Origin of the sequence: Pseudomonas mosselii (assembly GCF_019823065.1) — a bacterium.
In the GTDB taxonomy this organism is placed as follows: domain Bacteria; phylum Pseudomonadota; class Gammaproteobacteria; order Pseudomonadales; family Pseudomonadaceae; genus Aquipseudomonas; species Aquipseudomonas mosselii.
Genome location: NZ_CP081966.1, coordinates 2,025,575 through 2,082,489 on the forward strand (window position 1 = coordinate 2,025,575; position 56,915 = coordinate 2,082,489).

The following is a 56,915-nucleotide window of genomic DNA, read 5'->3' on the forward strand; positions in this document are numbered from 1 at the left end:
GGCCGATGATGCGCATCTGGTTGCGAGGCATGTCGAGCATGACGTGGTACAGGTTGCCATGCAGCTGTGCATAGAACTTGTCACCCTGCAGGTACAGGCCACGCAAGGGGCCGCTGGGCACCGGTTCACCGAGTGAAGCGGGGATGATATCCGCCCGTAACGCGCGCAGTGCGGAGTTCTGCCCGGCAGTCAGGGATTGGGTGGAACGCGTCCAGCTGAAGTCGAGATCGAGCAAAGAGGCGGCCTGGACCACGGTGGGGGGCACGGGTTGCTGTTCGGATGCGCCAAGCGCCGTGACCGGTGCGCCAAGCGTGCGCGCCTTTGCGCTTTGCTCATGCAGGCGGGTAATCGAATGGGTGACCAGCAGCAGGGCGATATTGACCAGCAGGTTGACCGCGGCCTGCTCGTGCCCGGTGGGGTCGAGTTCGGCGTCGGTGTTGACGAAGTCGGCCAGCGCCACTTCCATCTGCGCCAGCCATGCCACCCTGCCCAGTGTGCCGCCCGCCAGGGGAAGCAGGGTGTTGAACAGCAGCCAGCCCAGCTCTTTCCAGCGCGTCCAGCGGGTCTGTGCGCTGGTCGAGGCATGCGCTTCAAACGTCTGGATCGATTCGTTGACGCAGGCAAGGTAGAGATCTGCGCCGACATCGCTGGAACTTGGTTCGATGGTCAGCTCCACCGGAGCTGGCCGGCCGAAAGGGATGGCGCTGGTGTCATCCAGTGGAACGAACAGGTGAGGCTCGAGGAAGCCGCCATGGGCATAGAATCTGTGGACTTCGGCCGGAAGGCGTTGCAGCAGGTCATCCTGCAGGGCGCCAGGGGTACTGATGGCCACGAACAGCGCCAGCCGATCGCTGAACTGCAACAGGCTATCCTCGTGCAGGGGACGGTACAACAGGCAACTGTCGGCACTGGGTGACCGTGGCTCGATGAGCCAGGTATTGCGTGGATAGTCCACTGTCGAGCCGGGGGCCTTGAGCAGACCCAACGGTCGGATGACCCAGCGCTTCGGGTCATTGTCATCGTCGTCTGCGCTGCTGAACACCTGGCTGATATGGCTGGCAACGTCCTGATCCGCCAGTTTTCCGCGCAGGTAGAGCTCCTGCGCCAGTGCGGGCAATTGGCTGCCGAGTTGCGCGATGAGCAGGCGTTGACGCTGCTCGCGTTGGGCGCTGTCATCCAACAGCTTGCTGCGTAGCATGGCGGGGAATGCGCTGGCGATGTCCAGCTCGCTGACCACCGTGCGCAGGTAGTTTTCGTCCAGCCAGCCAGGCAGCAGGTCTGCGTTGTTCGAGAGCAACTCCACCCGCCCTGGCCTGAGCAGCCCGATATTGGCAATCGCCAATTGGGCGAGGGAGAAGGTGACGGGATCTACCTCGCCCGTGCTGGCAAGCCCAGGGCGCGCGGCGGCGGTGGCGATGGTCTGGTAGTTGACGACCCGGACCTGCCTGGGGTCAAGCGGGGCGCGCGGATAATCCGCTTCGAAGCGTGCGGCCAGTTGCCGGTAGGCGAAGTCTTCGGCATTGTCGATACCGTCGAGCCAGAACTGCCCGTTGGTATTCTGGCGGGACTGGGCGACGTCGAGCAGTAGCGTGCTGTAGCGCAACAACGGCTGGCTCCTGGCGTTACGCAGCCAATCCGGAAGAAGGGCCGATATCGCGTTGCGTTGCTTGGATTCGGCCTCGCTGCACAGGTCGAGCATGGAGGTAAGCCGGTCCAGCTCCAGGCTCATGTTGATGGCGTCGAGTCTGCTTCGATGGGCCGTGGCGCAATGGTCGATCACCCGTAGTTGCTGTTCCAGCACACCCAGCGCCATGCTTTCGAAGTCCCCTTGAGCGGTCTGACCGATACTGACTTCCCGGGAGGTGGTCCGGGACCTCGTGGGCCAGTATCGAGCGATGCTCTCCAGCATCTCCTGGCGGGAGGGGAAAGCGAGCAGCTTGCCTGTGAGGGTATAAAGCAGGGTCAGGTTGCGCCTGGGGTCGGTATCGCTGTGTTCGATCAGCAGCGCGCTCGCCAGTTCATTGTCCAGCGTCTCATCCCTGGAAAAGTCCGCGGCAAGCTGCCAGACGCGCAGGCCGGCTGTATTCTGCCGGTTCCTGTGATCGGGGTCGGAATGCACCAGCCTGGCGATGGCCAGGGCGAACGGAGGTAGGCTGCCAGCGTTCTGGTGGGCTTCGATGGCCTCCAGAAAACGGCTGCGAAGTTCTTCGGCGTACCAATGCCAGGGGGTTTCACCACTGCTGTCGAAGTGGCTCCAGTAGCTCGCCAATGATTGCCGGTACACCTCGAGCAGTAACGGTGCGTTGTCATTGATTAGCAGCTCCACCTGGTGCAGAGGTAGAGGCACCTGCCCGGCCGGATCACCATCGACGCGAGCGGTGAGGGTGTCCTCGCCAACCGTGAGGTTGAGTGTCCGGCGTATGCAATAGCGCTCAATGAGCACTTGCGCCAAGGGGCGAACCCACAAGTTGTCGGAACGTGGATTTCGGCTGGCGAGATAAAGTGCCCTTGGATCCTGGGTTGCGTTCGGTAGATAATGCGACCACTGAGCGGCGAGGACATGGTCTGCGGCGTCGAGCAGCTCCGGACGCTCGCTGAACCGTCTGGCAATCTTGCATTGAAGCGGGCTGGAGCGGGCAAGGCGCAGATGTGGTAGGTCGTGCATGATCAAGCCTCATACGTGAGTAAAGGTCGTATGAAGCGGGTTTACGGTGCTTCGCGGTCACTAACCCGCTACCTCCAGCCGCTGCGCCGTTTGCGTTCAGGCGTGATGGAAAGCCAGAATCGTTACGACATATTGCTCCCTGGCCGTCGCAAAGCGGCGGCTGCGCACCAGTAGGCGGATTCCTGGCCATTTCGGACAAATCCTCCGTCATTTATGTTGCCCACTGCGACGCGGCACCTTAGACTGCCGCCCCCTGTAAAAGAGTGCCGGTTGGCGCTTGAAGAATTTCGCTACCGACGATACGTCGTCGGCGGCACCTGAATCGCCCAAATGCACATTTTTCATAGAGAAGTCGATGACCAAGGAACAGTTGCTGGCCATGTCGGCCGATGACTACATGAACGCCGAACAGCTCGCGTACTTCACCGCGCTGCTGCAGGCGATGAAAGTCGAAACCCACGAGCGCATCGAACTCAGCCGCAATTCCATCGAAAGCCTGGATACCCCATCGGATCCCGCTGACGTGGCGTCGGTCGAGGAAGAGCGCACCTGGCTGGTCAACGCCATCGATCGTGACCAGCGCCTGCTGCCGCAGTTGGAGATGGCCTTGGACCGCATCGCCGATGAAAGCTTCGGCTGGTGCGACGACAGCGGCGAGCCGATCGGCCTCAAGCGCCTGCTGATCAGCCCGACCACCAAGTACTGCATCGAAGCCCAGGAGCGTCACGAGCAGCTCGACCGCCACCAGCGGCAAGTCTGATCCAGCGCCCACGCAAGGCCCCAGGGAGCGATCCCTGGGGCCTTCGTGTTTTCTTGCCCTGTATCAACGGGTGGCCGCCTGCATCCACGTGAGCGTGGATAATGGCGTTATAGTGGCGTTTAATGTCGTCACAATAACGACATGTGGATGGATCACGAAGATGATGCGAGAAGGATCTCTGCCGGCTGGCGAAGGACCGCGGGCCACCCCCACTCATGCGGGAGCCGCCGTCGCCCTGGGGCGGGGCGTTGCGCTGTGCGCGGTACTGGCGGCGATGGCGTTCGCCGGGCTGTCCTTGTACCTGGCCCTGCCGTTGGCGCTTTTGGTGCTGTGGGTGCCGCTTGCGCGCAAGGCGGTCGTCGCGCAGTCGACGCCTGCCGCGGCCGCGGACAGTTCGCTGCTTCAAGAATTGGCCCGTGGCACCAGCCACAATGCGTTGTCGGCCGCTGCAGTGGCCCATTCGGTACAGCAATTGGCCGCCCGCGTGCAGTCGCAGTTAGGGGCTGCCCAAGACATCGTCGGCAGCGCCGAGATCATGATCACCACCGAGGAACAGACCGCTCAGCTAAGCCAGCAGGCACTGGAAGCCGCACGCTCAGCCCACGGCAGCAGCGTGGTCGGCAGCGAGGTGCTGGCCGAATCCATTCAGTGCATGCGTGATTTGAGTGTGCGTGCTTCGGCCAGCCGCGAGTTGATCGAGGCCTTGCATCAGCGCAGCGAGGATATCGCCCGGGTCACCCTTGTGATCCAGGGCATTGCCAGCCAGACCAACCTGCTGGCGCTCAACGCCGCCATCGAGGCGGCGCGGGCGGGTGAACATGGCCGTGGTTTCGCGGTGGTGGCCGACGAGGTGCGCGGTCTGGCCGGGCGCACCGCCAGCGCCACCGAGGAAGTGGGGCAGATGGTTGCCGACATCCAGGCGCGAACCGCCCAGGTGGTGGCGCAGATCCGCACGCTGGCCGAGGACCTGGGCAAGGGGGTCGGCCAGGTCGAGCAGGCCGGTGGGCAACTGGCGCAGATCGCTAGCCTGGCGGCCAGTGTCGAGGGTCAGGTGAGCGAAATAGCTGGGGGTACCCAGATCAACCAAGCCCAACTCGACACCCTGTTCCAGGCCGTGGCCCAGGTGCGCGGCGATCTGGAGGTCAGCGACCAGCAGACCCGGCGCCTGGCCAAGGCGGCGGTGCAAATGGAGGGGCAGGTGGAAAGCCTCAGCGAACGGTTGGCCGAGGTCGGTCTGGACGCCTACCACCAACGGGTGTTTGAACTGGCGCAGGCGGGTGCGCGGCATATCGGCGAGCGTTTCGAGGCGGATATCGAACAGGGGCGCATTGGCTTGGACGATCTGTTCGACCGGCAATATCGCCAGATTGCCGGCATGCAACCTCCGCGTTTCACCACGCGCTTCGACCACTACACCGATACCGTGCTGCCACAGCTCCAGGAGCCGTTGCTGCAGCACGATGGGCTGGTGTATGCCATCGCCTGTACCCAGCAGGGCTATGTGCCGACCCACAACAATGCCTTCAACCAACCACTGACCGGCGATATCGCCCATGACACGGCGCACAACCGCAGCAAGCGCCTGTTCGACGACCGCACGGGCGCTCGCTGTGGCAGTCACCAGCAGCGTGTGCTGTTGCAGACCTATACGCGAGACACGGGAGAGCTGATGCACGACCTGTCGGTACCGATCTTTGTCGCAGGTCGACACTGGGGTGGCCTGCGTCTGGGGTATCGCCCCGAACCCGGGCTCGACTGACGCGATCTGTTGCCCGGAATGTAACACTGCTGTTCTGCCTGGCGCCTTATTCGTAAGCGGTCCAGGACGTATCATAGGCATATCGTTAGGTGGCTAATTAAATTCCGGAGGGAATTATGACGAGCCGAGTCGACGTGGCCGTGATGATCGGCAGTGGTGTGCCACGGTCCTTGCAGGCCTTGGGCATAAGGGTGTGCTGGGTGGTGTTGGTTGACGGCGAGCGCCGTGGCACCGCCTTCGCCAGCCGCGACGAGGCCCTGGAATGCCAGGCTGCGTGGCAACAGCAGGTGGATAGGAGCCACGCAGCGTGAACCCTCAGCGCTCCAGGTAGCGTGCGAGCTCCCAGGCGTCCTGGTAGCGTTGGCGGAATCCGTGGACTTTGCCGGAGTTGGTTTCAGTGATGTGGAAGAAGCTGATGCCGGCGGCCACGACGCTATACCGGGAGATACCTGGCACTGCCGTGCGACAAGAAATGCTACGTGCCTCTCGACGGAATTCGGTGTTTTCGTGCATATTCCTGTACCTGTAATGCGCGATGAAGGGTTGGGGCACACTTGAGCTGAAGTGTCGCCCCCAGTAGTCGCATCTTTCCTGACCCTTTAGCTGTCAGGTATTACGGTTCCTATTTGCGGATAGTTTGCCGAAGCACGCCGGATGTTCCAGCGGGGAAATGTTCCCTGCTTGGCGTATCGACCCTGTGCGTGGATCTTCGCTTACCGAATCCATGGTCCATCGGACTTCGACTTAAAGTGGTTGCCACCCCACGCCAGCGGCGTGCGCGGTGCGGCCCGCTGTAATTGATGTGAGGAGCTTTTCATTGGCAGTCAGTACTCTTGATACCCATGCGTTGTTTGCCCTGGGCGATTTGCGCGCCAAGCTGGTCAAGTTGTTCCAGGGGCGTTTCGTGTATGTCACCGAGCAGAACCCCGACGGCCTGTACATGGCCGAGATCGATACCGACGATGCCATGGTGGTCGACGACAAGCAGCGCCTGGAGCTGAAAGTGGGTGACCACTTCCGTGCCGCCGTGCTGCCCAGCCGCGAAGGCGGCAAGCTCGAACTGCGTTTTCGCGAGATCAAGTTCAATGTCTACGGGCAGGGTGACTACGCCTTCGTTTCCGTGCCGGAAGGCGAGGCCATCGTGTTCCGTGAAGGGCAGGGCGTGATGCTTGTGTTCGCGGCCCAACAGCAGGTTCAGGAAGGCCTGGGCAAGCTACTCAAGGCGGTGACCGGCAAGGTCGCCAAGTGGCGCAAGGGCGAGCTGACCACCTTCAAGGCCAGCGAGTGAGCGACGCCACCACGCCTGCCTCGCGGGCCGACTTCCACCGTGAACATCAGGCAAGGGCGATCGAACAGGCCGAGCGCCTGCTGGCGCGTCGGCTGGAACTGCAGGGCGCTTGGCTGGCCTGGGTGGCCGGCGAGCTCTACCAGATGAGCCCGCCGCCCTTCGTTGCCATGGTGCGCCGCGAGCTGCAGCGCCTGAGCCAGGCCTGAGGCTCAGTTACCGCGATCACGCCCGCTGCTGACTTCTTCTGGTACCTCCTCGCCCGAGGTGCGCTTGCGAAACAGCGCGGCCCTGGCCAGCAGCAGGGTGGTCACCGGCACGGTGATCGACAGCAGGATCGGGATCAGCCAGGCGTGCAGCACCGGGCTCTGCTTGAGCACCGAGAAATACAGGATCGAGGCCAGCGCCACGCACCAGGCGCCGATGGTCGAAGCCAGTGCGGGCGGGTGCATGCGCTGGAAGTACTCCTTCAGGCGCACCAGGCCGATGGCGCCGACCAGCGCGAACAGGCTGCCGATAAGCAGCAGGGCAGCCGTGACCAGCTCCAGCCAGAACGGCAATACCACGCTTTCGTTCATTCGATCACCTCGCCACGCAGGAGGAACTTGGCCAGGGCGAAGGAACCGACGAAGCCGAACAGGGCGATCAGCAGGGCGCCTTCGAAATAGGTATCGCTGGCGTAGCGGATCCCCAGTACCAGCATCATCAGCATGCCCAGGATGTACAGGTAGTCCAGGGCCAGTACCCGGTCCTGGGCGGACGGGCCGCGGAACAGCCGGATCAGCGTCAGCCCCATCGCCAGGGCGAAGATGAACAGGCTGGCGAGGACGGCATTGGCGAGCAGGCCGCTCATTCGAAGATCTCCATCAGCGGGCGTTCATAGGTGTGTTTGAAATGTTCGATGAACGCCGGTTCGTCGTCCAGATCGAACACGTGCAGCAGCAGTACGCTGCGGTCCAGGGCCAGTTCCGACCAGATGGTGCCCGGCACCACGGTGGTGATCATCGATAGCGCCGCCAGGCCGTGCGCGTCGCGCAGGTTCAGCGGGATGTGCACGAACGCCGAGCGCGGTGGCGTGCTGCCGGCGCGCAGGACGCCACGGGCGACCTGCAGGTTGGAATGGATCACATCAAGGCCGACCCGGCCGATCAGCTTGGCAATCACCCAGGGCCTGCGCACGTGGGCATGCTGCGGGCGCAGCGGCGCCATCAGGATCGGTGCGAGGATGCCCAGCAGGGCGCCCAGCAGCAGGTTGCCCGGGCTGACCGACAGATTGAGCAGCAACCACAGCACGAACAGCGCAATGGAAAGCAGTGGCGCGGGGAGCAGTCGATTCATGGTTGCACCTCCAGGCCAGCGGTGGTCGGGCCGGGCAACGGCCGGGTCGCCATCACTGCCTTGATGTAGGTCTCCGGCGTGCGCAGGCTGGCGGCGGTGTCCTGTGTGTAGCGCAGCAGCGGCTCGGCCTTGAGGCTGAGGAAGATGCACAGGCCCAGGAGGATGACGATGGGCACGCATTCATAGCGACGCAACACCGGGGAAGGGCGTTCCTCGGGCTTCCAGAAGCGCTGGATGCCGACGCGGCCGAAGGCGATCAGCGAGGCCATGCCGGACAACACCAGCAGGGTGACCAGGATCCAGCCCGCGGTGCCCAGTGGCTGCTCAGTGGCAACTCCCAGGCCTTGCGGGTTGAACAGCGCGCTGATCAGGTTGAGCTTGCCGATGAAGCCTGACAGTGGCGGCATGCCGATGATCAGCAGGGCGCAAGCTATGAAACTCAGGCCGAGGAAGGCCATGGTCCAGGGAATGATCTGGCCGATCACCGCCTGCTGCTCGTCGTCCAGGTTGATGCCCTTGGGCGGGTGCAGCGATTCCAGGGGCGAAGGCATCGCATCTTCTTCATCGTCCAGCGGCGCCTCGTTGGCCGAGCGCGAGCGCTCAACCAGCTCGGCCAGCAGGAACAGCGCGCACAGGGCCAGGGTGGAGCTTGCCAGGTAGAACAGCGCGGCGCCGGTCAGGATCGATTGGCCGAAGCCGACGGCGGCCAGCAGCGTGCCGGCGGACATCAGGATGCTCAGGGCCGCCAGGCGCTCCAGGCGCTGGGCGGCGAGGATCGACATGGCCGCCACGGCCAGGGTCGCCAGGCCGCCATACACCAGCCAGTCGCCACCGAAGAACGCCGAGGCGCCGGCCTGGCCGGAGAACAGCAGCGTCCACATGCGCAGGATGGCGTACAACCCGACCTTGGTCATGATCGCGAACAGCGCGGCCACCGGTGCGCTGGCCGACGAATAGGCCGGCACCAGCCAGAAGTTCAACGGCCACATCCCGGCCTTGGCCAGGAAGGCAATGGCCAGGATCGCCGCGCCGGCATGCAGCAGGCCGCGGTCTGCTTCTGGCACCAGCGGCACTTTCAGCGCCAGGTCGGCCATGTTCAGGGTACCGGTCACGCCATAGAGCATGGCCGCGCCGACCAGGAACAGCGACGAGGCAAACAGGTTGATGGCGATGTAGTGCAGCCCGGCCTTGACCCGCGCCCGCCCCGAGCCATGCAGCAGCAGGCCGTAGGAGGCCGCCAGCAGCACCTCGAAGAACACGAACAGGTTGAACAGGTCGGCGGTGAGGAAGGCGCCGTACAGGCCCATCAGCTGGATCTGGAACAGTGCGTGAAAGCTGGCCCCGGCACCGTCCCAGCGTGCCCGGGCGAACAGCAGGGCGCTCAAGCCGACGATGCCGGTGAGGGTAAGCAGCAGCGCCGACAGGTGATCGACCACCAGGGCGATGCCGAACGGCGCCGGCCAGTTGCCTGGCAGGTAGACGCCAATGGACTCGGCCTGGCCCTGGGTGCGCACCCACATCAGCAGGGTAACGGCGATGCCCAGGCCAAGGGCGGTGGACAGCAGGTTCAGGCGCGCCTTGAGCCAGCGGTGTTTCTCGCCAATCAGCAGCATCAACGACGCGGTGACCAGCGGCAGCAGGATCGGCGCGATGATCAGTTGGTTCATCCCGCTCATTCCTCACGCTCCCGGCCATCGACGTGGTCGGTCCCGGTCAGGCCGCGGGAGGCCAGCAGCACCACTAGGAACAACGCGGTCATGGCGAAGCTGATGACGATTGCGGTGAGTACCAGTGCCTGGGGCAGCGGGTCGGTGTAGTGCAGCAGGTCGTGGGGCACGCCGTCCTTGATGATCGGCTCCTTGCCGATGAACAGGCTGCCCATGCTGAAAATGAACAGATTGACCCCGTAGGACAGCAGGCACAGGCCCATGATTACCTGATAGGTACGCGGGCGCAGGACCAGCCAGACCCCGGAGGCGGCCAGGACGCCGATGGCGACTGCAATGACTTCTTCCATCAGGCGGCTCCTGCTTGGCTGGACTTGGCGGGGCGGTAGGCGCGCACTGACTGGTGGGCCAGGGCGGTGAGGATCAGCAGGGTCGAGCCGACCACCACGGTGTACACGCCGATGTCGAAGAACAGCGCGCTGGCCACGTGTACGTCACCGAGCAGCGGCAAGTGCAGATGGGCGGTGTGGGTGGTCAGGAACGGGTAGCCCAGCAGTATCGCCCCGGCACCGGTGAGGGTGGCGCAGAGCAGGCCGGTGCCCATCCAGCGCAGCGGACGCAGGCTCATCTGCGCCTCGACCCACTGGGTGCCGGCGACCATGTACTGCAGGATGAACGCCACCGACATCACCAGGCCGGCGACGAAACCGCCGCCTGGCTGGTTGTGGCCACGCATGAACAGGTACATCGACACCAGCAGGGCGATCGGCAGCAGCAGGCGCACCAGGGCGGCCGGCACCATCATGAAGCCGAGCGCGGTGTCGGTGGCCTGGCGCGGGTTGACCAGGTCGGTGACCACGTCCGGTGCCAGCAGGCGTTGCTGCGCCGGCAGCTGCATGCTCTCCTTCGGCGGGCGGAAGCGGCGCAGCAGGGCGAACACGGTCAGCGCCACGGCCACCAGCACGGTGACCTCGCCGAGGGTGTCGAAGCCGCGGAAATCCACCAGCATCACGTTGACTACGTTGGTGCCGCCGCCCTGGGGCAGGGCGCGGCTGAGGTAGAACGACGAGATGTCGTTGGGCGTCGGGCGGGTCAGCATGGCGTAGGACAGCAGTGCCATGCCGCCGCCGACCAGCACTGCCAGCACCAGGTCGCGCAGGCGCCGCAGGCGTGCGCGGTCCTGGCTGCCGGGCAGCGGCGACACGCCTTCGATACGCCGTGGCAGCCAGCGCAGGCCGAGCAGGATCAGCACGGTGGTGACCACCTCGACTGCCAGTTGGGTCAGCGCCAGGTCCGGCGCGGAGAACCAGACGAAGGTGATGCAGGTCATCAGGCCGCAGACGCCGACCATGATCAAGGCGGCCAGTCGGTGATACTTGGCCTGGTAGGCGGCGCCGATGGCGCAGGCGATAGCGATCAGCCAGAGCGCGACGAACACCCCGGAGCCCGGGATCTTTGGCCGGTCGCCCCAGCTCAGGCCACTGTACAGCAGAGGTACCAGGCCAGCGACGAAGGCCGCCAGTGCCAGCATGAACAGTTGCGTCTGCAGGCGCTTGGTGGTCAGCAGCCGCTCGCCATGCCGGGCCAGCAGCATCAGGCGCACCAGGCCGTGCTCGAACAGGCGCTTGCCGTTGAAACGCTCGATCAGCGGTGGATAGGGGAAGCGGCCGCGCTGCAGCTGCTTGCGTAGCAGCAGGTAGAGCACGATACCGCCGGTCATGGCGATCAGGCTCATGATCAGCGGCGCGTTCCAGCCGTGCCAGATGGCCAGGCTGTATTCCGGCAGCACGCCACCCACCACGGGGGTCGCGGCTGCGGCCAGCAACGGGCCGACCGATTGCGCCGGGAAGATGCCGACCACCAGGCAGGTGAGCACCAGCAGTTCGACCGGTGCGCGCATCCAGCGTGGTGGTTCGTGAGGCGTGTGCGGCAGGTCCTGGGCCGGGGGGCCGAAGAACACATCGACGGTAAAGCGCAGCGCGTAGGCCACGCTGAAGGTTCCGGCCAGGGTGGCGATCACCGGCAGGGCCGCTTCGACCCAGGCCGTGGAGGTGATGAACACGGTCTCGGCGAAGAACATCTCCTTGGACAGGAAACCGTTCATCAGCGGCACGCCGGCCATCGAGGCGCTGGCGACCATGGCCAGGGTCGCGGTGAACGGCACCAGGCGGAACAGGCCACTCAGGCGACGGATGTCACGGGTGCCGCTCTCGTGGTCGATGATCCCCGCGGCCATGAACAGCGAGGCCTTGAAGGTGGCGTGGTTGAGGATATGGAACACTGCGGCGACCGCCGCCAGCGGGCTGTTCAGGCCCAGCAGCAAGGTGATCAGGCCAAGGTGGCTGATGGTTGAGTAGGCCAGCAGGCCCTTGAGGTCGTTCTGGAACATCGCGGCGAAGGCGCCGAGCAGCAGGGTGGCGGCACCGGCGCCGCCGACGATCCAGAACCATTCCTCGCTGCCCGACAGCGCCGGCCACAGGCGGGCCAGCAGGAACACCCCGGCCTTGACCATGGTCGCCGAGTGCAGGTAAGCCGAGACGGGGGTGGGCGCCGCCATGGCATGGGGCAGCCAGAACTGGAAGGGAAATTGCGCGCTCTTGCTCAGGGCGCCGATCAGGATGAGGGGCAGCAGCACCGGGTACAGCGCATGCTGGCGGATGGTGTCACCGGCAGCCAGGACCTTGTCCAGGTCATAGCTGCCGACCACATGGCCGAGCAGCAGGGCCCCGACCAGCAGGCACAAGCCGCCGGCCCCCGTGACCATCAACGCCATGTAGGCGCCGCGGCGGGCGTCGGCGCGGTGGTGCCAATAGCCGATCAGCAAGAACGAGAACAGGCTGGTCAATTCCCAGAAGAACACCAGCTGGATCAGGTTGCCGGAGATCACCAGGCCGAGCATGGCGCCCATGAACGCCAGGAAGAAGGCGAAGAAGCGCGGCACCGGGTCCTGGGGCGACATGTAGTAGCGGGCGTACAGCGACACCAGGGTGCCGATGCCCAGCACCAGCAGGCTGAACAGCCAGGCGAAGCCGTCCATGCGCAGGACCAGGTTCAGGCCCAGGCTCGGCAGCCAGAGGAATTCCTCGCGGATCACCCCGCCATCGGCGACCTGGGGGTACAGCAACGCCACCTGGACAGTGCCGACCAGGGCCACGAGCCCGGCAAGAATGGACTCGGCGTTGCGTGCGTTGTGCGGCAGTACAGCCGCCAGGCAACTGCCCAGGAAGGGCAGAAGCAATAGCACAATCAATGACATAGCGTTCTGTTCTGAGAAGTTTGCCAAGGATCATACGTGCCGGACGGTTGATCACCAACACGCAAGCGGTTGCAGGATCCTACAAATGTGCTGTGACAAGCTGTTTTTTTATAACAGTTTCTTTCAGAGCATAGCGGCTGAGCGAATGTCCGTGGGTCTGTATTCAACGCTTGCGGATTGTCTGTGAAGGCGGGGGGCTTACAACCCCGCCTCGCGCTCGCGGGCCTCATCATCCTGCAAGGCGCTGGCCTCATCCTGGCGACGAATCTTCAGCTCGCTCACCACCACCGCCAGCACGATCAGCAGCCCGCCGATCAACGCCACGCCTGGCAGGCGCTCGCCGGCGATGCGCCCGACGATGCCGGCCCACACAGGTTCGCCAGCGTAGATCAGGGTGGCGCGGGTCGGCGAGACCGACTTCTGCGCCCAGTTCATCGCCACCTGGATCACCGCGCTCATGGCGCCCAGGCCTACCGCACTGATGAGCAGCAGCCAGGAAAAACCGGGCAGTTGTTCCTGGGTCGGCACGATCATCAGGAACGACAGCGCCGAGGCGGTGGCCAACTGCACCACGGTGACCCGGCGCACATCGACCTGGCCGGCGTAGCGACTGATCAGGATGATCTCGCCGGCGATCGCCACGGCGCTGACCAGCGTCACCAGTTCGCCTTCACTGAAGTGCAGCGCGCCGCCCTCGGGGCCGGCCAGCAGCATCAGGCCGACGAAGGCCAGGCCGATGCCCAGGCTCGGCATCAGGCCCGGGCGGCGGCCCAGTACCAGCCATTGCAGCAGAGGCACGAAGGGCACATAGAGCGCGGTGATGAACGCCGACTGGCTGCTGCTGATGGTCTGCAGGCCCATGGTCTGCAAGCCGTAGCCCAACATGATCGAGACGCCGATGAGCACGCCGGCCTTGAGCTCGGTGAAGGTCAGCCCCGACAGCGAACGGGCCGACACCAGGCCGACGAACAGGGCGGCGGCGGCAAAGCGCAGGCCGACGAAGAACATCGGCCCGCTGACGGTCATGACGTTGTGCACGATCAGGAAGGTGCCGCCCCAGAGCATGGTGATGAACACCAGCACCAGTTCGGCCTTGCTCAGGCGCAAGCTGACGGTGGGTTTGCGGGCGGGGGCTTGGCTCATGGTCTTGCGCACTCGGAAGGGGCGGCGCACAATTCGCCGCAAAGTGGGCAGTATACTGCGCACCCCCTACCAGTGAGCAATATAGTGCACAAAGATTCCGAGCACCGTGCATCGGTGCTGCAGCATGTCAGCCAGAACGTTCGCCGCTTGCGTGGCGACGCCGGCCTGAGCCAGGCCGCCCTGGCCGAGCGCTCCGGGGTCAGCCGGCGGATGCTGGTGGCCATCGAGGCTGGCGAGAAGAATGTCAGCCTCACCACCCTGGACCTGATCGCCGAAGCGCTGGGGGTGGCGTTCAGCACCCTGATCCAGGCGCCGGACCGCCGCGACCCCAGCCGCATCGAAGAGCTGGCCTGGGCCGGTGTGCACCCTGCCAGCCGCGCCGTGCTGCTAGGCAGCAGCCCGGCGCGACGCGAGGTCGAGTTGTGGGAGTGGACCCTGGCCCCCGGCGAGTGCTACGCCAGCGAAGCCGATGCCGCCGGCTGGAGCGAGCAGATCTATGTGACCGAAGGCCGCCTGACCCTGATCATCGAAGGGGGAGAGCGGCAATTGGGCAAGGGCGAATTCTTCGTCTTCCCCAGCGACTGCCGCTACGCCTACCGCAACGATGGGCAGGAGCCGGTGCGTTTCGTGCGCAACGTGGTGATCTGAGCCCTCAACCGGCCAGCAACTCGTCGGTACTGGTCACCCTGGCGTAGGCGAATGCCAGCGCGGCCATTGCCGAGGCGTGCACATCGGCCGCCGCAACCGTCTTGCCGTCGAACTCCAGCGCCAGCGTCGCGCAGGCATCGTAGGCCACGCTGACTTCATAGCCGAAGTCGGCGGCGGCGCGGGTCGCGGCATCGATGCACATGTGGCTCATGCTGCCGGCGATGGTCAGTGCCTTGATGTCGTGCTGGTCGAGCAGCGCCTTCAGCTGGGTGTCGCGGAAGCTGTTGACCTTGTGCTTGAGCACCACCGCCTCGCCGGCCGCCGGCGCGACCTTGGGGTGGATCTGCGCGCCGGCCGAGCCTGGCACGAAGAAGGGGGCGTCGGCGCTCTCGAACTCATGGCGCACATGCACCACTAGGTCGCCACGCTCACGGGCCGCGGCCAGTAACCGGGCGGCGTTGTCGGCGGCCGCCTCGGCGCCGTCCAGGGTCCATTTGCCACCGGGGAAGTAGTCGTTCTGGATATCGATGATGATCAGGGCGCGCTTGCTCATGGTGCCTCCTGCGGCAGTAGTGATGAACTGCCGATAGTTATAGGCTGTGGCGACCCGATCGAGGATAGGCGCGAGCGACACAATGACGGCAAAAACTGACAGCCTGGAAATCGGCGTGCTGATCTATCCCGGCGCCCAGAGCGCGGCGGTGCACGGCCTGACCGACCTGTTCGCGGTGGCCAACCGGGTCGCCGCGCAGCTGGGCGCACACGATCTGCCGGTGCTGCGGGTGACCCATTGGCAGCTCGATGGCGCGGGGCAGCTGCAGGTGGTGCATGACAGCCAGCCGGCAAGCGGCCATGCGCTGCGGGCGCTGATGATTCCGCCGAGCCTGGCGGCGACCCCGTCTGCCGAGGTGTTGCAGGCCCATCGCGCCGCGCTCAGTCAGGTGCACGGCCAGGGTACCGTGCTGGCCTCGGTATGCATCGGTGTGTTCCTGGTGGCCGGCAGCGGCCTGCTGGATGGTCGGGCGGCCTGTACCCATTGGAACTATGCCCAGGCCCTTTCCGATCGCTTCCCCAAGGTGCGGGTGCAAGGCAGCCAGCCACTGCTCGACGACGGCGACATCGTCACCTCTGCCGGGCTGATGGCCTGGACCGACCTCGGCTTGCACTTGATCGAACGCTTCCTCGGCCACACCCTGGCCCGCGAGACGGCCCGCTATCTTGCGGTCGAGCCCTCGCCGGCGCCGCTGCCCGGCGCCCTGTTCCAGCCGCGCCTGGACCATGGTGACGAGGCGGTGCTGAAGGTGCAGCACTGGTTGCAGGCCGAGGAGGCCCGGGATGCCGGCCTGGCCGACATGGCCGGTTGCGCGGGCCTCGAGCCGCGCACCTTCCTGCGTCGCTTTCGCGCCGCCACCGGCCTGCGTCCCACCGAATACGCGCAGCAGGTGCGGGTCGGCCGGGCTTGCCGCTTGCTGGAGTTCACCCGGCGCAGCGTCGACCAGATCGCCTGGGGCGTCGGCTATCAGGACCCCAGCGCTTTTCGCAAGGTGTTCCAGCGCCTGACCGGGATGACCCCCAGCGACTACCGGCGGCGCTTCGCGGTCATCAGCGGCTGAGCCTCGCTGCTGGTCGGGTGCGGCCCCGGGCCCTCATCGGCGAGGCGGTCGTGATGGTTGCGCAGCGGGCATTCCTTCAACGACATGCAGCCACAGCCGATGCAGCCGTCGAGCTGGTCGCGCAGCATCACCAGCTCGTCGATGCGCCGGCTCAGGTCGTCGCGCCAGCGCGCCGACAGGCGTTGCCAATCGTCGGCAGTGGGCGTGTGATCGCAGGGCAGCGCCTGCAGGGCGCTGGCGATGTCGGCCAGGGCGATGCCCAGGCGCTGGGCCATCTTGATCACCGCCACCCGACGCAGCATGGCACGCGGATAGCGGCGCTGGTTGCCGGCGTTGCGGGTGCTGTGGATCAGCCCCTTGGTCTCGTAGAAGTGCAGCGCGGTCACGGCCACGCCGCTGCGCGCGGCCAGCTGTCCGACGCTGAGCAGGCGGTCCTGGGCGGAAGGGGGCTTCATTGGCAATAAAATCCTTGACCTTGAGTTAGCTGAAGGTTTTACCCTTCACGACCATCTGCTGCAAGAGCCCAAAACGAGGAGATGCGTCATGGCGGCCAACACCCATTCCCTGTGGTTCACCCAGATGATCGAGTACGACGTGCCCCCCTTGCGCCAGGATGCCCTGGCCGAGGCCCTGGTGGTGCGCAGCGAGCACCTCGCGCAACGCTGCGATGGCCTGCTCAGCGTCAGCATCCAGGTCAGCGACGACGGTCGCCGGGTGCTCCAGCACCTGCGCTGGCAATCGCGCCAGGCCTGGGCGGCCGCCGCTGGCTGCTTCATCGAGGAGCCGTTCCTCGACCTACTGGGCGAGCACCGGGCCCGTGGGGTGAACTTCGCCGCGTACCAGACGCTACGCAGCCTGGTGCGTGGCGCCGACGGCGGCCTGCACTGCCAGCTGGGCAGCACTCAGGCGTACCAGGGCGCGTAGTGCGGGTAGCGGTCCAGGCGCGCGCCGATGACCATCTCGCTGATCCAGGCCGTGAGCAGGGCGCTATAGGCTTTCTGACTCTCTTCGCTGGACAGCGCGTGGTCGGCGCCATCGACCAGGCGGTGGGTCATCGAGTGGGCGCCGACGAAGGCCGAGCGATAGCTCATCAGCGTGCTGTGCGGCACATAGTCGTCCTGTTCGGACTCCACCAAGAGCACGTCGCCGGCGAATTCGGCGCAGGCGGCCAAGGCGCGGTTGTCGGCAGGGCCGAGCTCACGCAGGCGGTAGGCGTTGAGCCGCTGGCGGTCGAGGGCCTGCTTGGGCGCATCCCATTCATCGTCCCAGTAGAGTGCCGGCACCCTTAGGGCGAGCCATTTGACTGGCCGGTGACGGGTGAGCAGGGTGGCCAGGTAGCCGCCGTAGCTGCTGCCGATCACGGCAATGGCGCCGGGGTCGACCGATGGCTGGCTGGCCAGCCGGTCGTAGGCGGCCAGCAGGTCGGCCAGGTTCTGCTCGCGGGTGACGGTCAGGCGCTGGCTCTCGGTCTTTTCGTGGCCGCGCAGGTCGAAGGTCATGCATACGCAGCCAAGCCCGGTGATCTGCCGGGCGCGGGCCAGGTCGCGCTGCTGGCTGCCGCCCCAGCCATGGACGAAGAGGATCCCCGGCATGCGGCTGCCCGGGCTGACCAGGGTGCCGACGATGCTTTCGCCCTCGACCTGCAGTTCAACGGTTTCACTCTCGATGGTCATGGTCACGTATCCGTGCATATTTGCTGAGTTGTCCAAGTTCACTGTCGTGGCCCTGATAGAACAGGGTGGCGTCGGTGGGCAGTTGCGCGTCGCCAAAGACCTCGTGGGTTGACGCGCGTAGCCGTTGCAGCGCCGGGTCGGCGGCGAAGGCCTGCAGCGCGAGGACCTCGGCGGGGCTGGCACCGCCCAGTCGCCAGGATTGCTCGAGCACGCCGCTGCGCAGGTGTCCGTGATGGTCCTGGCCGCGGGCGATGTCGTAGTTGCGCCGTGAGGCGATGAAGCCTGGGAAGTAGCGCTCGGCAGCCTCTTCGTAGGTCATGGCCTGGTTGATGGCCAAGCGCAGGTGATCCTCAAGTGGCAGCTGCAGCAGGTGCTGGTAGTCACCGCGCACGATCACCAGGTCGGAACCACCATATACCTCGGTGCCCGCATGATCGCGGGTGAGGTGCTGGGTGCCGTGATAGCTCAGGGTCAGCCCGGCCACGCGTACCTGGCCGACGCTGAAGGTCTCGACGGCATCGAGGTCTTCCTCAAGCACCAGGCCCCACAGCCCCAATTGCTGTTCATCCATTGCCTCCAGCAGCGGCTCCAGGGCCTGACCATCAACGATCACCTGCTGGCCCCGACCGGCGCAGGCCAGTACCGGCTTGATCCTCACCGGTCCATCGCGCAGCAGCAGTTCGGCAGCGCGCCGGGCATCGGCCTTGGAGAACACGGTATAGCCACGCAGCAGGGCGTCGCTGGCGTGTTGGGCAAAGGCATCGGTCCAGCCGGGAGGGAAGATGGCGTCTGCCGGTAGCGGGTGGGAGATAGCCTTGGTGGCCATGTGCGGATGGCTGACCATGCCGCCGAACAGGTCATGCTCGTCGTGGACGCCGAGCGCAGCGTACCGCTGCGCGTCGACCAGGGTCTGGGTCGGTACATAGTAGTAAGCGGCCGTTTCGGATTGCGTGGGCGATGGCTCGACCCGCTCGACACCCAGCAGAAGGGCTAGGTGATCGGCAATCTTCAGGTGGACCGCCCGTTCGTGCTCGGGAGTGTGCTCGCGGGTGTCGAGCAGCACGACGGCGCTTTTCGGTTCGCGTGAGTGGGGCATGGCCTACCTCGCGTACGCACGGTATGTAAGGGTTGTGAAGGCCCGTAGCCGGTTTAGTTCAGGGGGATGGATCGACGGTCGGCAGGGCAGTTGGGGCAATGCATACCTTGTTACGGTCGTGGTGATTGCGGGCGTCTGCCGGGTGTTTCATTATCAACGCCTTGGACCCGTCGACACCTATCCGCAGGAGTGCGCATGAACAGTCAGTCCCCCCTTCACGAATCCGTCCCGGCGCGCCTTGCCCGTGTGCGCGAGGCCATGGCCCGGGAGGGCGTGAATGCCCTGTTGGTGCCTTCGGCTGACCCGCACCTGTCCGAGTACCTGCCGGGCTATTGGCAGGGGCGGCAGTGGCTGTCCGGTTTCCTCGGTTCGGTGGGGACGCTGGTGGTAACGGCTGACTTTGCCGGGCTGTGGGCTGACAGCCGTTACTGGGAGCAGGCGGAAAAGGAGCTGGTCGGCAGTGGTATCGAGCTGATGAAGCTGCGCCCCGGCCAGCCCGGGGCGCTGGAATGGCTGGGGACGGAGGTGGACGGCACGGTCGCGGTGGATGGCGCGGTCATGGCCCTGGCCTCGGCGCGGCAACTGGGCGAGCGCCTGCAGGCGCGTGGTTCGACGTTGCGCACCGATCTTGACCTGCTGGATCGGGTATGGGTTGACCGCCCCTCGCTGCCGGGTAATCCGGTGTACCAGCACCTGCCACCCCATGCCACGGTCAACCGTGCGCAAAAACTCGTTGAACTGCGCAGCACGCTGCGGGAAAAGGGCGCCGATTGGCACTTTATCGCCACCCTCGACGACATCGCCTGGCTGTTCAACCTGCGTGGTAGCGATGTCTCCTACAACCCCGTGTTCGTTTCCTTCGCGCTGGTCAGCCAGGACGAGGCGTTCCTGTTTGTCGGGCGTGACAAGGTCGACGGCCACCTGCGCCAGGTACTGGCGGCCGATGGCATCGAGGTCCGCGACTACGCTGAGGTCAACGACGCGTTGGCCGCGATTCCGGCAGCAGCCAGTCTGCTGGTGGACCCGGCGCGGGTTACTCGCGGCCTGCTGGACAATTTGCACGAGCAGGTGCGACTGGTTGAGAGTATCAACCCGACCACCCTGAGCAAATCGTGCAAGGGAGAAGGGGATCTCGTTCATATTCGCCAGGCCATGGAGCAGGATGGCGCGGCGCTATGCGAATTCTTCGCCTGGTTCGAAGCGAACCTCGGCGTGCAACCGATCACCGAACTGACCATCGACGACCAGTTGAGCGCAGCCCGTGCCCGTCGTCCTGGCTTTGTGTCGCTGAGCTTTTCGACCATCGCGGCGTACAATGCAAACGGCGCAATGCCGCACTACCGCGCCACCGAAGAGTCCCATGCCGTCATTGAGGGCAATGGCCTGCTGTTGATCGACTCGGGCGGCCAGTACCTGGGCGGGACCACCGATATTACGCGGATGGTGCCGATCGGCGAGCCGAGCCATGAGCAGAAGGCCGATTGCTCCCGGGTGCTCAAGGGCATGATCGCCCTGTCGCGGGCCAGGTTCCCGCGTGGGATACTCTCGCCGCTGCTTGATGCCATCGCCCGGGCACCGATCTGGGCCGATCAGGTCGAGTACGGCCATGGCACCGGTCACGGTGTCGGCTATTTCATGAATGTGCACGAAGGCCCGCAAGTGATTGCCTACCAGGCCGCGGCCACACCGCAGACGGCCATGCAGCCGGGCATGATCAGTTCCATCGAGCCCGGCACCTACCGCCCGGGGCAGTGGGGCGTGCGGATCGAGAACCTGGTGGTCAACCGCGAGGCCGGTACCAGCGAGTTCGGTGAGTTCCTTTCGTTCGAGACTTTGACCCTGTGTCCAATCGACACCCGCTGTCTGCTGGTCGAGACGCTGGGCAGTGAAGACATCGCCTGGTTGAACCGTTACCACCAGACGGTGCGGGAGCGACTGGCGCCGTTGCTGGAAGGCGAGGCGCTAGCGTGGCTGGAGCGACGCACTTCCGCGCTGTGAGCATGGTGTGCTGGTAACAAAAAGGGCAGCCATTGGCTGCCCTTTGTTTATCGGTTACTTGCAAATCACGATCATGCTACGGCTGGTATAGCCGGCCGGATTGATGCCGAACACATAGTCGCCAGGCTCTTCGTCGGTGTCGCCGGACCGGGCGATTACCTTGTAGCCTTTGCTGCCGCAGGAGCTGGCGGCCTTGCTGTAGCACTTGTCCCATGACGAGGAGAGCCCCGAGCAGTTGATATGCAGGCCCTTCTTCCCTCGCTTCACTTCGGTATTGGCTGTCGCGGCGCATCCAGCGATGGCCAGGATGGCCAGGATGAGAAAAATACGTTTCATTCCTGTCCTTATTTGGCCCAACTGCACTCACGGGCCTGTGGTTTGCGCCTTGTCTCTTCCCTGATGGTCCCCAGCGTCCATGTACCGCTCAGTAGATAGCGTCAAGATTATATTTGGGTGACAGCTTAATCAGCCACGGCGGGCGGTACAAGGTTGCAAGCCTTCTAAATGCAAATATTTCTCAAATCAGTCGGCGGCCACGGCCGGGGCCGCATCCCGTTTCATCGACAGGGTCGCACCTACAGAGGCAGTGATGATGGCAAGGATTGCCAGCCATTGCCAAAGGGTAAGCTTCTCGCCCAGGAAGAGTAGTCCGGACAGTGCGCCAAAGGCCGGCTCGATGCTCATCAATGTGCCGAAGGTACGGGCGGGCATGCGGGTCAAGGCGACCATTTCCAGGCTGTAAGGCAGAGCTGTCGACAGGATGGCCACGCCCAGGGCCACGGGTAGCAGCGCGGGTGTCAGCAAGGCGCTGCCGGCGTGGGCGATTCCAATCGGGGCGACGAACAGGGCTGCGATCACCACACCCAAGGCCGCGGTCTGGATACCGTTCTCGGCTCCGGCCTTTTGCCCGTAGAGGATGTACAACGCCCAGCACACGCCGGCCCCTAGGGCATAGCCGGCGCCGATCGGGTCCAGCCCGCCGTCGGTCTGGCCGACGGGAATCAACAGCAGCAGGCCGGCGACCGCCAGGGCGATCCATAGGAAGTCCAGTGCCCGTCGCGAGGCCCATAGCGCCACGGCAAGCGGTCCGGTGAATTCAAGGGCGACAGCGATACCCAGCGGCACGCTGCGCAATGACATATAGAAGAGGAAATTCATGCCGCCCAGGGCCATGCCGTAGATAATCACGCTGCGCAGGGTGCTGGCATCCAGGCGAGCACGCCAGGGGCGCAGCAACAGGAGCATGATCACGCTGGCGAAGATGAGTCGCAGGGCGGTGGTGCCTTGGGCGCCGACGATGGGGAACATGCTCTTGGCCAGCGAAGCGCCGGACTGGATGGAGGCCATGGCGATCAGCAGCAGGCCGATGGGGAACAGCGTGGCGGCCAGGCTGCGGTTTGGGGTGTTCATGGAGGCTTCCGTTTTAGTGCGCGCAAGGGTGTGCAATATAGTGCGCACTGATGGAAGGGTTGGCAAGGTTGGTATTGGTGTGCAGATGAAGGTTGCGGCGAGTGGCTGGCGGCTCCTGAAGGGGTACTTTTCATATGCTTGAAATAAAAGGTTGACGGGCTTTCAGATCCCCTTATAATGCGCCCCACTTCCAGCGACATCGGAACGAAAAACTCCTTTAATATCAATGAGTTGATTGTTGAAGAGGGTGGCGGAGGTGCTTCGGTCTAACGATCGGCAGCGGTGAGAAAGGCAGTTGACAGCAGGTTGTAACGCTGTATGATTTGCCTCCCGCTACGAGAGATCGCAGCGAGTCAAGTGTTTGAAGTGAAACGAGTTCTTCGTTAAAAACCTCAAAATAAACGCTTGACAGCAAATGAGGAAAGCGTAGAATGCGCGCCTCGGTTGAGACGAAACGCTCTCAGTCAAACGCTCTTTAACAAATTGAATCAAGCAATTCGTGTGGGTGCTTGTGAGTACGGACTGATCGTCGCCAAGATTATCAGCATCACAAGTGGCCATGCGAGAAATCACATAGTCATTTGAGATTGCTGAGCCAAGTTTAGGGTTTCTTAAAAACCCAAGCAGTATTGAACTGAAGAGTTTGATCATGGCTCAGATTGAACGCTGGCGGCAGGCCTAACACATGCAAGTCGAGCGGATGACGGGAGCTTGCTCCTTGATTCAGCGGCGGACGGGTGAGTAATGCCTAGGAATCTGCCTGGTAGTGGGGGACAACGTTTCGAAAGGAACGCTAATACCGCATACGTCCTACGGGAGAAAGCAGGGGACCTTCGGGCCTTGCGCTATCAGATGAGCCTAGGTCGGATTAGCTAGTAGGTGAGGTAATGGCTCACCTAGGCGACGATCCGTAACTGGTCTGAGAGGATGATCAGTCACACTGGAACTGAGACACGGTCCAGACTCCTACGGGAGGCAGCAGTGGGGAATATTGGACAATGGGCGAAAGCCTGATCCAGCCATGCCGCGTGTGTGAAGAAGGTCTTCGGATTGTAAAGCACTTTAAGTTGGGAGGAAGGGCAGTAAGTTAATACCTTGCTGTTTTGACGTTACCGACAGAATAAGCACCGGCTAACTCTGTGCCAGCAGCCGCGGTAATACAGAGGGTGCAAGCGTTAATCGGAATTACTGGGCGTAAAGCGCGCGTAGGTGGTTCGTTAAGTTGGATGTGAAAGCCCCGGGCTCAACCTGGGAACTGCATCCAAAACTGGCGAGCTAGAGTATGGTAGAGGGTGGTGGAATTTCCTGTGTAGCGGTGAAATGCGTAGATATAGGAAGGAACACCAGTGGCGAAGGCGACCACCTGGACTGATACTGACACTGAGGTGCGAAAGCGTGGGGAGCAAACAGGATTAGATACCCTGGTAGTCCACGCCGTAAACGATGTCAACTAGCCGTTGGAATCCTTGAGATTTTAGTGGCGCAGCTAACGCATTAAGTTGACCGCCTGGGGAGTACGGCCGCAAGGTTAAAACTCAAATGAATTGACGGGGGCCCGCACAAGCGGTGGAGCATGTGGTTTAATTCGAAGCAACGCGAAGAACCTTACCAGGCCTTGACATGCAGAGAACTTTCCAGAGATGGATTGGTGCCTTCGGGAACTCTGACACAGGTGCTGCATGGCTGTCGTCAGCTCGTGTCGTGAGATGTTGGGTTAAGTCCCGTAACGAGCGCAACCCTTGTCCTTAGTTACCAGCACGTTATGGTGGGCACTCTAAGGAGACTGCCGGTGACAAACCGGAGGAAGGTGGGGATGACGTCAAGTCATCATGGCCCTTACGGCCTGGGCTACACACGTGCTACAATGGTCGGTACAGAGGGTTGCCAAGCCGCGAGGTGGAGCTAATCTCACAAAACCGATCGTAGTCCGGATCGCAGTCTGCAACTCGACTGCGTGAAGTCGGAATCGCTAGTAATCGCAAATCAGAATGTTGCGGTGAATACGTTCCCGGGCCTTGTACACACCGCCCGTCACACCATGGGAGTGGGTTGCACCAGAAGTAGCTAGTCTAACCTTCGGGGGGACGGTTACCACGGTGTGATTCATGACTGGGGTGAAGTCGTAACAAGGTAGCCGTAGGGGAACCTGCGGCTGGATCACCTCCTTAATCGAAGACATCAGCCTGCTGATGAGCTCCCACACGAATTGCTTGATTCATTGTGTAAAGACGATGCTGTAACGCGACCCTGTTATAGGTCTGTAGCTCAGTTGGTTAGAGCGCACCCCTGATAAGGGTGAGGTCGGCAGTTCAAATCTGCCCAGACCTACCAATTACTTGGTGCGGCTGGTCAAATGGGGCCATAGCTCAGCTGGGAGAGCGCCTGCCTTGCACGCAGGAGGTCAGCGGTTCGATCCCGCTTGGCTCCACCACTCTTTCAGGTTTCGCAGCACTGCTCAGAACTTAGAAATGAACATTCGGTGATGAATGTTGATTTCTGACTTTTGTCAGATCGTTCTTTAAAAATTCGGATATGTGATAGATAGACTGAATACCAGTTTCACTGCTGGTTATTCAGGCTAAGGTAAAATTTGTGAGTTCTGCTCAGCAATGAGCAACATGCGAATTTTCGGCGAATGTCGTCTTCACAGTATAACCAGATTGCTTGGGGTTATATGGTCAAGTGAAGAAGCGCATACGGTGGATGCCTTGGCAGTCAGAGGCGATGAAAGACGTGGTAGCCTGCGATAAGCTTTGGGGAGTCGGCAAACAGACTGTGATCCAGAGATCTCTGAATGGGGGAACCCAGCCAGCATAAGCTGGTTATCTTGTACTGAATACATAGGTGCAAGAGGCGAACCAGGGGAACTGAAACATCTAAGTACCCTGAGGAAAAGAAATCAACCGAGATTCCCTTAGTAGTGGCGAGCGAACGGGGACCAGCCCTTAAGCTGGTTTGAGATTAGTGGAACGCTCTGGAAAGTGCGGCCATAGTGGGTGATAGCCCCGTACACGAAAATCTCTTGCCAGTGAAATCGAGTAGGACGGAGCACGAGAAACTTTGTCTGAACATGGGGGGACCATCCTCCAAGGCTAAATACTACTGACTGACCGATAGTGAACCAGTACCGTGAGGGAAAGGCGAAAAGAACCCCGGAGAGGGGAGTGAAATAGAACCTGAAACCGTATGCGTACAAGCAGTGGGAGCCTACTTTGTTAGGTGACTGCGTACCTTTTGTATAATGGGTCAGCGACTTATATTCAGTGGCGAGCTTAACCGAATAGGGGAGGCGTAGCGAAAGCGAGTCTTAATAGGGCGCTTTAGTCGCTGGGTATAGACCCGAAACCGGGCGATCTATCCATGGGCAGGTTGAAGGTTAGGTAACACTGACTGGAGGACCGAACCGACTACCGTTGAAAAGTTAGCGGATGACCTGTGGATCGGAGTGAAAGGCTAATCAAGCTCGGAGATAGCTGGTTCTCCTCGAAAGCTATTTAGGTAGCGCCTCATGTATCACTGTAGGGGGTAGAGCACTGTTTCGGCTAGGGGGTCATCCCGACTTACCAAACCGATGCAAACTCCGAATACCTACAAGTGCCGAGCATGGGAGACACACGGCGGGTGCTAACGTCCGTCGTGAAAAGGGAAACAACCCAGACCGTCAGCTAAGGTCCCAAAGTCATGGTTAAGTGGGAAACGATGTGGGAAGGCTTAGACAGCTAGGAGGTTGGCTTAGAAGCAGCCACCCTTTAAAGAAAGCGTAATAGCTCACTAGTCGAGTCGGCCTGCGCGGAAGATGTAACGGGGCTCAAACCATGCACCGAAGCTACGGGTGTCATCTTTGATGACGCGGTAGAGGAGCGTTCTGTAAGCCTGTGAAGGTGAGTTGAGAAGCTTGCTGGAGGTATCAGAAGTGCGAATGCTGACATGAGTAACGACAATGCGAGTGAAAAACTCGCACGCCGAAAGACCAAGGTTTCCTGCGCAACGTTAATCGACGCAGGGTTAGTCGGTCCCTAAGGCGAGGCTGAAAAGCGTAGTCGATGGAAAACAGGTTAATATTCCTGTACTTCCAGTTATTGCGATGGAGGGACGGAGAAGGCTAGGCCAGCTTGGCGTTGGTTGTCCAAGTTTAAGGTGGTAGGCTGAGATCTTAGGCAAATCCGGGATTTCAAGGCCGAGAGCTGATGACGAGTGCTCTTTAGAGCGCGAAGTGGTTGATGCCATGCTTCCAAGAAAAGCTCCTAAGCTTCAGATAACTGGGAACCGTACCCCAAACCGACACAGGTGGTTAGGTAGAGAATACCAAGGCGCTTGAGAGAACTCGGGTGAAGGAACTAGGCAAAATGGCACCGTAACTTCGGGAGAAGGTGCGCCGGTGAGGGTGAAGCACTTGCTGCGTAAGCCCACGCCGGTCGAAGATACCAGGCCGCTGCGACTGTTTATTAAAAACACAGCACTCTGCAAACACGAAAGTGGACGTATAGGGTGTGACGCCTGCCCGGTGCCGGAAGGTTAATTGATGGGGTTAGCGCAAGCGAAGCTCTTGATCGAAGCCCCGGTAAACGGCGGCCGTAACTATAACGGTCCTAAGGTAGCGAAATTCCTTGTCGGGTAAGTTCCGACCTGCACGAATGGCGTAACGATGGCGGCGCTGTCTCCACCCGAGACTCAGTGAAATTGAAATCGCTGTGAAGATGCAGTGTATCCGCGGCTAGACGGAAAGACCCCGTGAACCTTTACTATAGCTTTGCACTGGACTTTGAGCTTGCTTGTGTAGGATAGGTGGGAGGCTTTGAAGTGGGGACGCCAGTTCTCATGGAGCCATCCTTGAAATACCACCCTGGCAACCTTGAGGTTCTAACTCAGGTCCGTTATCCGGATCGAGGACAGTGTATGGTGGGTAGTTTGACTGGGGCGGTCTCCTCCCAAAGAGTAACGGAGGAGTACGAAGGTGCGCTCAGACCGGTCGGAAATCGGTCGTAGAGTATAAAGGCAAAAGCGCGCTTGACTGCGAGACACACACGTCGAGCAGGTACGAAAGTAGGTCTTAGTGATCCGGTGGTTCTGTATGGAAGGGCCATCGCTCAACGGATAAAAGGTACTCCGGGGATAACAGGCTGATACCGCCCAAGAGTTCATATCGACGGCGGTGTTTGGCACCTCGATGTCGGCTCATCACATCCTGGGGCTGAAGCCGGTCCCAAGGGTATGGCTGTTCGCCATTTAAAGTGGTACGCGAGCTGGGTTTAGAACGTCGTGAGACAGTTCGGTCCCTATCTGCCGTGGACGTTTGAGATTTGAGAGGGGCTGCTCCTAGTACGAGAGGACCGGAGTGGACGAACCTCTGGTGTTCCGGTTGTCACGCCAGTGGCATTGCCGGGTAGCTATGTTCGGAAGAGATAACCGCTGAAAGCATCTAAGCGGGAAACTTGCCTCAAGATGAGATCTCACTGGAGCCTTGAGCTCCCTGAAGGGCCGTCGAAGACTACGACGTTGATAGGTTGGGTGTGTAAGCGCTGTGAGGCGTTGAGCTAACCAATACTAATTGCCCGTGAGGCTTGACCATATAACACCCAAGCAATCTGCTACGCAGATTGTGGTGGTGAAGACGAAAGATCCGAAAGTTCGTACGACCACAAATTCACATATCCGAATTAGCCAAGAGTGTTCCTAAGACATTCTGGCAACAGAATTTCTTGACGACCATAGAGCATTGGAACCACCTGATCCCATCCCGAACTCAGTAGTGAAACGATGCATCGCCGATGGTAGTGTGGGGCTTCCCCATGTGAGAGTAGGTCATCGTCAAGATTCATTTCGCAAAACCCCTATCTGCGCGAGCAGGTAGGGGTTTTGTCTTTTCCGCGTTCCAGGCGCGAACGCCGCGCTCCCGGTAGGAGCGGCCTTGCCGAGGCGTCGGACCGGTCGGAAAGGGGCCGCACAGGTCTTTACGCGAGTTGTGTCGCCAGTTCGTTGAAAGATGGACGGGCCAGTACATCGGGTTGCTGGCAGCGTTCAGCCAGTTCCCCTAACACTGTATCGGGCTTGTCGCAGCGTACCAGCAGTTCCTCGACAAGAATGCCGAAAGCCCTTGTTTCCAGGCGTTCGAGCGCGCGTGCGGGGAGACTGTCGTCCTGTGGATGGAACGAGGCGGCGCCGAAGTCGCCCAGCAGGCACTGGCCATTCGCATCGAACAGGATGTTGTGGGCATACAGATCGCCGTGATTCAAGCCTCGACTGTGCAGGTGGGCGCAGACCGAGGCAATACCGGCAACGAGGTGTCGCAATGCTGGCAAGGTCAGTTCTCGTGTGCCGGGGTAACGGTCACGGGTGCAGCTGTCTAGGCTGGGTGGGCCGGCCAGGTTCGACCAGTGCGAATCGATCAATTGCATCACCAGCGCCGGAAGCTGCTGCGGGTGGTCGTCGATGCGCCCGGCCAGGCGTACCAACTGGGGGTGGTCACCGGCGGCGATACAGGCGCTCATCTCCGCCAGCGGCGAACCATCGCTGGTAATCGCGCCTTTGTACAGCTTGACCGCCACCGGTGCCGCCTGGCCGTTCCAGTGCGCACGGTGGATCACTCCAGAGGCACCACGGCCAAGCTCTTCTTCCAGGCGGATATCCTTCCAGTGAAGGGAGGGGCAGTTCTCCTGCGTTACAGGGGCGACAAAACCTGGCGGCAGGGGATTGTCGGCGTAGGCCAACCAAGCCAGGCGCGGCATGCGCAGCAGCCAGTCGGGCAGGGTGTCCAGCCGGTTGCTGGCCACGCGCAGCAACTCCAGCCGTACGCAATTGGCCAGGCCTTCAGGCAGGGTGGTGAGCCGGTTGCCGGCGAGCATCAGCTTCTGCAGCTGTGGGCAATTGCCCAAGGCCTCGGGCAATTGCTCCAGTGCGTTTTCTGTCAGCACCAGCGAGCGCAACGAGCGCGGCAGCGCCTGGGCGTCGACCCGGGTGATGCGGTTGTTCCTGAAACCCACTGTCTGCAGGGCTTGGCAACGGCCAATGGCGTGAGGCAGGTGGGTGAATCGGTTGTTCGAGCAGAACAGCACCTTGAGGCGATTCAAGCGGTGCAGGTCGTCGGGCAGTTCGCTCAGCCTGTTGCCGGAGAGGTCCAGTACCTCGAGGCTGTCGGCCAGGTCAAAGATCTCCCGAGGGAAATCGATCAAGTCCTGGCAGAGATTGAGGCGAGTGATGCCGCGCAGGCGGCCGGCGCGTAGGTCGTCGAGGGTATGCATAGGCTGTTCTGTCTTGATGAGTGGCCATTGTAAGCAGACAGGTGCGGCAAATCTGCATATGGGTTGCGACTTAAGTCCGATGGCGGGCGGGCCGCGCCGGTCCATACTCAGGGTTCGCCCTTCAATAACAACAAGTACCGGGTTGCGAACCAATGACTTATCAGCACAGCTACGCCCATTCCATCACCGATCCCGCCACCTTCTGGCAGGCCCAGGCCGAACAGCTGGCCTGGCAGCGCAAGCCTACCCTGACCCTGCAGCAGAACGCCGACGGCACCCACAGCTGGTTCGCTGATGGGCGCCTCAACAGCTGTCACCTGGCCCTCGATCATCAGATCGAGCAGGGCCGCGGCGAACAGATGGCGTTGATCTACGATTCGCCCGTGACCGGCGTGCAGCAGACCTTCACCTACCACCAGCTGCGCGACGAGGTGGCGCGCCTGGCCGGGCTGCTGCGCTCGCTGGGCGTGGGCAAGGGGGACGGGGTGATCATCTACATGCCAATGGTGCCCCAGGCGGCGATGGCCATGCTCGCCTGCGCCCGCATCGGCGCGGTGCACTCGGTGGTATTCGGCGGTTTTGCCGCCAACGAGCTCGCCCTGCGCATCGACGATGCTCGACCGACGCTGCTGCTGACGGCATCCTGCGGCCTGGAATTCGACCGGGTGATTGAATACAAGCCCCTGGTCGATCGCGCCCTGCAGTTGGCCCGTCATCAGCCGCGGCATGTACTGGTGCTGCAGCGTCCGCAGGCGCGCGCCGAGCTGCAGGCCGGGCGCGACCTGGACTGGCAGCAAGCGCTGGTTGGCGTCGAGCCGGTAGCGCCGGTGGCGCTCGACGCGGGTGACCCGCTGTACATCATGTACACCTCCGGCACCACCGGCAAACCCAAGGGCATCGTGCGCGAGAATGGCGGCAACGCAGTCGCCCTGTGCTACGCCATGCGTCATGTCTACGGCATGCAGGCGGGTGATGTGTGGTGGGGGATTTCCGATGTGGGTTGGGTGGTGGGTCATTCACTGATTGTCTACGGGCCGCTGATGAGCGGCTGCACCACGGTGTTTTATGAGGGCAAGCCGATTCGTACTCCGGATGCCTCGGCCTACTGGCGGGTGGTCGAGCAGTACAAGGTCAACGGCTTGTTCTGTGCGCCCACCGCCATGCGCGCGATTCGCAAAGAAGACCCGGAAGGCGAGTTGATCCGTCGCCATGACCTGGGCTCGCTGCGCCAACTGTTCCTGGCCGGTGAAAAGCTCGACTCGAGTACCCATGAATGGCTCGAGCGGGTCAGCGGCAAGCCGGTGCACGACCATTGGTGGCAGACCGAGACCGGTTGGCCGGTGACCGCGCCTTGCGTTGGCCTTGAAGGCAGCGCGGCGCGGCCTGGGTCGAGCAACCGTGCGGTACCGGGTTATCACGTGCAGGTGCTGGACGACGACGGCAAGCCGCTGGGGCCCAACCAGCAGGGCGCGATCGTCATCGCCCTGCCGCTGCCGCCGGGGTGCAGCCAGACGCTGTGGGGCGATCACGAGCGCTACCTGCAGGCGTACCTGCACAGCTACCCGGGCTATTACCACACTGGCGACGGCGGTTATCTGGACGAGGACGGCTTCGTTTACATCATGGGACGCACCGATGACGTGATCAACGTCTCCGGGCATCGGCTGTCGACTGGCGAAATGGAGGACCTGGTGGCGCGTCATCCGGCGGTGGCCGAGTGCGCGGTGATCGGTGTGCACGACGAGATCAAGGGCCAGGTGCCGTTGGCGCTGGTGGTGCTCAAGGACGGCCAGGGCATTGGCGAGACGCAGTTGCAGGGTGAGCTGGTGGCCAGCGTGCGCGAGCAGATCGGCGCGCTGGCTTGCTTCAACCGAGTGCGCTTGGTGAAACGCCTGCCCAAGACCCGCTCGGGCAAGATCCTGCGGGCGGTACTGCGCAAGATCGCCGATGGGCAGGACTACGTGCCGCCCTCGACCTTGGACGATCCGGCGGTGCTGGCGGAGATCGAGGGGGTGCTGTCTGATCTGCCCAGGGCGAGTTGAAGTCATCGCGGCGCAAGCCCGCTCTCACGCAATCCTCAGGGGCAGAACATGACGTGGGAGTGGGTTCGTCGGAGCGCAGGGTCAGGTCGGACCGGCCTGGTGCAACTGCCCCAGCCGGCTGCGGGTGCGCATGAGGTCGGCCAGCGCCCCACCCAGGCTTTGTTCCAGTGACCGCTTGGCGATCACCGTCACTTGGCGATCTTGGTCGTACAGCACGTCCACCAGGTTGACGAAGCGCTGCTGCGCCGCCAGCGAGCACTCGGCCAGATCGTACAGGCCCTCGATGATCCAGTGGTCGTAGCGCTCGGCCAGGGCTAGGTAGTCGATCACCGCGGTAGGCTGTTCGCACAGGTCGTGGAAGCTGAACACGACCTGGCGTCCGTTGCTGGCCAGGACGCGCAATGGGCGCTGGTTGACCTCCAGTTGCAGCGGCTGCGGCATGGGTAGCCGCAAGCGCTCGCGCTGCTGCGCATCGCCCGGCCAGACATAATGCCCTTGGGTAAATCGCTGATGCGCGCGGTTGGCCGGCAGGCTGCGAAAATCCGTGTCCCCGTCCACCTCCAGCACCTGCATGCGGCTGTTGATCAGGCGGATCACCGGCAGGAAGCGCTGGTGGTACAGCGGGTTGGGCAGCAGTCCCTCAGGGGCGTAGTTGGAGGTGACCAGCAGGAGCACGCCACGGGCGAACAGGGCATCGAACAGCCGGGTGAGCAGCATGGCGTCGCCGATGTCGTGGACGTGGAACTCGTCGAAGCACAACACCTGGCAATCCCCCAGCAGCTCGTCGAGGGTTGCCCCTAGGGCGTTGTCCAGCGCTCGATAGCGATGCATTCCCTGGTGCAGGCGGGCGAAAAAGTCGTGAAAGTGCAGGCGACGCTTGGCTGCAGTCGGCACGGCCTGGAAGAAACCATCGAGCAGCCAGCTCTTGCCGCGCCCGACCGCGCCGTACAGGTACAGGCTGCGTGCCTGGCCTGTCGCGAATGCGGCCAGCTGCGCGGCCATCGCCGTGATCACCCGGCGTTGCCCGTCACTCAGGGTGTAGCCGCGTTCGGTCGCGCGGTCCTGGAAATTGTCCGCAAGGGTGGTATCCGCAGGCGGTTCGTGGCGCAAACGCTGGCCGAGCAGGCGCAAGGGTGCGCGAATCCAGGTGGGCAAGTGGCAGGCTCCTCGGAGCGGAACTGGGGCAGGGCATAGCTTGCGCGACGCCGTGCATTTTGACCAATCGAGAATCCACCGGGCAATGATCGTGAAATGCGATAGGTCATGCCTTGTGCTCCAGCTGGCGTTCGATCATGTACTTGATCGCCAGGCGACGCTCCTTGAGATGGCGCAAGTCGTCGTCCTGGAAGTTGCCCGCCGAGATCGACTCGGCGGCCAGGACCTGGTTGTCGATGTCCATGTACTCGTCGAGCAGGCGGTCGAGCTGCGGGTCGCGTTGGCGTCGCTGCTGGACGATCTCGCGAGGGTAGTGCAAGTCCTGGTAGAGGTCGTGGGAAACGGGCATGGCGTCCTCCTTGTGATGCGCCGACGGGGTCTATCTGATTGGAAGGGAGGAACGTAATTGTGTTGAAGCGAGGCGGGGGAATTACGACGAATGGTCGTCCTGGTCGCTCACGGGCAGAAACCCCGCGAAAAGGTTCGCTACAAGTAACCTGCTGTTTTTCTGCGATTTTTTTAAAAAAAAGCTTTCCACTTCGAAAAAAGGTTGTTAAAGTGCCGGCCATTCCCAAGCAGCAACTCACGGTGCTGCAAGGAGTTGTCAGTGAGGCGGTGATTGATTCACTTGCCAGATCCGATACAGGGGCGTCGCCAAGCGGTAAGGCAGCAGGTTTTGATCCTGCCATGCGTTGGTTCGAATCCAGCCGCCCCTGCCATTTTCAAGCTGTACACTCTCCCCAAATCGCCTTTCGGCGATTTTTTCGTTTCTGCCTATCTATTTTCCAGAAGCTCGGCCAGTGCCTGGGCAAGAGCATGCTCGCTTACCGGTTTCTGAATCACCAGGCTGCCGGGCAGTTCCAGCCCCTGCAACTCGGCATACCCCGTCAGGAATACCACGGGCAGGTCAGGGAAGCGCTGACGCGCAGCCAGCGCCAGTTGCGCACCATTGAATTCCGGCATGGCAAAATCGGTGAGTAGCACCTCTATTTCATCGTTCAGCAGTGCCAATGCCTGCTCGCTGCTGTGCGCCTGACGCACCTGATAGCCATGGCGCAGCAGAACGTCGCTCATCATCTCGCGTACCAGATGGTCGTCATCCACCAGCAGCACACTGCGCCTGCCGGCAGGCCGCGCCGGCAAAGCCTGCGTACTTTGTTCCTGGGTTGCCGGCGCCTCCGGTTGATGCACCGCGGGCAGGTAGACACTGACCTGTGTGCCGCGCCCCAGCGCGGTATCGATGCGCACGCCACCGCCTGACTGCTTGGCGAAGCCGAACACCTGGGCCAGCCCCAGGCCTGAGCCCTTGCCGATGTCCTTGGTGGTGAAGAAGGGCTCGAACACCTTGGCCAGCACTTCTTCACTCATGCCGCAGCCGGTATCGCGAATCGACAGTACAACGTATTCGCCCGGATCCGGGTCTTCCGGGCGCAGAGGGCGGGCACTGATCCGGCCGTTGCGGGTGGCCAGCGTCAGTTGACCGCCGTCGGGCATCGCGTCACGGGCATTGATGGCAAGGTTGAGGATGATCATTTCGGTCTGGGTAATATCGGTCAACGCCCGCCAAAGGCGGGTATCCAGGTCCAGCCGCACCGAAATGTTGCCGCCCAGTGTGCGTCGCAACAGCTCCTCCAACCCGGACAGGGTGCGGTTGAGGTTCACTGGCACCGGTTCGAGTCGCTGTTTGCGGGAGAATGCCAGCAATTGCGCAGTCAGCTTGGCTCCGCGCTCACCGGCTTCGCGGATGTGCTGAAGGCGGGTGAGGGCCTTGTCCAGTGAGCCTTTGTCCAGATCGCGTTGGAGAAAGCTGGCGCCGGTGAGAATGACCGTCAGCAGATTGTTGAAGTCGTGCGCCACGCCTGCGGTGAGCTGGCCGACAGCTTCCAGGCGCTGCATCTGTTGCAGTGTTGCCTCTATGCGTTCGCGTTCGGCAATTTGTTCGCGCAGGTTCTCGTTGGCCTTGGCCAGTTCCAGTGTAGCTTCGCGTTCGCTGGTTATGTCCCGGGCGACCACGTACAGCAGGCTGTCATCAGGAACCACCACCCAGGACAGCCAGCGTGGTTGGCCATTGGCATGCAGGATACGCCCGACGAAGCGGGCGCTGGTGTTACCCGAGGACAACGCGGCCAGTTCTGCGAGTAGTGCCTGCTGGTCGCTTTCGAGCACCAGTTGCAGAAGCGAAGTCTGGCCCAGGCGTTCGCGGGTGAAGCCCAGGCTGGCTTCCCAGGCCGGGTTCAGGGTGACCGGCGTCAGGTCCTTGTTCAGTACTGCCAGCAGGTCCTGGGACAACTCCCATGCGCGGTCGCGTTCCCGGGTACGCTGCTCGACCCGCTCACCCAGCATTTCGTTGAGCTGTTCCAAGGCGCGCGTGGCCTGGCGTTGCTGGTGAATATCCTGCAATACCCCGGAGAAGCGAACGCATCGGTTGTCGACGAACTGGCTCTGGCCGCTGGAAAGCAGCCAGCGAGGCTCCAGGCCATTGGGCTGGGCGATACGGAACTCTGCGCGGTACAGGCCGTCACTGTCCGGGCGCATGGCCTGCTCAACGGCTGCGCGGACCCTTGCCAGGTCTTCGTGGAAGATACCGTCGTAGAACACCTCGAGGGTCATTTGCGTCTCGGTGGGAAGGCCGAACAGCGTCTTGCAACGGTCATCCCACAGCAGCAGGTTCTCCTGCGGGCGGAAGTCCCAGCTGCCCATGCCTGCCGCGTCGATGGCGATGCGCGCCCGGGCCTCGACGTCGGCCAGTGCCTCCTCGGCACGGCGCCGACGCTGGCGCTCGTGTACCTCTGTCAATGCCCGGTGCACTGCCTTGGGCAGCAGGGGCAGGTTCTTCTTCAGTACGTAGTCGGTGGCGCCCAGGCGGATCATCTCGACCGCATGCTCTTCGCCATAGATGCCGGAAAGGAAGATGAACGGTATGTCCGGTGCCAGGCGCTGGACAATGGCCAGTACATCAGTGCCCGATGAGCCCGGTAGCACACAGTCGCACAGGATCAGGTCGTAGCTGTCTTCGCGCAGGGCATGCTCGACGCCGACATGGTCGAACACCAGCCGTGACTGGACCTGCAGCCCGCTGCGTTCCAGGCACAAAAGCGTCAGCTCGGCGTCCATCGAGCTGTCTTCGACCAGCAGCAGGCTGAGTGGTGCGCCTTGCATTGCCAGCTGACTCAATTGCTGCCGCGCCTGTTCAGGCGCAGCGAGCCGGGCGGCGGTTCATTGAGTACCGCCCAGAACACGCCCAGATCGGAGATCGCTGCCACGAACTCCTTGAACTCCACGGGCTTGACCACGTAGGCATTGACGCCCAGTTCGTAGGCGCGCAATAGGTCGGGTTCTTCTCGCGAGGAGGTCAGCATGACCGTCGGGATGCTGCGCAACTCGGCGGTATCGCGCACTTGCTTGAGTACCTCAAGGCCATCAACCTTGGGCAGCTTCAGATCAAGCAGCAGCACCGCCGGGTTGCCATCGTCACGCTCGGCGTAGGTGTTGCGTCGCAACAGGTAGTCCAGGGCTTCGGCGCCATCGCGCAGCACGATGACCTCATTGGCCAGTTGGCTGCGCTCCAGTGCCAGGAGGGTCAACTCCAGGTCCCTGGGGTTATCTTCGACCAGCAGAATGGGTTTGAGCATGATAGGTGCAGACGCCTCAGGAATGCGGTTGATGGCGAGGAAGGGTGAAATGGAAGCTGGCGCCCCGGCCGACCTGGCCTTCAGCCCAGACCCGGCCGTCGTGGCGCTCGATGATGCGACGCACGCTGGCCAGGCCGATGCCGGTCCCTTCGAATTCTTCCATGCGATGCAGGCGCTGGAACACACCGAAAAGCTTGTTGGCATAGGCCATGTCGAAGCCCACGCCGTTGTCGCGCACGTACACCTCGGTCTCCAGTTCGTGCTGCACGGCGCCGATTTCGATACGCGCGGGGCGGCGTCCACGGCTGTATTTGATGGCATTGGCGATGAGATTGTACAGGGCCATGTTGATGAACGCCGGATCCGCGATGACTTTGGGCATGGAGGCGACCATCCAGATGATTTCGCGCCCCTGGTAATCGGGCTCGAACTCCTGGCGGATGGTATCGACCAGGGTGTTGAGGTCGACGTCCGCCAAGCGCAGCGCCGAGCGTCCCATTTGCGAGAAGTTTAGAAGGTTGTCCACCAGTGAACCGGCAAAATGTGCGGCCTCATCGATGTGGGACAGGAAGCGTCGACCGCGTTCGCTCAAGTGTTCGCCCTCGATTTCGCTCAGCAGCTCGGTATAGCCGGCGATATGCCGCAACGGTGCGCGCAGGTCGTGGGAGACGCTATAGGAGAAGGCTTCGAGTTCCTTGTTGGAGCGTTTGAGCTCTCCGGCCAGTTGCGCCAGTTCCTCGGCCTTGCGCAGGACGATGCCCAATACGGCCATGCGCAGTTCGAGCACGCCATCGACGATGAGGGGACTCCAGGGGGCGCTGAAACCACGCACTTCCTCCTCCCAGCGTTCGAAGCTGTGGCGTGGATTGAGGTGTCCTTGGGGGCTGATCGCTTTGTCCGGCCGTCCGGCCCAGTTGACCAGGCGGGTTTGCTCAGGGCGAAACCACACCAGGTAATGCGAGTGCAACTGCGAGATCGCAACGGCCAGTACTCCGCCGACACAGCTGGCGAGCTCCGGCAGAGCTTCGATGTCACGGCTCACGTTATCGGTATGGAACACCTCCTCTTCGCCGCGCTCGCCCAGCCAGTGCACCAGGGCATTGACCTGCGCCGCAGAAGGTGTGTCTCCGATCAGGTCGCAGCGCTCGGCGCTGATGATGGCTGCGCCACTGGCTCCGGCGAAGGCCAGCAGCACTTCGGGCTGGTCGAGCAGGCCTTCGCTCACGCTGTCACGATCGGCCATCGCCGCCAGCATGCGTACGATGCGCTCACGCAGCTCAAGCAGGGTACGGGTGCGGTCGTGGGATTCGCGTGACTCGATCTGCAGCGACAGGACACTGGCAAGCAATTCGCACGCGGTGCGCGTCTGGAAGTCCACCGGTCGGGGGCGCTCGTGGTGGCAGGACACCAGCCCCCATAGTCGACCGTCGACCACGATGGACAGCGACATGGAGGCCAGGGTGCCCATGTTTCGCATGTATTGCAGATGCACGGGCGACACGCTGCGCAGGGCCGCAAAGCTCATGTCCAGCGGCTTGCCGGTCATCGGGTTCAGCGGCGGCAGCAAGGGAGAGGGCTGATAGTTGGCATCTTCGATCAGGCGGATGCGATTGACCCGGTACAACTCCCGGGCCTGGCGAGGAATGTCAGACGCAGGGAAGCTCAGCCCCAGATAGCTTGGATAGCCAGGGTCGGCCTCTTCGGCCAATACCGTGCCGTTGCCCTCGGGATCGAAACTGTAGGCCTTGACCCGTCCGAAGCCGGTGAGGCGTTTGATCTGCCGCACCGAATGCTGCAGCAGTTCCTCGACGCTGGTGGCTTTGTGCAAGGTGCTGACGAAAGCGCGCACCAACGGATAGTAGTCCCCCTGATAAACGCCCTCGGACTTATGGCTCGATTCGAATTCGAGAATCAGCACCTGATCATGCCGATGGGCGAGCACGCGCAGCAATGACTGGCTGGGTGCGTCCTGGCGCAAGTGCACGTCGCCAATGTGAAAAGGGAAGACGTCTCCTTGCGGCAGATAGCCCAGCTGGCCGCTCAGGTCGAAGTCAGCGCTGACCAGATCCGGGAAGGCCTGGCCGAGCAGGTCGCCTGCGGGTATGCCGAACCATCGCTCGGCGTTCTCGCTCGCCTGCAGGACGCGCAACGTGCTCTCGTCAACAGCCAGCAGGAAACCCTGGGGCTGAATGCTGCCCGGAACCTGGATCGGCTCCTGGGCGCAGCGCTCGATCGCCTGGTCGAGCGGGGTCTGGTCGGTCGTCACGGGACTCTCCTGTAGGTTCCGTCCATGCATGAGTCATGTGCTAGCACAAAATATTGCGGATGAACGGTACCAGAATGGTGGCCGCCATGCCGGAGTCTGGTCATTGGAAAGTGGGCGGGCGCCGAGGTTTCGTTCCAGACCGGAAAATTTCCTTCTGAGCCCTGCCGGTGATGGGCTGCGCGGCAGCCCCGGTGACACAAACCGGCAAGCACAGGTCCAGCCCTGCCATTTTCATTAATGCCAAAGAGGGGTAGGCCTTCCCCGGCTTGGATCCAATCGCGCTGCTACGCTCAAGCTCAATCCATACGCACAAGGATCGACCGGTGACGGAGCGCTTTGTGGCCCTGCTGTTGGGCCTGTGGTTGAGTGGCAACGCCATGGCAGCGGATTTCCTCGTCGAAGTGCAGGTGCGCGTGCAGCGTGGTTGCATGCTGGTCAACCAGCAACGCGACGCCGGTTCGCAGGCGTTGGGGCGCATCGACCTGGGCAGCGCGGCGCGCCTGGATGGCCCGGCTGCGCCGGTCAGTGGCGTGCTGCTCGCACAGCGCCCGCCGCGGTTGGAGTGCAACCCGGACACCCCGTACCAAGTGCGTGTCGATGGCGGCCAGCACGGCGGCGTCGGCGAAGTGCGCTACCTCGTAAGCCCCGATGCCCTGGCCCGGCCGATACCTTACCGGCTGTACCGTGATGCCGCCTGGCATCAGCCGCTGGCGGTGGACGTGGCGCAATCGGCGCGGGTACCGGACAGCGGCTCGGTGGAGCTGCCCCTCTACGCACGGATCGACAAGCTGGCCTGGGCCCCCCGCGCCGGGCTGTACGCCGACCTGCTCAAAGTTACGGTCACCTGGTAGGGAGGCTGCATGCTCATGGACGTGTTGCACCGTGGTTCGATCCTGCTACTGACCCTCGGCCCGCTGCTGCTGCCCAGCGGCGCGGCCCACGGCACCACCACCGGCTTTATCCAGGCACGGCTGGTGATCAGCGCCGCCTGCCAGATCAGCAGCGACCCGCAACCGGCTACCCTGGGCAACCCGGGCCTGATGGACTTCGGTGCCCGCGGGCCGACCTGGGACCAGCCGCTGACCAGCCGGGTCGACGAGGCCGGCGGCGAGGGCAGCCTGCAGATCAGTTGCTCGCCGCAGGTGCGTGCCTTCAGCGTGCGCATCAACGGCGGGCAGAACGGTGGCGACGGCGTGCGCCGCCTGCGCAACGGCCGCGAGCTCATTCCCTACCAACTGGCCATCGATCCGGGCGGCAACAGCCGTTATGGCATCGGCCAGGCCCGTACCTTCACCATCAGCGGCACCCAGCAGGTGCCCGTGCCCATCTATGGCGTGGTGGTCGCGCAACCGCGCGCGCTGCCCGCCGGGCTGTATCGCGACACCCTCAGGGTGACTCTGGACTGGTAACACGCAAGGAGACTCCGATGCCCAAGCACCTCACCCGCTACATCTTCGCCGGTCTTGGTCTGGCCCTGGCCGCCCAGGCCCAGGCGGCCACCGTGACCGGCACCATCAGCTCGACCCTGACGCTGACCGCCGCCTGCCAGGTCAACGGCAGTGGCGGCAGCTCGGGGCTGAACTTCGGCAGCCTCAACTTCGGCACCCAGGATTCGCTGTTCACCACCGCCAATGGCCAGGTGCTCGGCGGCGGAGGCGGGGCCATGAGCATTCTCTGCTCGGCAGGCACGGTGCCGACGATCAAGGTGCGTGCCGGCGCCCATGACTCGCAGTCTGCCGGGGGCACCCGGGCACTGGCCGATGGCGCGGGCAATTTCGTGCCTTACGACTTCTACACCGACGCCGGGCACACTCAATTACTGGCGATCGACGGCACCATCACCCTGCCGACCAGCACGGGCGTGGCGCAGACTGTCAACCTCTACGGGCAGGCCCGTGGCAAGGCCGGCCTGCCGGCCGGGGTGTACACCGACACGGTGGCGGTCGAGCTGAGTTTCTGAGCCATGCCGGGCGCGGTGCGGCTGCTGGCCGTCGGGCTGTGCCTGGCGCTGACGCAGGGTGCCCACGCGGTGACCACCAGCACCTTCCAGGTGACGGCACAGATCGTCGCCGGCTGCCTGGTGGTCGGCGGCGTGACCGCCTATGGCGTGCTCGACTACGGCACCAGCTCGGCGCTGTCCACCGCCACCCTGAGCACTTCGCTCGGCGGCAGCACGGTGACCTTCCAGTGCACCCCCGGCGTGGCCCTGAGCATGAGCCTGGACGGCGGCCAGAACAGCGCCAGCGGCACGCGCAATCTCAAGCGTTCGGGGGGGGCGCAACTGTTGGCCTACCAGCTGTACCGCGACGCCGCGTTCAGCCAGAGCCTGGGCATCGGCAGCAGCGTGGCGGTGAGCTACAGCGACCCGACGGCGATCAAGCTGCCGGTCTATGGCCGTACCACCCTGACCGGCACCTTGCCGGCGGGGACCTACACCGATGTCGTACAAGTGACGGTGACCTGGTGAAAGGCCACTGCGGATAACAGAGAAGGAGAGGGGCATGGGGGCAGGCGCTAACTGGGCGCGTGGGGTCATCGGGCTGCTGCTGTTGGCCAGTACACCGGCCTTCGCGGCCACTTCGGTGCTGATCTGGCCGATCGACCCGGTACTGGAGGCCGACCAGAAGGCCGGCGCGCTGTGGCTGGAAAACCGTGGTTCTGCGCCGACCAGCCTGCAGGTGCGGGTGTTCGCCTGGCGCCAGGGCGAGTACCAGGAGCAGTTCCAGGCCCAGCGCGAGATCATCGGCAGCCCGCCGGTGGCCCATATCCCGCCGGGGCAGAAGCAACTGATCCGCCTGACCCGCACCGGCAGCTCGCCCGCGGGCCAGGAGCAGGCCTACCGCATCATCATCGACGAGATCCCTTCGCCGCTGCCGACCGATGCCGCCAGCGAGGGGCCGAAAGCGGCAATCCGCCTGCAGATGCGCTACTCGGTGCCGCTGTTCGTCTACGGCGAGGGGCTGTGGGGCAAGCCCGACCCAGAGGGCAGGCGCAGTGCAGAGGGCGTGGGCAAGCCGCAGTTGAGCTGGCGCGCGGTGACGGTGCAGGGCAAGCCCTATGTCGAGCTGCGCAACACGGGGCCGGTGCATGCGCGGCTGACCGACGTGGTGTTGCAGCAGGCCGGCCAGGACCGGCCGCTGGTAGAGGGGCTGCTCGGCTACGTGCTGCCCGGCGCCAGCATGCGCTGGCCGGCACCGGCCACGCCGGGCGCGGCCAGCGTGCTCAAGGGACGGGTCAACGGCCAGGAGGTGGCCCAGGCCATCAAACAGGGGCAATAAGCCGCGCTTGAACGGATCACAGGGGCCAGGGAGGACCCGGTAATGGTTGGAAGTCGTGTGTGAGCTGGGTGTGGGTGGCAACGCACCGGTTGTGCCTGGGCCTGGCGGTACTGGGGCCCGGCCTGGGCGTGGCCGACGAGCTGCCGCCGCCACCCTCGGAACAGGCCGCCATCGCCGACGCCACGCTGTACCTCGACCTGCAGGTGAACCAGGTGGCCAAGGCTGAGCTGGTGCCGGTGCAGCAGCGCGCCGGGCGCCTGTACCTGGCCAGCGAGGTCTTGCGCGAGGCGGGCATCAGGCTGCCGGGCGAACCCCAGGGCGAAGTGGCCCTGGACGAGATCCCCGGCTTGCACAGCGACTACGACAGCCAGAACCAGCGCCTGCTGCTGCAGGTGCCGCCGGCCTGGCTACCCGACCAGCAGGTCGGCGAGCGCAACCTGTACCCGGCCAGTGACGCCCGCAGCAGCTTCGGCGCCTTGCTCAACTACGACGCCTACCTCAACGACACCGACGAGGGCGGCAGCTACCTGGCCGCCTGGAACGAGCTGCGCCTGTTCGACGACTGGGGCACCTTCTCCACCACCGGGCAGTGGCGCCAGTCGTTCAATGGCGCCCAGGCCCAGGGTCGGCAGGGTTTCCTGCGCTACGACACCACCTTCCGCTACACCGACGAGCAGCGCCTGCTCACCTATGAGGCGGGCGACCTGGTGACCGGTGCGCTGCCCTGGACTACCTCGGTGCGGGTAGGCGGCCTGCAACTGTCCCGCGACTTCGGCGCCCGTCCCGACCTGGTCACCTATCCGCTGCCGGCCTTTGCCGGCGAAGCTGCCGTGCCGACCTCGCTGGACCTGTTCATCAACGGCTACAAGAGCAGCAGCACTGAACTGCAGCCGGGTCCCTATACCCTGACCAACGTGCCGTTCATCAATGGCGCCGGCGAAGCGGTGGTGGTGACCACCGACGCCCTCGGCCGGCAGGTGTCGACCACCTTGCCGTTTTATGTCACCAGTAGCCTGCTGACCAAGGGGCTGTCGGACTTTTCGGTGGCCGCCGGCAGCCTGCGCCGCGACTACGCCGTGCGTGATTTCGCCTATGGCCCGGGGGTCGCCTCGGCGACCTTGCGTCACGGGGTGTCCGACTATTTCACCCTGGAAACCCATGCCGAGAGCGCCGAGTCGCTGATGCTCGGCGGCTTGGGTGGCAACCTGCGCCTGGGTACCTTCGGCGTGCTCAACGCGGCGCTGACCCAGAGCCGTTTCGAAGGCGATACGGGCCAGCAGGTGGCGCTGGGCTACCAGTACAACAGCCGGCGCATCGGCTTCAACTACCAGCGCGTGCAGCGCCACGGCGACTACGCCGACCTGTCGCTGGTCGACAGCCCCTTCACCCGCCTGAGCCAGCGCAGCGAGCAGGCCACCCTGAGCCTCAACCTGGACCGCTACGGCAGCCTTGGTGCCGGCTATTTCGACGTACGCGCCGGCGACGGCACGCGCACGCGGCTGATCAACCTGAGCTGGAGCAAGCCACTGTGGCGCAACAGCAGCCTGTACCTGTCGGCCAACCGCGAGGTCGGTGACAGCCAGTGGGCGGTGCAGGCGCAGCTGGTGATCCCCTTCGACCTGCGCGGCACCCTGGCCTTCAGCGCCGAGCGCAGCAAGGACGGCCAGGACCTGCAGCGAGTCAACTACAGCCAGGCGGTGCCGGTGGGCGGCGGGGTGGGCTACAACCTGGGCTATGCCACCGGCGGCAACCGCGACGACTACCGCCAGGCCGACCTGACCTGGCGTCTGCAGTCGGTGCAGTTGCAGGTGGGCGCCTACGGCAGCAGCGGCGAAATGACCCGTTGGGCCGACGCCAGTGGCTCGCTGGTGCTGATGGATGCAGGCCTGTTCGCCGCCAATCGCATTGACGACGCCTTCGTGGTGGTCAGCACCAGCGGTTACGCCGACGTGCCGGTGCGTTACGAGAACCAGCAGATCGGTCGCACCGACCGCAACGGCCACCTGTTGGTGCCGTACAGCAGCGGCTACTACCGCGGCAAGTACGAGATCGACCCGATGGACCTGCCTGCCGATGTGCTGGCGCCGCAGGTGGAGCAACGCGTGGCGGTGCGCCGTGGCAGCGGCTACCTGCTGGAGTTCCCGCTCAAGCGTGTGCTGGCGGCGAGCCTGGTGCTGGTCGATGCTGACCAGCAGGAACTCAAGCTGGGCAGCCGGGTACGCCATCAGGAAAGCGGCGGCGAGGCGGTGGTGGGGTGGGATGGGTTGGTCTACCTGGAGAACCTGGCACCGCACAATCGCTTGCAGGTGGACAAGGCCGATGGCGGGCAGTGCCAGGTAGCCTTCGACCTGCCTGAAGGGCAGGGGCCGATTCCGCTGATCGGCCCGTTGGAGTGCCGATGAACTGGCTGATCCGCGGATGCCTGGCGGGTCTGCTGTCGCTGCCGGGAGCGGCCTGGGCGTTGTGCGCGTCGGTGGCCACCGCGCCGGCGGCCTTCGGCTCGGTCAACTCGACGCTGGTGCGCACCACCGTGCAGAGTGCCTCGACCACCAATGCCGGCCTGCAGTGCACCGGTTCGCTGTTGTCGCTGTTGACTAGCAATGATCATTTCTATGCCACCTTCACCTCGTCCAGCAGTGGGCTGGTGGGCCCGACCGGCGATGTGATCCCCTATACGCTCTACGCCGACAATACCACCAGTTATCCGATCAGCCGTGGCGTGCAGTTCGACTTCGCCCGCAATGGCATCATCGATGCCCTGGGCCTGCTCAACGGCACCACGCCCAAAGCCGTGCCGCTGTACCTGAAGACCGTGGTCGGTGCCAATGTCGCCGCCGGCCTGTACCAGGAAACCCTGAACATCGCCTGGAGCTGGAACTACTGCTCGGGGATTGGTATCGGTGCCATCTGCCTGGGGCGCGACATCGGCAGCGGCAACCAGACCCTGCTGGTCAGCCTCACTGTGACCAACGACTGCCAGATCACCACGCCCAACATCAGCTTCGCCAGCGCGCCGGTGGTGGCCGGATTCGGCACGGTGAACCAGAGCGTGAGCGTGTCGTGCACCAAAGGCAGCAACTACACGGTGGGGCTGGATGACGGGCAGAATGTCTCGGGCGGGCGGCGGCGTATGAAGTCCAGCGCCAACAACTACCTGGCCTACGATATCTTCAAGAGCGCCGGCGCGGTGCGCTGGGGCTCGGTGGGCGCGGCGCGGCGCTCAAGCAGCGATGCCGAGGTGAACCCCGGGGCGGGGACCGGGACCGGGAGCCAGGTGTTCAACTACAACGCCAAGGTGTACACCGACCAGGCCACGCCGCCGGCGGCGACCTATACCGACAGTGTGATTCTGGATGTGCAGTTCTGAGTAACACCACACCTGTGGGAGCGGCCTTGTTTCGCGAAAGGGCCGCTCTCACAATGGGACCGGGTTGCTCAGCGCAGATCGCCGACCATCTTCAGCAACGTCTCCAGCACCGCCCCGGCCAGCGCCTTGGAGCGCTCGCCCGACCAGCCGGTGCGCGGGTTTGGCGCATCGTCGTGGTCCTTGAACGGCATCTCCAGGGTCAGCGACAGGCAGTCATGGGCCTGGCCCACGGCATTGCAGGCCAGGGTCATGTTGGCCTGACCCGGCTCGTCGCGGGTGTAGCCGTATTTCGTCTGGAAGTCCGGGGTCAGGCTGCACAGGGTGCTGCGGAACTGCTCTTCCAGTTTGGCGAGGCGCGGCGTGTAGCCGGGGTTGCCTTCGCAGGCCGCGGTGAACACATAGGGGATCTCCTCGTCGCCATGGGCGTCGATGAACGCATCCACGCCATGCAGCTTCATCTGGCTCTGGGCGAAGAACACTTCGGGGCTCAGTTCGACGCTGGCGTCCTGCCAGGCGCGGTTGAGGTCCTTGCCCTTGAAGTTGGTGCGCAGGTGGCCGAGGAAGGCGCCGTCCGGGTTCATGTTGGGGATCAGGTACAGGTCGGCCTTGGCCAGCAGTTGCTGGATGACCGGGCCGTTGGCTTCGAGGGCGTCGATCACGCCTTCCATGAACCACTCGGCCATGTGCTCGCCCGGGTGCTGCTGGGCGATGATCCATAGCTTGCGCTTGCCGGTCGCACCACTGCCCGCACGCAGCAGGGGAATGTCGCGCCCTTGCACGCTGCGCCCGCTGGCCAGCAGCTCGACGCCGGGAATCTGCTTGGCGCGCTCGATCAGTTGGTTGTGCCGGGCGCGCGGGTAGGGCTCGAAGTAGGCGAACCAGGCCTGCGCCTGTTCAGCCTTGAAGTCGAAGCTCAGGGCCTTGCCGTCGAACTGGCTGGGCACGCGGAACCAGGTCTGCTGGTCGTACGAGGCCACGGCATGGTAGCCGGTCCAGGCGTTCTTGTAGGAGGACTGGTGGGCGTTGTCCAGGCTGAAGCGATGGACCTGGCCCGGGGTCAGGCCGCTGGCCTTGAAGTGGAACCACTGGAAGTGGTCGCTGTGGGTATCGGGGCGGATGTTCAGGTGGACGTGCGCAGGGTCGCTGGCGTCCAGGACCAGGATGTTGCCGGAGTCGAAATCGCAGTCGATGTGCAGCGGGGAGAGCGTCACGGTCATTGCCAGCCTCCTGTTGGCGTTGTTGTGGGAGGTACTCTACACCGCGAAAGGTGTTCAGGGTGTCACTTTGTTCGTGGCCTGTGAGTCGGTGGAGGGCTCAGGGGCGGTGCGGGATTCGCGGTCTATCGCCTCTGGCCATTTGACCTCTGCTCCCAGACGCTTGGCGAACTGATAACAGAGGAGAAGGTTGTGATCTTCATTGTGTGGGGCAGGTGAAACAGCATCGAGACCATGTTGCATGTAAGTGCAGATGTAGGCCCAGATGGACTCTTCCCCATACGTATTACTCAAGGAGAACCGGTCGATGACCTTGTTGGTGCCCGGTTCGACGACGGACAACATGATCCCTGTCTTCACGAGGTGCGAGCCTTGGTGGGTGACAGCCTGTTTTCTCCAGCGTTCGGCGCGTACATCCTTCCAGTCGTAGCTGACGATTTTTATTGGCCATGGGATGAAGGGGTTCCACCAACAGAACGTAAAGTTGTAAGCGTAGACTTTTTGACGGGCACGGTTGAATCGTATGGGTTCGTCGCGAGGGGCGGAGCGAATTGGGCGAGCAAATGAGGTTGCCTGCCAGGTTGCGAATAATAGTGCCGCAAATCCAATAGGTAAGAAGCTGTAAGCGCTATCCTGGATGCTGTCTATTATTATTGTTATAGATATAAATAGTGAAAATATGCTGGGCGGTAGGCATAGAAATAGCAGTCCTCCCGTGTTAACCGAGTTTCGAGGTATCTCTAGATAGATGTTGTCTTGATGATTGGAGATTATTAGGTTGGGAGAAGGCTCGACTCTACGGGGCGACCCCGGAGGATTGAAATCTTCTTTCCAACCAGAGCACGGGGGGATTAGGGTAGGTCGTTTCATTTATATTCCCTTGTATCTAGTTTGTCTTGTTTTTTTATGAGCCTCGCGAGATTTATGGTGTCGTCCTTGTCGGGCCAATAGCTGACTGTTAACTCAAAAGCGTCTATGGTTTTTAAGTTCGCAGTTGATGTGCTTCCTTCTATTCTTAGGGTCTTTCCTTGGCGAGAACTATTCTCTGGAATGTCAGTGTTCTCATATGGCTCGGTTTTTTCCTTGTCGCTGTCTCCTGAGTACACGGTCGGTACAGTGTTTCTACCCGGCGAATAAACTACCAGCGTCCATTCGTACCTTGCCTGTCCGTGAACAAAGTTAGGAATGGTGATTGTGTAGTTCAGGCGTGTTTCGAGTGGAACCGAGAAGCTATCCCTGAGCGTAACGAACGGCTCTATCGTTTTCGGAGGGTGTGTTTCTTTGAATGTTATATCTATTGAGGCATGCGCAGTGATGCCCAATAGGGCAGCATTGAGAGCACCTATAGCGTTGTCGTAGTCTTCCGCGACCTGCCATTCACGATGCGAAGCTGGCAGCCCCCATCTGGACTGGCGAGCCCACGTTTCCAGTGGAGATGATTCGTTTTTCTTGGCGATCGTAGCAAGCGTGTAGGCTGAAAGTGCAAGTACTAGTGCTATACCTACAGGTCCCAGGAATGCGCTACCAAAGTAAAGTGTGCTAACTCCTGCAGCTCCCGAGCCTATTGAAAGAAATCCCGCTGTGATGTAAAGGAGTTTAGATGCTGAATCACCTTGTAAGTCTGTTCGTTGAGCAGCTAATGCATAATTAGCTCCATCAGCAAAGCCGGCCACGGCAGCAATGGCACCACCGTACTTCACCAGTTGCGTCCCCTGCATCAATGTCGAACCCGCCGTCACGGCGGCCCGGGCAGGCCGCAATATCTCGATCGCTTTCCCTGTCGCTTCAATACTCAACCCCAAAACCCCAATGGACGACGACCACACCGCTGCCAGCGCTTCGGCCTCCGCATTGCCTGGGGTCGCGTTCAGCGCGTCATGATTCCTGCGCAGGCTGTCCTGCTGGAACCACAACCCACCCAGGCTCAACATCAAGTCCGCGCGGCCCGGCCCCAAGCCAGACAAGCCACTGCGCAGGTTGCCCATGGCCTCACGGGCCAGGGCACGGGTCTGCTCCGCACTCAGGTTGAGCAGGCGCAGGCTGTGGGCGGCCTGGTATTGCAGGCTGTCCGCCCCTATGCGCACGCTGCGCAAGGCCTCGCCAGCGCCGCTACCCGCGCTGGCCTGCAGGTGCTGCAACCGGGCCTGCAGGTCCTCGGCGCTTTCCATAGTCCACAGCACCAGTTCCACGACCTTGCCGTGCTTGCCGGACACCGCCGCAGTGATGGCGCCGCTGAGCAGCATGGCGTTGACCTTGTGCGCGGCGGGTTTGCGAAAGGCCTGGTCCAGCTGGCCCAGCAGGGCATCGGTGCGCGCCTGCAGGCCTTCGTTGAGCAGCTTCAGGTATTCGCCCGCCCTGAGCGGCACGACGAGCTGCGTCATGTGCTGCCCGGCAAAACGCAGCAGCGCCGCGCTGTGCACGTAGCCGATCATCTGCTGGGCGCCGGCGGACAGGTGTTGGTGGAGGGTGTTGCCGGCATTGGCGGTGGCGGCGAGCAACTGGCCGATGGCGTCGCGCACCGGCTTGACCATCAACTGCTGGCCCTCGTAGCTGGTGGTGAGGCCCTTGACGGTGTCGTAGACCTTGCTCAGGTCCTGGCTGGTCAAGGCCTCCAGCAGTTGCCGGAGCAGCCCTTGGTGCTTGGCGACCAGGGCCTGGTACAGCAGGCTGTCGGGGTTTTCCAGTTCCTGTTGCCACAGCCGTTGGCTCGCGCCGAGCGCGGCGCCGTCCTGCGGTTGGGTTTCGCTGGGGCCGCCGTACAGGCAGGTGCCCAGCATGCTCACGAAGTACTCCACCGAGCGCCAGTCGATGGCGCTGTAGTCGTTGTAGGCGATGCGTTGAAACGCCGGGGCGGCGTAGAGCTCCGCGTACAAGGTGGCGAGCTGGTCGATCAGCTGTTGGTGGTTGTGCAGTTCGGTCTCGTAGGCGCTGGCGAAGGCGCCGCGCTCACCTTCGTCGTAGCGTTCCTCGAAGCGTTCCCGTGCTTCCTGCTGCTTGCGTTCGATCCTGCGCGGCAACTGGGCCTCGACATCCACGGCGGGGAGGGGGGCCTTGGCGGAGAGCAGGGGGCTGCTGTTCCAGCGCTCCACCTCCCGTGCTTCTCGCTCGACTTCGGCGGCGGCCTCGCCGGCGGCCAGCGTGGCGTTCAGCTCGCGGATGCCGAGCAGGGCCAGGGAGGTGAAATGCTCGAAGTGCCGTTGCGGCTCGGCGCGCCAGGCCTGCAGGGCCTGGACCCAGGCGAGGCGTTGCGCGTTGCACTCCTGGACCATGCCGACGGGGTCTGGCACCGTCAGCGCGAGCACGCCGTCGGCGAGCTCTTCGCGTTGTATCAGGGCAGCGATGTACGTGCGCGTGGCCGCCAGGCGCTCGAGGCGAGGGTAGAAGCCATGGACGCTGGTGAAGGGGCCGGTGCTTGGCACGGCGTATTCCAGGACCTCGTCGAGTTGCAGGCGGTCTGCGTGCATGGCCCGTCCCACGCTGCCGGGCGCTTCGCGGGCCGCTTTCAGGTCGAGTGCCTGGAAGCGGCTGGTGAGCTCGGGGTTGTTGTTCGCGATGGCATGCTTGTACTGGTCCAGCACGGGCTTGGGCCAGGGATCGTTGGCGAAGGCGATCCAGGCGGTCGAGTACAGCAGGGTGTTGATGTTGATGAACGACGCGATGACATCGTGATGTTCTTGCCGGCAGGCCGTGGACAAAGGTTTGCCGGCTTGCGGGGGTGGCTGGAAGGCCGGGAACTGGCGCAGTGCCCCTTCGGGGGTGACCTGGTAGGCGTGCCAGACCCGTTGGTCGAGCAGCACGTAGACATAGCCCTGGCGCAGGATGCGCAGTTGCTCGCTGTGCATGGGAATGCCGGCGACACCGTTGTAGTTGGGCAGGTTGCGCGTGCTCAGGGTCTTGGGGCTGGGGGCGTAGGCGGTCCGCAGCAGGAGGATGGGCAGGCCGATACGCTGGCAGGCGGAGCAGCGGGGCTTGGGGACGGGGATGGCTTGGCGTTGTGCGTCCAGGATGGACTGACTGAGGCTGAGGGTCATGGGCGTACCCCCTTTGAGTATCGTTGGGGCAGCATGAGTCGCTGGCGCGGATAGCAGGAAGGCGCAATCTCGCAGTTGGTTGTAGCGATGAAGGGGTTTGACCTGTAGCGCAGGTCGGAATGGTTAAGCATGGCGGTCCCTGTCCATTGTTCTCGGGCGCCTCAATGTGGAGAAGCGCGCTCGATGCGTGGCACAAGGCTAGGACCATAGGGGGCGTGCGGGAGGAAGTCTTGCCAACGGCTTCCTACATTGCTGTAGGAAAGTTCTCTTTGAGGGGCTGTTATGACTTCAAACCACCGGCTAGAGCGGTCGGGGCAGGAATTTCCGGGGGGCTGAGCCCCGGGTTCAGGTCAGCAGTCCCAGCGCCACGAGGGCGGCAACACCAAGCCCGACGGCAATCGAGCAGCCACCCAGCGACAGCGCCGCACGCCCTTGCCGGTACCAGCCGTCGTGGCCCAATTGCCGGGCAGGGGCGAGCAGGCTGCGCCAGCGCAGTTCGGTTTCGTGGAAGGCACGCAGGTGGTCGGGGTCGGCATCCAGCCAGCGGCGGAAGTCGATGCGTTCGCTGGCGGTCACCTGCGGGCTCTGCAGGCGCACGTACCACTGGCCGGCGATGCTGGCCAGCGCGTCGCCTGGGGCGCGGGCGGTCTGCAGGGCCTGGTTCATATGGCGTTCGATGCTGATCAGCGGCAGGTCCAGGCGTTCGGCGATGGCGGCGAAGCCCAGCTGGTCTAGGCGGTTGAGCAGGAACACTTGCTGGACCCGGCGCGGCAGACGCTTGAGCGCATGCAGCAGCGCGTCATCGCCATGCTGTTCGGCGGTGTGCGGGTCGTGCTCGAGGGGCAGCAGCAGGCGGGTCATGGACAGCTCCTTGCTCATTAAGGAAAGGGGTGGGGGCGTCTTCCTTGACGCGAAATCAGCTTAGGCTTTGTACGAAAAGGGCCTGCGCGACGATCATGCTGCGTTGAAAACAGGCTCGGAATGCTCATTTACAACCCGTAAACTCCGCTTCCTCGCCTGTTTTCGCCTTGCCTGATCGCCGCTCGGCTCCTTTTCGTACAAAGCCTAGGCTAAACGAGATTGATTCTCAAGTGCTGATTCCGCAAAGATTTGTAATGAGCATTCACGTCCTGACACAGTTTTGCTATCATCGCGGCCATTAAACGATCTTCATTAGCCTGAAGAGCCAAAAAAAATGACCCGGCAAAAAGCCGGGTCAAAAACCGTGATTAGCCTGATGAGGAGATAATCTGAGCGTCCGACCTGAGGACGTTGCAGGTTATCCAGCGGGTCTCGCGACCTGCTGAGTGCAATAATAATCGTTATCATTTGCCAGTCAAATGATTTTTCAGCGATTGACTAAAAAATTCTTCCTGACACACGCCTCATCGCCGGCAATCGGGGCTTTTGCCGTTCGTCGGCTATCACGTGCTCCCTTCAGATCGATGCCTTTTCCGTGGCGTGGCACTGCTCCAGCAGGGCGCGGGCCATGTTGACCATGTGCATCAGCGCAAATACCACTTCCCGCGTCGTGCCCTGCAGATGGTTGCCGGTTTCCTGTGCCGTGGCCGACGCGCAGCGCAGCAGTGCCATGGCATGGTCGCAGGCCTGGGCGTTGCTGACGCCTTCACGCAGGGTCCATAGCGAACGCTCCAGGTCGCGGGGCGTGGGGGTGGGGTTGAGGTAGAAATCGAGGGCGCGGCGGGCTGCTTCTTCGTCGAGATCTGTTTCCGTTTCTTTCGAGATGCTCATCCTGATTACCTGCGAATACCAATAGGGGAAAGGTGAAGCTCGATTCTAATACCTAAAGTATTGAAATGTGTTTGGACAAATACTACTTGATGTGTATTGAACGCAGGGAGGCAGTCCGTATCGTGCCTGCGATGAATATGGACAAATGGATAGCCCTGGTCCGGGAACGGATCGAGGAACTCGATATCTCCCAGGAGCAGCTTGCCGAACGCGTTGGGGTCTCCCAGGGCAGCATCGGCCATTGGCTGAAGAAACGCCGTCAGCCTCGGGTCGACTCGATGAACCGTACGTTCATCGAGTTGGGCATGCCGCATTACCAGGTCAGCATGCAACTGCGTGTGCTGGGACAGGTGGGCGAGGAGCGGGCGCTTTATGGCCTCGAGGACGAGGATGATGATGACGGGCTGGCAAAATACTTCGTGTGTTTCCGCTATCCGGTACGTGACTGGAGCACCTTGGGTCAGCAGGAGCAGGAAGCGCCGGAGGTCTTCGAGCAGACCGACTACCTGGCCCAGGGCAAGGCGTTCTGGCTGACGGTCGAGAACGACACCATGAGTGCTGCCAGCGGCAGGAGCGTGCCCGAGGGGGTTCGAATCCTGGTTGATGACGGCGTGGCCGCCGAGCCGGGGCGCCTGGTGATTGCCCGACTGCCTGGCAAGTCCGCGATCTTTCGGCAGTTGACCGAGGAGGGTGGGCAGCGGTATCTGAAGGCGCTCAACAATGCCTATCCGACCCTGGTCTGCGAGGAGGGCTGCGAGTTCCTTGGTGTTGTGGTGCGGATGCACGGGGTGCTCTAGGTTCCCACGCAGGTCGTGTTGGGGCTGCGAGGTGCCAGGCGGGGGGCCTTCAGCGCTCTTGAGATCGAGCGCTGCCCGCGCGGCGCATCGCGACGCAAGGCCGCTCCCACATCTGTTTCGGGCCAGTCAATCCTGTGCCATTACCAGGTCCGCCTCGTTGGTCCGACGCGGTCCCAGCATAGACACTGCTGCCGCCCCGCCTGTCTCAAGACATGCGCCAGGGCCGGCAACCATGGCCTGACAGGTTCGGCACGTTGCAACAAATGTGGGAGCGGCCTTGCGTCGCGATGCGCCGCGCGGGCGGCGCTCGATCTCATAGGCGAAACAACCCTTTCGGCGAACACATTGCCGCCGTTACTCCGCCTCCAGCTCGACCAGCACTGTCCCCTCGCTGACCATATCCCCCTCCTGGCAAAACAGCGCCTTCACCGTCCCGGAGTGGGGCGCCCGAATGCTGTGCTCCATCTTCATCGCCTCCAGCACTACCAGCGCGGTACCGGCCTCGACCACCTGTCCCGGTTCGACCAGCACTCGCACGATGCTGCCATTCATGGGTGCGCCCAGCCCGCCCTGATGGCTGTGGCTGGCTTCTGCCGCCGCAATCGGGTCATGGGCGCTGATGGCGTGCAACTCGCCGGCCCACTGCAGGTAAAGCGTGCCCCCCCGACGCACCGCCAGGTGACGACGGCGCAGGCCGTCCTGGTCATGACACAGCTGCTCCCCCTCCAGCCGATAGGCCGAAGGCGCGCTGCGTTCCAGCGCCACCGCCTGCTCATTCCCTTCGCACTGCAAATGCAGGCTGCTGCGCGCCGGCAAGCCCAGGCGCAGGCCATCGCGGGCCGCCCACGGCGAAGCGCGGTCGTCCTGGCGCTGCAACGCAGGCTCGCCTTGCAGCCACGCCTCGGCGGCCGCCTCCCAGAACTGCGCCGGCAGCGCCTGGGGCGCAGGCAGCAGCACATCCTGGTGACGCGGGATGAACCCGGTATCCAGCTCCGCCTCGGCAAACGCCGGGTGTGCAAGGATGCGGCGCAGGAAGGCGATATTGGTCTTCAGCCCGCCAATGGCGAACTCATCGAGCATCGCCAGCAAGCGCAGGCGCGCCTGCTCGCGGTCCTGGCCCCAGGCAATCAGCTTGCCCAGCATCGGGTCGTAGAACGGCGACACCACGTCGCCCTCGCTGACGCCGCTGTCCACCCGGCGGCCTTCGCCCGGCGCCGACTCGCGGTACAGCGCCAGGGTGCCGGTGGCCGGCAGGAACTCGTTGGCCGGATCCTCCGCATACAGCCGCACCTCGATGGCATGGCCGATCAGCGGCACCTGCTCCTGGGTGAGCGGCAGCGGTTCGCCGCAGGCCACGCGGATCTGCCAGGCCACCAGGTCGAGCCCGGTGATGGCTTCGGTGACCGGATGCTCCACCTGCAGGCGGGTGTTCATCTCCATGAAGAAGAACTCGCCGCGGGCATCGAGCAGGAACTCGACGGTGCCGGCTCCCACGTAGCCGATGGCCTGGGCGGCGCGCACCGCGGCCTCGCCCATGGCCTTGCGCAGCTCGGGGGACAGGCCCGGCGCCGGGGCTTCCTCGACCACCTTCTGGTGGCGACGCTGGATCGAGCAGTCACGCTCGTTGAGGTACAGGCAGTTGCCGTGCTGGTCGGCGAACACCTGGATCTCCACATGACGCGGTTTGAGCACGTACTTCTCGACCAGCATCCGCGCATCGCCGAACGACGACTGCGCCTCGCGCTGCGCCGAGGCCAGGGCGTCGGCCAGCTGGCTCTCGTCCTCGACCACCTTCATGCCCTTGCCACCGCCCCCGGCACTGGCCTTGAGCAGTACCGGGTAGCCGATACGCTCGGCGGCGGCGCGGAAAGTCTCCAGGTCCTGGGCCTCGCCGTGGTAGCCCGGCACCAGCGGCACCCCGGCTTGCTCCATCAGTGCCTTGGCCGCCGACTTGCTGCCCATGGCATCGATGGCGCTGGCCGGTGGGCCGAGGAAGATCAGCCCGGCCTGCTCGATGGCGCGGGCAAAACCGGCGTTCTCCGACAGGAAGCCATAGCCCGGGTGGATCGCCTGGGCGCCGCTGGCCTTGGCCGCGGCGAGCAGCTTGTCGATCACCAGGTAGCTTTCGGCGGCCTTGGTGCCACCGAGGTCGACACGGATATCGGCCTCGCGACTGTGGCGCGCATCGCGGTCGGTGGCGCTGTGCACGGCCACGGTGGTCAGGCCCATGGCCTTGGCGGTGCGCATCACCCGGCAGGCGATCTCGCCGCGGTTGGCGACCAGCAGGGTGGTCAGCGTGGGTCGGCTCATGGGCGCGGCTCCTTGTTGTCTTGCCAGGCGGGGCGGCGTTTTTCCAGGAAAGCGCGCAGGCCTTCCTGGCCTTCGGCGCTGACGCGGATGCGGGCGATGGTGTTCTCGCAGTAGCGGCGCAGGGCCGGGCTCAGCTCGCCAGCGTCCACCTCGCGCAGCAGGTCCTTGGTGGCGCGTAGCGCCTGCGGGCTGTTGTGCAGCAGGTTGTCGACCCAGGCCTCGACCTGGGCGTCCAGCTCGCTGGCAGGGTACACCTCGGCCAGCAGGCCCAGCTCACGGGCGCGCACGCCGCTGAAGCGCTCGGCGGTTAGGGCGTAGCGGCGGGCGGCGCGCTCGCCGATGGCCTTGACCACGAACGGGCTGATCACCGCCGGGGCCAGGCCGATGCGCACTTCCGACAGGCACAGCTGCGCATCCTCGGCGCCGATGGCCATGTCGCAGCAGCTGATCAGCCCCAGCGCACCGCCGAAGGCCGCGCCTTGCACCACGGCCAGGGTCGGCGCCTTGAGCCGGTGCAGGGCGTACATCAGCTCGCCCAGCTCGTGGGCGTCGTCCAGGTTGGTGTTGAAGTCCAGTTGCGCCGACTGCTGCATCCAGGCAAGGTCCGCGCCGGCACTGAAATGCCGGCCGCGGCCGCGCAGCACCACGAAACGCAGGCTGGCGTCCTCGGCCAGGCGGTCGAGGGCGACGATCAGTTCGCGGATCATCTGCGCGTTGAAGGCGTTGTTCTTGTCTTCCCGGCTCAGCCACAGGGTGGCGAAGCCGCGAGGGTCCTTGACCAGTTCAAGGGTGGCGAATTCGCTCATGGGTCACATCCGGAAAATGCCGAAGCGGCTCTGTTCGATCGGGGCGTTCAGCGCGGCGGACAACGCCAGGCCGAGCACATCGCGGGTCTGCGCCGGGTCGATGACGCCGTCGTCCCACAGCCGGGCGCTGGAGTAGTAGGGGTGGCCCTGGCGCTCGTACTGGTCGAGGATCGGCTGCTTGAGCTTCTTCTCGTCTTCGCTGCTGAACACTTCGCCACTGCGCTCGCTCTGTTCGCGCTTTACCTGGGCCAGCACGCCGGCCGCCTGCTCGGCGCCCATCACGCCGATGCGCGCGTTGGGCCACATCCACAGGAAGCACGGGTCGTAGGCGCGGCCGCACATGCCGTAGTTGCCGGCGCCGAAGCTGCCGCCGATGATCACCGTGAACTTCGGCACCTGCGCACAGGCCACGGCAGTCACCAGCTTGGCGCCGTGCTTGGCGATGCCGCCTTCCTCGTACTTCTTGCCGACCATGAAACCTGTGATGTTCTGCAGGAACAGCAGCGGGATGCCGCGCTGGCAGGCCAGTTCGATGAAGTGCGCGCCTTTTTGCGCGGCCTCGGCGAAGAGGATGCCGTTGTTGGCCAGGATCGCCACCGGGTAGCCGTGCAGGTGGGCGAAGCCGCACACCAGGGTAGTGCCGAACAGTGCCTTGAACTCATCGAACACCGAACCGTCGACCAGGCGAGCGATCACCTCGCGCACGTCGAACGGCT

The 56,915-nt window shown here is 63.3% G+C and carries 47 protein-coding genes, 3 tRNA genes and 3 rRNA genes (2 of these 53 running past the window's edge); 24 read left to right on the plus strand and 29 right to left on the minus strand.

From position 1 onward, the window contains the following. Positions 1 to 2,665 carry the 5' portion of a hypothetical protein gene (locus tag K5H97_RS09240; RefSeq protein WP_155952683.1) on the minus strand. 1,883 nt of this gene lie to the left of the window's left edge, so 2,665 of the gene's 4,548 nt are visible here — the first part of the coding sequence; it begins with the start codon at positions 2,663 to 2,665; its stop codon lies beyond the left edge, outside the window. Between the two features lie 355 nt (positions 2,666 to 3,020). Here K5H97_RS09240 and K5H97_RS09245 point away from each other — a divergent pair, with 355 nt between their 5' ends. The 3 genes from K5H97_RS09245 (at position 3,021) to K5H97_RS09255 (ending at position 5,495) form a co-directional block, all read left to right on the plus strand. Then, a complete protein-coding gene (locus tag K5H97_RS09245; protein ID WP_028690543.1) occupies positions 3,021 to 3,425 on the plus strand; it encodes a TraR/DksA family transcriptional regulator in 405 nt (134 codons plus the stop codon). Positions 3,426 to 3,699: 274 nt separating this feature from the next. After that, positions 3,700 to 5,184, plus strand: a complete 1,485-nt coding sequence (locus K5H97_RS09250; RefSeq protein ID WP_248691146.1) for a methyl-accepting chemotaxis protein — start codon at positions 3,700 to 3,702, stop codon at positions 5,182 to 5,184. Between the two features lie 116 nt (positions 5,185 to 5,300). Continuing rightward, complete coding sequence (locus tag K5H97_RS09255) at positions 5,301 to 5,495, plus strand: hypothetical protein (protein ID WP_028690545.1); 195 nt, start codon at positions 5,301 to 5,303, stop codon at positions 5,493 to 5,495. 4 nt (positions 5,496 to 5,499) lie between these two features. On the opposite strand, the gene K5H97_RS09260 is transcribed toward K5H97_RS09255, so the two are convergent. Beyond that, positions 5,500 to 5,640, minus strand: coding sequence for a hypothetical protein (locus K5H97_RS09260; protein ID WP_155952684.1), 141 nt, complete (start codon positions 5,638 to 5,640; stop codon positions 5,500 to 5,502). A gap of 361 nt (positions 5,641 to 6,001) precedes the next feature. On the opposite strand from K5H97_RS09260, the gene K5H97_RS09265 reads away from it, so the two are divergent. Both K5H97_RS09265 and K5H97_RS09270 read left to right on the plus strand, forming a co-directional pair. Then, complete coding sequence (locus tag K5H97_RS09265) at positions 6,002 to 6,472, plus strand: hypothetical protein (protein ID WP_028690546.1); 471 nt, start codon at positions 6,002 to 6,004, stop codon at positions 6,470 to 6,472. Then, positions 6,469 to 6,678 carry a hypothetical protein gene (locus K5H97_RS09270; RefSeq protein ID WP_028690547.1) on the plus strand — a complete coding sequence of 70 codons (210 nt, stop codon included), beginning with the start codon at positions 6,469 to 6,471 and terminating at the stop codon, positions 6,676 to 6,678. Before K5H97_RS09265 ends, K5H97_RS09270 begins: the two co-directional genes overlap by 4 nt. A gap of 3 nt (positions 6,679 to 6,681) precedes the next feature. On the opposite strand, the gene K5H97_RS09275 is transcribed toward K5H97_RS09270, so the two are convergent. From K5H97_RS09275 to K5H97_RS09305, 7 genes are all read right to left on the minus strand, one after another. Continuing rightward, the gene (locus K5H97_RS09275) at positions 6,682 to 7,047 is read right to left on the minus strand and encodes a Na+/H+ antiporter subunit G (protein ID WP_028690548.1); all 366 of its coding nucleotides are present in this window, start codon (positions 7,045 to 7,047) and stop codon (positions 6,682 to 6,684) included. Continuing rightward, positions 7,044 to 7,322: a K+/H+ antiporter subunit F gene (locus tag K5H97_RS09280; RefSeq protein WP_011534656.1), complete on the minus strand. Its 279-nt coding sequence runs from the start codon at positions 7,320 to 7,322 to the stop codon at positions 7,044 to 7,046. The genes K5H97_RS09275 and K5H97_RS09280 overlap by 4 nt, the downstream gene beginning before the upstream one ends. Continuing rightward, the gene (locus K5H97_RS09285) at positions 7,319 to 7,807 is read right to left on the minus strand and encodes a Na+/H+ antiporter subunit E (RefSeq protein WP_028690549.1); all 489 of its coding nucleotides are present in this window, start codon (positions 7,805 to 7,807) and stop codon (positions 7,319 to 7,321) included. Before K5H97_RS09285 ends, K5H97_RS09280 begins: the two co-directional genes overlap by 4 nt. Continuing rightward, a complete protein-coding gene (locus tag K5H97_RS09290; RefSeq protein WP_028690550.1) occupies positions 7,804 to 9,483 on the minus strand; it encodes a monovalent cation/H+ antiporter subunit D in 1,680 nt (559 codons plus the stop codon). The genes K5H97_RS09285 and K5H97_RS09290 overlap by 4 nt, the downstream gene beginning before the upstream one ends. After that, positions 9,480 to 9,824, minus strand: a complete 345-nt coding sequence (locus tag K5H97_RS09295; RefSeq protein WP_028690551.1) for a Na+/H+ antiporter subunit C — start codon at positions 9,822 to 9,824, stop codon at positions 9,480 to 9,482. The genes K5H97_RS09290 and K5H97_RS09295 overlap by 4 nt, the downstream gene beginning before the upstream one ends. Then, the gene (locus tag K5H97_RS09300) at positions 9,824 to 12,730 is read right to left on the minus strand and encodes a monovalent cation/H+ antiporter subunit A (protein ID WP_028690552.1); all 2,907 of its coding nucleotides are present in this window, start codon (positions 12,728 to 12,730) and stop codon (positions 9,824 to 9,826) included. Before K5H97_RS09300 ends, K5H97_RS09295 begins: the two co-directional genes overlap by 1 nt. Before the next feature lie 198 nt (positions 12,731 to 12,928). After that, positions 12,929 to 13,873 (minus strand): DMT family transporter, encoded by a 945-nt coding sequence (locus K5H97_RS09305; protein WP_028690553.1) that lies wholly within the window; start codon positions 13,871 to 13,873, stop codon positions 12,929 to 12,931. An 84-nt stretch (positions 13,874 to 13,957) separates the two neighbouring features. Here K5H97_RS09305 and K5H97_RS09310 point away from each other — a divergent pair, with 84 nt between their 5' ends. Further along, positions 13,958 to 14,521, plus strand: coding sequence for a helix-turn-helix domain-containing protein (locus K5H97_RS09310; RefSeq protein WP_028690554.1), 564 nt, complete (start codon positions 13,958 to 13,960; stop codon positions 14,519 to 14,521). Positions 14,522 to 14,525: 4 nt separating this feature from the next. Here K5H97_RS09310 and K5H97_RS09315 read toward each other — a convergent pair whose 3' ends face one another. Further along, positions 14,526 to 15,074 (minus strand): cysteine hydrolase family protein, encoded by a 549-nt coding sequence (locus K5H97_RS09315; RefSeq protein ID WP_028690555.1) that lies wholly within the window; start codon positions 15,072 to 15,074, stop codon positions 14,526 to 14,528. A gap of 82 nt (positions 15,075 to 15,156) precedes the next feature. On the opposite strand from K5H97_RS09315, the gene K5H97_RS09320 reads away from it, so the two are divergent. Then, entirely contained in the window at positions 15,157 to 16,134 is a 978-nt protein-coding gene (locus K5H97_RS09320) for a GlxA family transcriptional regulator (protein ID WP_028690556.1), read from the plus strand. Here the strand turns inward: K5H97_RS09320 and soxR are convergent. Beyond that, positions 16,101 to 16,589 carry a redox-sensitive transcriptional activator SoxR gene (soxR, locus tag K5H97_RS09325; protein WP_036986069.1) on the minus strand — a complete coding sequence of 163 codons (489 nt, stop codon included), beginning with the start codon at positions 16,587 to 16,589 and terminating at the stop codon, positions 16,101 to 16,103. The two genes, K5H97_RS09320 and soxR, sit on opposite strands and share 34 nt — an antisense overlap. Positions 16,590 to 16,677: 88 nt before the next feature. On the opposite strand from soxR, the gene K5H97_RS09330 reads away from it, so the two are divergent. Beyond that, the gene (locus K5H97_RS09330; protein WP_028690558.1) at positions 16,678 to 17,058 is read left to right on the plus strand and encodes an antibiotic biosynthesis monooxygenase; all 381 of its coding nucleotides are present in this window, start codon (positions 16,678 to 16,680) and stop codon (positions 17,056 to 17,058) included. On the opposite strand, the gene K5H97_RS09335 is transcribed toward K5H97_RS09330, so the two are convergent. After that, a complete protein-coding gene (locus K5H97_RS09335) occupies positions 17,037 to 17,807 on the minus strand; it encodes an alpha/beta hydrolase family protein (RefSeq protein ID WP_028690559.1) in 771 nt (256 codons plus the stop codon). The genes K5H97_RS09330 and K5H97_RS09335 overlap by 22 nt on opposite strands. After that, entirely contained in the window at positions 17,791 to 18,903 is a 1,113-nt protein-coding gene (locus tag K5H97_RS09340) for a DUF3182 family protein (RefSeq protein WP_028690560.1), read from the minus strand. The genes K5H97_RS09335 and K5H97_RS09340 overlap by 17 nt, the downstream gene beginning before the upstream one ends. A gap of 195 nt (positions 18,904 to 19,098) precedes the next feature. Between K5H97_RS09340 and K5H97_RS09345 the strand changes: the two genes are divergently transcribed. Further along, positions 19,099 to 20,901, plus strand: a complete 1,803-nt coding sequence (locus tag K5H97_RS09345; protein WP_028690561.1) for an aminopeptidase P family protein — start codon at positions 19,099 to 19,101, stop codon at positions 20,899 to 20,901. 54 nt (positions 20,902 to 20,955) lie between these two features. On the opposite strand, the gene K5H97_RS09350 is transcribed toward K5H97_RS09345, so the two are convergent. Together K5H97_RS09350 and rhtA are read right to left on the minus strand one after the other, a co-directional pair. After that, positions 20,956 to 21,237, minus strand: a complete 282-nt coding sequence (locus K5H97_RS09350) for a hypothetical protein (RefSeq protein ID WP_028690562.1) — start codon at positions 21,235 to 21,237, stop codon at positions 20,956 to 20,958. 186 nt (positions 21,238 to 21,423) lie between these two features. Further along, entirely contained in the window at positions 21,424 to 22,311 is an 888-nt protein-coding gene (rhtA, locus tag K5H97_RS09355) for a threonine/homoserine exporter RhtA (protein WP_028690563.1), read from the minus strand. Positions 22,312 to 22,942: 631 nt separating this feature from the next. On the opposite strand from rhtA, the gene K5H97_RS09360 reads away from it, so the two are divergent. From K5H97_RS09360 to rrf, 5 genes are all read left to right on the plus strand, one after another. Then, positions 22,943 to 24,479: ribosomal RNA gene (locus tag K5H97_RS09360) — 16S ribosomal RNA — on the plus strand. Positions 24,480 to 24,565: 86 nt separating this feature from the next. Next, positions 24,566 to 24,642 (plus strand) — tRNA-Ile (locus K5H97_RS09365). Between the two features lie 24 nt (positions 24,643 to 24,666). After that, a tRNA-Ala gene (locus K5H97_RS09370) sits at positions 24,667 to 24,742 on the plus strand. 245 nt (positions 24,743 to 24,987) lie between these two features. Then, positions 24,988 to 27,880 (plus strand): 23S ribosomal RNA (locus tag K5H97_RS09375). A 129-nt stretch (positions 27,881 to 28,009) separates the two neighbouring features. Further along, positions 28,010 to 28,125, plus strand: a 5S ribosomal RNA gene (gene rrf, locus K5H97_RS09380). The 16S, 23S and 5S rRNA genes sit together here with 2 tRNA genes alongside, the layout of an rRNA operon. Before the next feature lie 137 nt (positions 28,126 to 28,262). Here rrf and K5H97_RS09385 read toward each other — a convergent pair. Next, positions 28,263 to 29,549: a leucine-rich repeat-containing protein kinase family protein gene (locus tag K5H97_RS09385; protein WP_028692217.1), complete on the minus strand. Its 1,287-nt coding sequence runs from the start codon at positions 29,547 to 29,549 to the stop codon at positions 28,263 to 28,265. Between the two features lie 152 nt (positions 29,550 to 29,701). On the opposite strand from K5H97_RS09385, the gene K5H97_RS09390 reads away from it, so the two are divergent. Beyond that, positions 29,702 to 31,591: a propionyl-CoA synthetase gene (locus tag K5H97_RS09390; protein ID WP_028692216.1), complete on the plus strand. Its 1,890-nt coding sequence runs from the start codon at positions 29,702 to 29,704 to the stop codon at positions 31,589 to 31,591. An 81-nt stretch (positions 31,592 to 31,672) separates the two neighbouring features. On the opposite strand, the gene zapE is transcribed toward K5H97_RS09390, so the two are convergent. Both zapE and K5H97_RS09400 read right to left on the minus strand, forming a co-directional pair. After that, positions 31,673 to 32,746 (minus strand): cell division protein ZapE, encoded by a 1,074-nt coding sequence (gene zapE, locus K5H97_RS09395; RefSeq protein ID WP_028692215.1) that lies wholly within the window; start codon positions 32,744 to 32,746, stop codon positions 31,673 to 31,675. A 106-nt stretch (positions 32,747 to 32,852) separates the two neighbouring features. Then, complete coding sequence (locus tag K5H97_RS09400; RefSeq protein ID WP_028692214.1) at positions 32,853 to 33,095, minus strand: hypothetical protein; 243 nt, start codon at positions 33,093 to 33,095, stop codon at positions 32,853 to 32,855. A gap of 295 nt (positions 33,096 to 33,390) precedes the next feature. Here K5H97_RS09400 and K5H97_RS09405 point away from each other — a divergent pair. Next, positions 33,391 to 33,465: transfer RNA gene (locus tag K5H97_RS09405), tRNA-Gln, on the plus strand. Between the two features lie 55 nt (positions 33,466 to 33,520). On the opposite strand, the gene K5H97_RS09410 is transcribed toward K5H97_RS09405, so the two are convergent. From K5H97_RS09410 to K5H97_RS09420, 3 genes are read right to left on the minus strand one after another with little or no spacing between them, the layout of a single operon-like run. After that, on the minus strand, positions 33,521 to 35,905 hold the full coding sequence (locus tag K5H97_RS09410) for a hybrid sensor histidine kinase/response regulator (protein WP_028692213.1): 2,385 nt from the start codon (positions 35,903 to 35,905) through the stop codon (positions 33,521 to 33,523). An 11-nt stretch (positions 35,906 to 35,916) separates the two neighbouring features. Continuing rightward, positions 35,917 to 36,378 (minus strand): response regulator, encoded by a 462-nt coding sequence (locus K5H97_RS09415; protein ID WP_028692212.1) that lies wholly within the window; start codon positions 36,376 to 36,378, stop codon positions 35,917 to 35,919. 16 nt (positions 36,379 to 36,394) lie between these two features. Continuing rightward, entirely contained in the window at positions 36,395 to 38,644 is a 2,250-nt protein-coding gene (locus K5H97_RS09420; protein ID WP_028692211.1) for an ATP-binding protein, read from the minus strand. 323 nt (positions 38,645 to 38,967) lie between these two features. Here K5H97_RS09420 and K5H97_RS09425 point away from each other — a divergent pair, with 323 nt between their 5' ends. The 7 genes from K5H97_RS09425 to K5H97_RS09455 all read left to right on the plus strand — a co-directional run bounded on the left by K5H97_RS09425 (position 38,968) and on the right by K5H97_RS09455 (position 45,289). Then, the gene (locus K5H97_RS09425) at positions 38,968 to 39,495 is read left to right on the plus strand and encodes a Csu type fimbrial protein (protein WP_028692210.1); all 528 of its coding nucleotides are present in this window, start codon (positions 38,968 to 38,970) and stop codon (positions 39,493 to 39,495) included. Positions 39,496 to 39,519: 24 nt separating this feature from the next. Further along, positions 39,520 to 40,053, plus strand: coding sequence for a Csu type fimbrial protein (locus K5H97_RS09430; RefSeq protein ID WP_028692209.1), 534 nt, complete (start codon positions 39,520 to 39,522; stop codon positions 40,051 to 40,053). Between the two features lie 17 nt (positions 40,054 to 40,070). Beyond that, on the plus strand, positions 40,071 to 40,604 hold the full coding sequence (locus K5H97_RS09435) for a Csu type fimbrial protein (protein WP_028692208.1): 534 nt from the start codon (positions 40,071 to 40,073) through the stop codon (positions 40,602 to 40,604). 3 nt (positions 40,605 to 40,607) lie between these two features. Next, complete coding sequence (locus K5H97_RS09440; protein WP_028692207.1) at positions 40,608 to 41,111, plus strand: Csu type fimbrial protein; 504 nt, start codon at positions 40,608 to 40,610, stop codon at positions 41,109 to 41,111. 34 nt (positions 41,112 to 41,145) lie between these two features. After that, entirely contained in the window at positions 41,146 to 41,922 is a 777-nt protein-coding gene (locus K5H97_RS09445; RefSeq protein ID WP_028692206.1) for a fimbrial biogenesis chaperone, read from the plus strand. Positions 41,923 to 41,990: 68 nt separating this feature from the next. Further along, positions 41,991 to 44,324, plus strand: coding sequence for a fimbria/pilus outer membrane usher protein (locus K5H97_RS09450; protein WP_088851419.1), 2,334 nt, complete (start codon positions 41,991 to 41,993; stop codon positions 44,322 to 44,324). Continuing rightward, a complete protein-coding gene (locus tag K5H97_RS09455; protein WP_028692204.1) occupies positions 44,321 to 45,289 on the plus strand; it encodes a Csu type fimbrial protein in 969 nt (322 codons plus the stop codon). The genes K5H97_RS09450 and K5H97_RS09455 overlap by 4 nt, the downstream gene beginning before the upstream one ends. A 68-nt stretch (positions 45,290 to 45,357) precedes the next feature. On the opposite strand, the gene K5H97_RS09460 is transcribed toward K5H97_RS09455, so the two are convergent. From K5H97_RS09460 to K5H97_RS09480, 5 genes are all read right to left on the minus strand, one after another. Next, complete coding sequence (locus K5H97_RS09460) at positions 45,358 to 46,506, minus strand: M14 family metallopeptidase (RefSeq protein WP_028692203.1); 1,149 nt, start codon at positions 46,504 to 46,506, stop codon at positions 45,358 to 45,360. A 54-nt stretch (positions 46,507 to 46,560) separates the two neighbouring features. Continuing rightward, entirely contained in the window at positions 46,561 to 47,373 is an 813-nt protein-coding gene (locus tag K5H97_RS29840; protein ID WP_315902437.1) for a DUF6708 domain-containing protein, read from the minus strand. Next, a complete protein-coding gene (locus tag K5H97_RS09470) occupies positions 47,370 to 50,534 on the minus strand; it encodes a T6SS effector BTH_I2691 family protein (RefSeq protein WP_222578003.1) in 3,165 nt (1,054 codons plus the stop codon). The genes K5H97_RS29840 and K5H97_RS09470 overlap by 4 nt, the downstream gene beginning before the upstream one ends. Positions 50,535 to 50,879: 345 nt before the next feature. Beyond that, positions 50,880 to 51,395: a DUF4880 domain-containing protein gene (locus K5H97_RS09475; protein WP_028692518.1), complete on the minus strand. Its 516-nt coding sequence runs from the start codon at positions 51,393 to 51,395 to the stop codon at positions 50,880 to 50,882. Positions 51,396 to 51,971: 576 nt separating this feature from the next. Beyond that, a complete protein-coding gene (locus tag K5H97_RS09480; protein ID WP_028692517.1) occupies positions 51,972 to 52,286 on the minus strand; it encodes a DUF6124 family protein in 315 nt (104 codons plus the stop codon). 89 nt (positions 52,287 to 52,375) lie between these two features. Between K5H97_RS09480 and K5H97_RS09485 the strand changes: the two genes are divergently transcribed. Continuing rightward, complete coding sequence (locus K5H97_RS09485; RefSeq protein WP_036986740.1) at positions 52,376 to 53,083, plus strand: XRE family transcriptional regulator; 708 nt, start codon at positions 52,376 to 52,378, stop codon at positions 53,081 to 53,083. Positions 53,084 to 53,437: 354 nt separating this feature from the next. Here K5H97_RS09485 and K5H97_RS09490 read toward each other — a convergent pair whose 3' ends face one another. The 3 genes in view from K5H97_RS09490 to K5H97_RS09500 are tightly spaced (at most 3 nt apart) and all read right to left on the minus strand, a layout consistent with a single transcriptional unit that may run on beyond the window. Further along, positions 53,438 to 55,393 carry an acetyl-CoA carboxylase biotin carboxylase subunit gene (locus tag K5H97_RS09490; RefSeq protein WP_028692515.1) on the minus strand — a complete coding sequence of 652 codons (1,956 nt, stop codon included), beginning with the start codon at positions 55,391 to 55,393 and terminating at the stop codon, positions 53,438 to 53,440. Further along, positions 55,390 to 56,199 (minus strand): gamma-carboxygeranoyl-CoA hydratase, encoded by an 810-nt coding sequence (locus K5H97_RS09495; RefSeq protein WP_028692514.1) that lies wholly within the window; start codon positions 56,197 to 56,199, stop codon positions 55,390 to 55,392. The genes K5H97_RS09490 and K5H97_RS09495 overlap by 4 nt, the downstream gene beginning before the upstream one ends. A gap of 3 nt (positions 56,200 to 56,202) precedes the next feature. Next, positions 56,203 to 56,915, minus strand: the final stretch of a protein-coding gene (locus K5H97_RS09500) for a carboxyl transferase domain-containing protein (RefSeq protein WP_028692513.1). Its footprint extends 895 nt past the window's final position; 713 of the gene's 1,608 nt are visible here — the last part of the coding sequence; its start codon lies beyond the right edge, outside the window; its stop codon occupies positions 56,203 to 56,205.

Coding starts and splice junctions, on each gene's coding strand:
- K5H97_RS09335 (WP_028690559.1), bottom strand. CDS start 17,807: ATGACCATCGAGAGTGAAACCGTTGAACTGCAGGTCGAGGGCGAAAGC.
- K5H97_RS09410 (WP_028692213.1), bottom strand. CDS start 35,905: ATGCAAGGCGCACCACTCAGCCTGCTGCTGGTCGAAGACAGCTCGATG.
- K5H97_RS09290 (WP_028690550.1), bottom strand. CDS start 9,483: ATGAGCGGGATGAACCAACTGATCATCGCGCCGATCCTGCTGCCGCTG.
- K5H97_RS09250 (WP_248691146.1), top strand. CDS start 3,700: ATGGCGTTCGCCGGGCTGTCCTTGTACCTGGCCCTGCCGTTGGCGCTT.
- K5H97_RS09340 (WP_028690560.1), bottom strand. CDS start 18,903: ATGCCCCACTCACGCGAACCGAAAAGCGCCGTCGTGCTGCTCGACACC.
- K5H97_RS09315 (WP_028690555.1), bottom strand. CDS start 15,074: ATGAGCAAGCGCGCCCTGATCATCATCGATATCCAGAACGACTACTTC.
- K5H97_RS09320 (WP_028690556.1), top strand. CDS start 15,157: ATGACGGCAAAAACTGACAGCCTGGAAATCGGCGTGCTGATCTATCCC.
- K5H97_RS09300 (WP_028690552.1), bottom strand. CDS start 12,730: ATGTCATTGATTGTGCTATTGCTTCTGCCCTTCCTGGGCAGTTGCCTG.
- K5H97_RS09440 (WP_028692207.1), top strand. CDS start 40,608: ATGCCGGGCGCGGTGCGGCTGCTGGCCGTCGGGCTGTGCCTGGCGCTG.
- K5H97_RS09460 (WP_028692203.1), bottom strand. CDS start 46,506: ATGACCGTGACGCTCTCCCCGCTGCACATCGACTGCGATTTCGACTCC.
- K5H97_RS09470 (WP_222578003.1), bottom strand. CDS start 50,534: ATGACCCTCAGCCTCAGTCAGTCCATCCTGGACGCACAACGCCAAGCC.
- K5H97_RS29840 (WP_315902437.1), bottom strand. CDS start 47,373: ATGAAACGACCTACCCTAATCCCCCCGTGCTCTGGTTGGAAAGAAGAT.
- K5H97_RS09350 (WP_028690562.1), bottom strand. CDS start 21,237: ATGAAACGTATTTTTCTCATCCTGGCCATCCTGGCCATCGCTGGATGC.
- K5H97_RS09485 (WP_036986740.1), top strand. CDS start 52,376: ATGTGTATTGAACGCAGGGAGGCAGTCCGTATCGTGCCTGCGATGAAT.
- K5H97_RS09495 (WP_028692514.1), bottom strand. CDS start 56,199: ATGAGCGAATTCGCCACCCTTGAACTGGTCAAGGACCCTCGCGGCTTC.
- K5H97_RS09345 (WP_028690561.1), top strand. CDS start 19,099: ATGAACAGTCAGTCCCCCCTTCACGAATCCGTCCCGGCGCGCCTTGCC.
- K5H97_RS09475 (WP_028692518.1), bottom strand. CDS start 51,395: ATGACCCGCCTGCTGCTGCCCCTCGAGCACGACCCGCACACCGCCGAA.
- K5H97_RS09305 (WP_028690553.1), bottom strand. CDS start 13,873: ATGAGCCAAGCCCCCGCCCGCAAACCCACCGTCAGCTTGCGCCTGAGC.
- K5H97_RS09245 (WP_028690543.1), top strand. CDS start 3,021: ATGACCAAGGAACAGTTGCTGGCCATGTCGGCCGATGACTACATGAAC.
- K5H97_RS09455 (WP_028692204.1), top strand. CDS start 44,321: ATGAACTGGCTGATCCGCGGATGCCTGGCGGGTCTGCTGTCGCTGCCG.
- K5H97_RS09255 (WP_028690545.1), top strand. CDS start 5,301: ATGACGAGCCGAGTCGACGTGGCCGTGATGATCGGCAGTGGTGTGCCA.
- soxR (WP_036986069.1), bottom strand. CDS start 16,589: ATGAAGCCCCCTTCCGCCCAGGACCGCCTGCTCAGCGTCGGACAGCTG.
- K5H97_RS09480 (WP_028692517.1), bottom strand. CDS start 52,286: ATGAGCATCTCGAAAGAAACGGAAACAGATCTCGACGAAGAAGCAGCC.
- rhtA (WP_028690563.1), bottom strand. CDS start 22,311: ATGAACACCCCAAACCGCAGCCTGGCCGCCACGCTGTTCCCCATCGGC.
- K5H97_RS09390 (WP_028692216.1), top strand. CDS start 29,702: ATGACTTATCAGCACAGCTACGCCCATTCCATCACCGATCCCGCCACC.
- K5H97_RS09285 (WP_028690549.1), bottom strand. CDS start 7,807: ATGAATCGACTGCTCCCCGCGCCACTGCTTTCCATTGCGCTGTTCGTG.
- K5H97_RS09295 (WP_028690551.1), bottom strand. CDS start 9,824: ATGGAAGAAGTCATTGCAGTCGCCATCGGCGTCCTGGCCGCCTCCGGG.
- K5H97_RS09435 (WP_028692208.1), top strand. CDS start 40,071: ATGCCCAAGCACCTCACCCGCTACATCTTCGCCGGTCTTGGTCTGGCC.
- K5H97_RS09490 (WP_028692515.1), bottom strand. CDS start 55,393: ATGAGCCGACCCACGCTGACCACCCTGCTGGTCGCCAACCGCGGCGAG.
- K5H97_RS09280 (WP_011534656.1), bottom strand. CDS start 7,322: ATGAGCGGCCTGCTCGCCAATGCCGTCCTCGCCAGCCTGTTCATCTTC.
- K5H97_RS09275 (WP_028690548.1), bottom strand. CDS start 7,047: ATGAACGAAAGCGTGGTATTGCCGTTCTGGCTGGAGCTGGTCACGGCT.
- K5H97_RS09385 (WP_028692217.1), bottom strand. CDS start 29,549: ATGCATACCCTCGACGACCTACGCGCCGGCCGCCTGCGCGGCATCACT.
- K5H97_RS09400 (WP_028692214.1), bottom strand. CDS start 33,095: ATGCCCGTTTCCCACGACCTCTACCAGGACTTGCACTACCCTCGCGAG.
- K5H97_RS09415 (WP_028692212.1), bottom strand. CDS start 36,378: ATGCTCAAACCCATTCTGCTGGTCGAAGATAACCCCAGGGACCTGGAG.
- K5H97_RS09445 (WP_028692206.1), top strand. CDS start 41,146: ATGGGGGCAGGCGCTAACTGGGCGCGTGGGGTCATCGGGCTGCTGCTG.
- K5H97_RS09330 (WP_028690558.1), top strand. CDS start 16,678: ATGGCGGCCAACACCCATTCCCTGTGGTTCACCCAGATGATCGAGTAC.